Origin of the sequence: Nostocoides veronense (assembly GCF_039531185.1) — a bacterium.
GTDB classification, from domain to species: domain Bacteria; phylum Actinomycetota; class Actinomycetes; order Actinomycetales; family Dermatophilaceae; genus Nostocoides_A; species Nostocoides_A veronense.
Genome location: NZ_BAAAPO010000021.1, coordinates 57672 through 113453, shown reverse-complemented (window position 1 = coordinate 113453; position 55782 = coordinate 57672). Strand labels below are relative to the sequence as shown.

Annotated in this window: 55 protein-coding genes (2 of these 55 running past the window's edge); 26 read left to right on the top strand and 29 right to left on the bottom strand. The window is 68.1% G+C overall.

The annotated features are described in order from the left end of the window. The 8 genes from ABD225_RS06415 to ABD225_RS06380 all read left to right on the top strand — a co-directional run. Positions 1–1732, top strand: partial view of an acetyl/propionyl/methylcrotonyl-CoA carboxylase subunit alpha gene (locus tag ABD225_RS06415; RefSeq protein ID WP_344082647.1) — the 3' portion only. The gene continues 35 nt to the left of window position 1, outside the view; only the last 1732 of its 1767 coding nucleotides appear in the window; its start codon lies off the left edge, out of view; it ends in the stop codon at positions 1730–1732. 41 nt (positions 1733–1773) lie between these two features. Continuing rightward, a complete protein-coding gene (locus ABD225_RS06410) occupies positions 1774–3513 on the top strand; it encodes a Xaa-Pro dipeptidyl-peptidase (RefSeq protein WP_344082645.1) in 1740 nt (579 codons plus the stop codon). A gap of 105 nt (positions 3514–3618) precedes the next feature. Next, positions 3619–4149, top strand: a complete 531-nt coding sequence (locus ABD225_RS06405; RefSeq protein ID WP_344082643.1) for a MaoC family dehydratase — start codon at positions 3619–3621, stop codon at positions 4147–4149. 161 nt (positions 4150–4310) lie between these two features. Next, entirely contained in the window at positions 4311–5798 is a 1488-nt protein-coding gene (locus ABD225_RS06400; RefSeq protein ID WP_344082641.1) for an aminopeptidase P family protein, read from the top strand. A 236-nt stretch (positions 5799–6034) separates the two neighbouring features. Further along, complete coding sequence (locus ABD225_RS06395; RefSeq protein WP_344082639.1) at positions 6035–7357, top strand: ABC transporter substrate-binding protein; 1323 nt, start codon at positions 6035–6037, stop codon at positions 7355–7357. Positions 7358–7447: 90 nt separating this feature from the next. Beyond that, positions 7448–8431: a carbohydrate ABC transporter permease gene (locus ABD225_RS06390; protein WP_344082637.1), complete on the top strand. Its 984-nt coding sequence runs from the start codon at positions 7448–7450 to the stop codon at positions 8429–8431. Then, positions 8428–9360, top strand: a complete 933-nt coding sequence (locus tag ABD225_RS06385) for a carbohydrate ABC transporter permease (RefSeq protein WP_344082635.1) — start codon at positions 8428–8430, stop codon at positions 9358–9360. The genes ABD225_RS06390 and ABD225_RS06385 overlap by 4 nt, the downstream gene beginning before the upstream one ends. Before the next feature lie 91 nt (positions 9361–9451). Beyond that, the gene (locus tag ABD225_RS06380) at positions 9452–11077 is read left to right on the top strand and encodes a glycoside hydrolase family 66 protein (RefSeq protein ID WP_344082633.1); all 1626 of its coding nucleotides are present in this window, start codon (positions 9452–9454) and stop codon (positions 11075–11077) included. 3 nt (positions 11078–11080) lie between these two features. On the opposite strand, the gene ABD225_RS06375 is transcribed toward ABD225_RS06380, so the two are convergent. From ABD225_RS06375 to ABD225_RS06360, 4 genes are all read right to left on the bottom strand, one after another. Continuing rightward, positions 11081–11818: a PIG-L deacetylase family protein gene (locus ABD225_RS06375; protein WP_344082631.1), complete on the bottom strand. Its 738-nt coding sequence runs from the start codon at positions 11816–11818 to the stop codon at positions 11081–11083. Positions 11819–11827: 9 nt separating this feature from the next. Further along, on the bottom strand, positions 11828–12502 hold the full coding sequence (locus ABD225_RS06370; RefSeq protein ID WP_344082629.1) for a YflT domain-containing protein: 675 nt from the start codon (positions 12500–12502) through the stop codon (positions 11828–11830). Between the two features lie 44 nt (positions 12503–12546). Continuing rightward, complete coding sequence (locus ABD225_RS06365; RefSeq protein ID WP_344082627.1) at positions 12547–14487, bottom strand: potassium transporter Kup; 1941 nt, start codon at positions 14485–14487, stop codon at positions 12547–12549. Between the two features lie 69 nt (positions 14488–14556). Next, complete coding sequence (locus ABD225_RS06360; RefSeq protein WP_344082625.1) at positions 14557–15759, bottom strand: acyl-CoA dehydrogenase family protein; 1203 nt, start codon at positions 15757–15759, stop codon at positions 14557–14559. 297 nt (positions 15760–16056) lie between these two features. On the opposite strand from ABD225_RS06360, the gene ABD225_RS06355 reads away from it, so the two are divergent. The 3 genes from ABD225_RS06355 to ABD225_RS06345 all read left to right on the top strand — a co-directional run bounded on the left by ABD225_RS06355 (position 16057) and on the right by ABD225_RS06345 (position 18593). Further along, positions 16057–17286 (top strand): MFS transporter, encoded by a 1230-nt coding sequence (locus ABD225_RS06355; protein WP_344082623.1) that lies wholly within the window; start codon positions 16057–16059, stop codon positions 17284–17286. An 87-nt stretch (positions 17287–17373) separates the two neighbouring features. Continuing rightward, positions 17374–17592: an alpha/beta hydrolase gene (locus tag ABD225_RS06350; RefSeq protein ID WP_344082621.1), complete on the top strand. Its 219-nt coding sequence runs from the start codon at positions 17374–17376 to the stop codon at positions 17590–17592. Positions 17593–17759: 167 nt separating this feature from the next. Beyond that, a complete protein-coding gene (locus tag ABD225_RS06345; protein ID WP_344082619.1) occupies positions 17760–18593 on the top strand; it encodes a serine protein kinase RIO in 834 nt (277 codons plus the stop codon). A 109-nt stretch (positions 18594–18702) separates the two neighbouring features. On the opposite strand, the gene ABD225_RS06340 is transcribed toward ABD225_RS06345, so the two are convergent. The 3 genes from ABD225_RS06340 to ABD225_RS06330 are packed head-to-tail and all read right to left on the bottom strand — an operon-like array spanning position 18703 to position 21034. Further along, complete coding sequence (locus tag ABD225_RS06340) at positions 18703–19050, bottom strand: heavy-metal-associated domain-containing protein (RefSeq protein WP_344082617.1); 348 nt, start codon at positions 19048–19050, stop codon at positions 18703–18705. 32 nt (positions 19051–19082) lie between these two features. Beyond that, positions 19083–19943, bottom strand: coding sequence for an HpcH/HpaI aldolase/citrate lyase family protein (locus ABD225_RS06335; protein ID WP_344082615.1), 861 nt, complete (start codon positions 19941–19943; stop codon positions 19083–19085). Further along, positions 19940–21034 (bottom strand): HpcH/HpaI aldolase/citrate lyase family protein, encoded by a 1095-nt coding sequence (locus tag ABD225_RS06330; protein ID WP_344082613.1) that lies wholly within the window; start codon positions 21032–21034, stop codon positions 19940–19942. Before ABD225_RS06330 ends, ABD225_RS06335 begins: the two co-directional genes overlap by 4 nt. Before the next feature lie 53 nt (positions 21035–21087). Between ABD225_RS06330 and ABD225_RS06325 the strand changes: the two genes are divergently transcribed. The 4 genes from ABD225_RS06325 (at position 21088) to ABD225_RS06310 (ending at position 24947) form a co-directional block, all read left to right on the top strand. Then, a complete protein-coding gene (locus ABD225_RS06325) occupies positions 21088–21627 on the top strand; it encodes a hypothetical protein (RefSeq protein ID WP_344082611.1) in 540 nt (179 codons plus the stop codon). 274 nt (positions 21628–21901) lie between these two features. Continuing rightward, on the top strand, positions 21902–23185 hold the full coding sequence (locus ABD225_RS06320) for a magnesium transporter MgtE N-terminal domain-containing protein (RefSeq protein WP_344082609.1): 1284 nt from the start codon (positions 21902–21904) through the stop codon (positions 23183–23185). Next, positions 23178–23780, top strand: coding sequence for a DUF1003 domain-containing protein (locus tag ABD225_RS06315; RefSeq protein ID WP_344082607.1), 603 nt, complete (start codon positions 23178–23180; stop codon positions 23778–23780). Before ABD225_RS06320 ends, ABD225_RS06315 begins: the two co-directional genes overlap by 8 nt. Positions 23781–23813: 33 nt before the next feature. Then, positions 23814–24947 carry an Mrp/NBP35 family ATP-binding protein gene (locus ABD225_RS06310; protein ID WP_344082605.1) on the top strand — a complete coding sequence of 378 codons (1134 nt, stop codon included), beginning with the start codon at positions 23814–23816 and terminating at the stop codon, positions 24945–24947. Between the two features lie 21 nt (positions 24948–24968). On the opposite strand, the gene ABD225_RS06305 is transcribed toward ABD225_RS06310, so the two are convergent. From ABD225_RS06305 to sigE, 4 genes are read right to left on the bottom strand one after another with little or no spacing between them, the layout of a single operon-like run. Then, positions 24969–25355 carry a twin-arginine translocase TatA/TatE family subunit gene (locus ABD225_RS06305; protein ID WP_344082603.1) on the bottom strand — a complete coding sequence of 129 codons (387 nt, stop codon included), beginning with the start codon at positions 25353–25355 and terminating at the stop codon, positions 24969–24971. A gap of 30 nt (positions 25356–25385) precedes the next feature. After that, positions 25386–26960: a S1C family serine protease gene (locus ABD225_RS06300; RefSeq protein WP_344082601.1), complete on the bottom strand. Its 1575-nt coding sequence runs from the start codon at positions 26958–26960 to the stop codon at positions 25386–25388. Next, on the bottom strand, positions 26957–27583 hold the full coding sequence (locus ABD225_RS06295) for an anti-sigma factor family protein (protein WP_344082599.1): 627 nt from the start codon (positions 27581–27583) through the stop codon (positions 26957–26959). The genes ABD225_RS06300 and ABD225_RS06295 overlap by 4 nt, the downstream gene beginning before the upstream one ends. Beyond that, entirely contained in the window at positions 27580–28191 is a 612-nt protein-coding gene (sigE, locus tag ABD225_RS06290; protein ID WP_344082597.1) for an RNA polymerase sigma factor SigE, read from the bottom strand. The genes ABD225_RS06295 and sigE overlap by 4 nt, the downstream gene beginning before the upstream one ends. Before the next feature lie 159 nt (positions 28192–28350). Here sigE and ABD225_RS06285 point away from each other — a divergent pair, with 159 nt between their 5' ends. Then, the gene (locus ABD225_RS06285) at positions 28351–28983 is read left to right on the top strand and encodes an O-methyltransferase (protein ID WP_344082595.1); all 633 of its coding nucleotides are present in this window, start codon (positions 28351–28353) and stop codon (positions 28981–28983) included. 17 nt (positions 28984–29000) lie between these two features. Here ABD225_RS06285 and ABD225_RS06280 read toward each other — a convergent pair whose 3' ends face one another. From ABD225_RS06280 to dapE, 8 genes are all read right to left on the bottom strand, one after another. Next, positions 29001–29360: a hypothetical protein gene (locus tag ABD225_RS06280; RefSeq protein WP_344082593.1), complete on the bottom strand. Its 360-nt coding sequence runs from the start codon at positions 29358–29360 to the stop codon at positions 29001–29003. A gap of 2 nt (positions 29361–29362) precedes the next feature. Continuing rightward, a complete protein-coding gene (locus ABD225_RS06275) occupies positions 29363–30844 on the bottom strand; it encodes a leucyl aminopeptidase family protein (RefSeq protein ID WP_344082591.1) in 1482 nt (493 codons plus the stop codon). Positions 30845–30933: 89 nt separating this feature from the next. Then, on the bottom strand, positions 30934–31107 hold the full coding sequence (locus ABD225_RS06270; RefSeq protein WP_344082589.1) for a DUF3117 domain-containing protein: 174 nt from the start codon (positions 31105–31107) through the stop codon (positions 30934–30936). 138 nt (positions 31108–31245) lie between these two features. Beyond that, positions 31246–32439: a hypothetical protein gene (locus ABD225_RS06265; protein ID WP_344082587.1), complete on the bottom strand. Its 1194-nt coding sequence runs from the start codon at positions 32437–32439 to the stop codon at positions 31246–31248. A gap of 101 nt (positions 32440–32540) precedes the next feature. After that, complete coding sequence (locus tag ABD225_RS06260; protein WP_344082585.1) at positions 32541–33002, bottom strand: SRPBCC family protein; 462 nt, start codon at positions 33000–33002, stop codon at positions 32541–32543. Continuing rightward, positions 32999–33316: a DivIVA domain-containing protein gene (locus ABD225_RS06255; RefSeq protein WP_344082583.1), complete on the bottom strand. Its 318-nt coding sequence runs from the start codon at positions 33314–33316 to the stop codon at positions 32999–33001. The genes ABD225_RS06260 and ABD225_RS06255 overlap by 4 nt, the downstream gene beginning before the upstream one ends. After that, positions 33313–34113 carry an LOG family protein gene (locus ABD225_RS06250; RefSeq protein ID WP_344082581.1) on the bottom strand — a complete coding sequence of 267 codons (801 nt, stop codon included), beginning with the start codon at positions 34111–34113 and terminating at the stop codon, positions 33313–33315. The genes ABD225_RS06255 and ABD225_RS06250 overlap by 4 nt, the downstream gene beginning before the upstream one ends. Beyond that, positions 34101–35186, bottom strand: coding sequence for a succinyl-diaminopimelate desuccinylase (dapE, locus tag ABD225_RS06245; protein WP_344082579.1), 1086 nt, complete (start codon positions 35184–35186; stop codon positions 34101–34103). Before dapE ends, ABD225_RS06250 begins: the two co-directional genes overlap by 13 nt. An 86-nt stretch (positions 35187–35272) precedes the next feature. Between dapE and dapD the strand changes: the two genes are divergently transcribed. Beyond that, positions 35273–36208: a 2,3,4,5-tetrahydropyridine-2,6-dicarboxylate N-succinyltransferase gene (dapD, locus tag ABD225_RS06240; protein ID WP_344082577.1), complete on the top strand. Its 936-nt coding sequence runs from the start codon at positions 35273–35275 to the stop codon at positions 36206–36208. 50 nt (positions 36209–36258) lie between these two features. Beyond that, positions 36259–37176, top strand: coding sequence for a hypothetical protein (locus tag ABD225_RS06235; protein WP_344082575.1), 918 nt, complete (start codon positions 36259–36261; stop codon positions 37174–37176). Between the two features lie 22 nt (positions 37177–37198). Here ABD225_RS06235 and ABD225_RS06230 read toward each other — a convergent pair whose 3' ends face one another. Continuing rightward, on the bottom strand, positions 37199–38497 hold the full coding sequence (locus ABD225_RS06230) for a citrate synthase (RefSeq protein ID WP_344082573.1): 1299 nt from the start codon (positions 38495–38497) through the stop codon (positions 37199–37201). Positions 38498–38590: 93 nt separating this feature from the next. On the opposite strand from ABD225_RS06230, the gene ABD225_RS06225 reads away from it, so the two are divergent. After that, entirely contained in the window at positions 38591–38791 is a 201-nt protein-coding gene (locus tag ABD225_RS06225) for a hypothetical protein (RefSeq protein ID WP_344082571.1), read from the top strand. A 144-nt stretch (positions 38792–38935) separates the two neighbouring features. Next, positions 38936–40327: a serine hydrolase domain-containing protein gene (locus ABD225_RS06220; protein ID WP_344082569.1), complete on the top strand. Its 1392-nt coding sequence runs from the start codon at positions 38936–38938 to the stop codon at positions 40325–40327. A 93-nt stretch (positions 40328–40420) separates the two neighbouring features. On the opposite strand, the gene dapC is transcribed toward ABD225_RS06220, so the two are convergent. Together dapC and fdxA are read right to left on the bottom strand one after the other, a co-directional pair. Continuing rightward, positions 40421–41548: a succinyldiaminopimelate transaminase gene (gene dapC, locus ABD225_RS06215; RefSeq protein ID WP_344082567.1), complete on the bottom strand. Its 1128-nt coding sequence runs from the start codon at positions 41546–41548 to the stop codon at positions 40421–40423. Continuing rightward, positions 41545–41871, bottom strand: coding sequence for a ferredoxin (fdxA, locus tag ABD225_RS06210; protein WP_344082565.1), 327 nt, complete (start codon positions 41869–41871; stop codon positions 41545–41547). The genes dapC and fdxA overlap by 4 nt, the downstream gene beginning before the upstream one ends. Before the next feature lie 76 nt (positions 41872–41947). Here fdxA and ABD225_RS06205 point away from each other — a divergent pair, with 76 nt between their 5' ends. Then, positions 41948–42652 (top strand): dienelactone hydrolase family protein, encoded by a 705-nt coding sequence (locus tag ABD225_RS06205; protein WP_344082563.1) that lies wholly within the window; start codon positions 41948–41950, stop codon positions 42650–42652. After that, complete coding sequence (locus ABD225_RS06200) at positions 42649–43656, top strand: GNAT family N-acetyltransferase (protein WP_344082561.1); 1008 nt, start codon at positions 42649–42651, stop codon at positions 43654–43656. Before ABD225_RS06205 ends, ABD225_RS06200 begins: the two co-directional genes overlap by 4 nt. A 141-nt stretch (positions 43657–43797) precedes the next feature. Here ABD225_RS06200 and ABD225_RS06195 read toward each other — a convergent pair whose 3' ends face one another. The 7 genes from ABD225_RS06195 to ABD225_RS06165 are packed head-to-tail and all read right to left on the bottom strand — an operon-like array spanning position 43798 to position 51701. After that, entirely contained in the window at positions 43798–45474 is a 1677-nt protein-coding gene (locus ABD225_RS06195) for a VanW family protein (protein ID WP_344082559.1), read from the bottom strand. 14 nt (positions 45475–45488) lie between these two features. Next, complete coding sequence (locus tag ABD225_RS06190) at positions 45489–45989, bottom strand: flavin reductase family protein (protein ID WP_344082557.1); 501 nt, start codon at positions 45987–45989, stop codon at positions 45489–45491. Then, complete coding sequence (gene mshB / locus ABD225_RS06185) at positions 45986–46843, bottom strand: N-acetyl-1-D-myo-inositol-2-amino-2-deoxy-alpha-D-glucopyranoside deacetylase (RefSeq protein WP_344082555.1); 858 nt, start codon at positions 46841–46843, stop codon at positions 45986–45988. Before mshB ends, ABD225_RS06190 begins: the two co-directional genes overlap by 4 nt. A gap of 4 nt (positions 46844–46847) precedes the next feature. Further along, positions 46848–48743 carry a translational GTPase TypA gene (typA, locus tag ABD225_RS06180; RefSeq protein WP_344082553.1) on the bottom strand — a complete coding sequence of 632 codons (1896 nt, stop codon included), beginning with the start codon at positions 48741–48743 and terminating at the stop codon, positions 46848–46850. Positions 48744–48800: 57 nt separating this feature from the next. After that, the gene (gene metA / locus ABD225_RS06175) at positions 48801–49748 is read right to left on the bottom strand and encodes a homoserine O-acetyltransferase MetA (RefSeq protein WP_344082551.1); all 948 of its coding nucleotides are present in this window, start codon (positions 49746–49748) and stop codon (positions 48801–48803) included. A gap of 38 nt (positions 49749–49786) precedes the next feature. Beyond that, positions 49787–50275, bottom strand: coding sequence for a (deoxy)nucleoside triphosphate pyrophosphohydrolase (locus tag ABD225_RS06170; RefSeq protein ID WP_344082549.1), 489 nt, complete (start codon positions 50273–50275; stop codon positions 49787–49789). A gap of 7 nt (positions 50276–50282) precedes the next feature. Then, complete coding sequence (locus ABD225_RS06165; RefSeq protein WP_344082547.1) at positions 50283–51701, bottom strand: NAD(P)H-quinone dehydrogenase; 1419 nt, start codon at positions 51699–51701, stop codon at positions 50283–50285. Positions 51702–51802: 101 nt separating this feature from the next. Here ABD225_RS06165 and ABD225_RS06160 point away from each other — a divergent pair, with 101 nt between their 5' ends. The 4 genes from ABD225_RS06160 to ABD225_RS06145 all read left to right on the top strand — a co-directional run. After that, positions 51803–52642 carry a purine-nucleoside phosphorylase gene (locus tag ABD225_RS06160; RefSeq protein WP_425564351.1) on the top strand — a complete coding sequence of 280 codons (840 nt, stop codon included), beginning with the start codon at positions 51803–51805 and terminating at the stop codon, positions 52640–52642. 96 nt (positions 52643–52738) lie between these two features. Then, positions 52739–54400: a phospho-sugar mutase gene (locus ABD225_RS06155; protein ID WP_344082545.1), complete on the top strand. Its 1662-nt coding sequence runs from the start codon at positions 52739–52741 to the stop codon at positions 54398–54400. A gap of 176 nt (positions 54401–54576) precedes the next feature. Next, entirely contained in the window at positions 54577–55161 is a 585-nt protein-coding gene (locus tag ABD225_RS06150; RefSeq protein WP_344082543.1) for a DoxX family protein, read from the top strand. 164 nt (positions 55162–55325) lie between these two features. Next, positions 55326–55782, top strand: partial view of a sensor histidine kinase gene (locus tag ABD225_RS06145; RefSeq protein WP_344082541.1) — the start only. The gene runs 800 nt beyond the window's last position; the window shows 457 of its 1257 coding nt (coding positions 1–457); its start codon is at positions 55326–55328; the stop codon falls past the right edge of the window.

Sequence of the window (55782 nt, the reverse complement as noted above, 5' to 3'; positions counted from 1 at the left end):
CGAGATTGCCGTCCGGATCGCCCGCGCGTGCAAGGACCACGGGCTGGGATCCGTGGCCGTCTATGCCGAACCGGACCGGGATGCGCTGCACGTCAAGGTCGCGGACGAGGCATACGCCCTCGGCGGCTCGACCCCCGCGGATTCGTATCTGTTGCAGGACAAGCTGATTCAGATCGCCAAGGACTCCGGCGCGGACGCGATTCACCCCGGTTATGGCTTCCTTGCCGAGAACGGCCCGTTTGCCCAGAAGGTCCTCGACGCTGGCTTGGTGTGGATCGGTCCCGGACCCGAGGCGATCGACTCGCTCGGCGACAAGGTCAAGGCGAGGCATATCGCGCTGAAGGCCAATGCGCCCCTGGTGCCGGGCACCAAGGACCCCGTCAGCGGCCCCGACGAGGTCGTCGCATTCGCGGAGGAGCACGGCCTGCCCGTCGCCATCAAGGCGGCCTACGGCGGTGGCGGCCGCGGCCTCAAGGTCGCCCGCACAATCGATGAGATCCCCGAGCTGTATGACAGTGCGGTCCGCGAAGCCGTCACGGCCTTCGGCCGCGGCGAGTGCTTCGTCGAGCGCTTCCTCGACCACCCGCGCCATGTCGAGACCCAGTGCCTCGCCGACCAGCACGGCAATGTCGTCATCGTCTCGACGCGCGACTGCTCGCTGCAGCGCCGCAACCAAAAGCTCGTCGAGGAGGCGCCGGCGCCCTTCCTCACCGAAGAGCAGCACACCGAGTTGCTCCGTGCGAGCAAGGAAATCCTCAAGCAGGCCGGCTATGTCGGCGCCGGCACGTGTGAGTTCCTCGTCGGCCCAGCGGGCGATATCTCCTTCTTGGAAGTCAACACCCGGCTTCAGGTCGAGCACCCCGTCTCCGAGGAAGTCACGGGCATCGACCTGGTCCGCGAACAGTTCCGCATCGCGGACGGCGAGGTTTTGAGCTTCACCGATCCCGAGCCGCACGCGCACTCGATCGAGTTCCGCATCAATGGTGAGGACGCTGGTCGCGGCTTCCTGCCCGCACCCGGCACCGTCACCAAACTCGTTGTGCCCCAAGGCCCTGGCGTTCGTTGGGACGCCGGAATGGTCGAAGGCGACACGATCGCCGGCGCCTTCGACTCGATGATTGCCAAGCTCATCGTCACCGGCGCCACGCGCCAGCAGGCGATGGAGCGGGCTCGCCGGGCACTCGACGAACTCGTCATCGAGGGCATGGCGACGGTCACGCCTTTCCACCGCAAGATCGTGCGGGACACCGACTTCGCTCCCGCCAACCCGGACGAGAAGTTCACGGTTCACACCCGCTGGATCGAGACGGATTTCGTCAACGACATCGAGGCGTATGCCGGTCCCTCCGGTGACGCGCCAGAGGCCGAGGAGCGGCAGCAGATCGTCGTCGAAGTCGCCGGCAAGCGCGTGGAAGTCTCCCTGCCCGGCGGACTCTCGCTCGGCGGTGGCGGTGGCGCGGCCAAGAAGAAGGCGCCCCGGCGCGCGAGCGGCGGCAAGGCCGGCACCGCGGCCTCCGGTGACTCCCTCACCGCGCCCATGCAGGGCACGATCGTCAAGGTCGCCGTCGAGGAGGGCCAGAGCGTCGAAGCCGGCGAACTGATCCTCGTCCTCGAGGCGATGAAGATGGAGCAGCCGATCAACGCCCACAAGGCCGGCACCGTCACGGGTCTGTCCGCCGAAGTCGGCGCCACTGTCACCAACGGCCAGGTCCTCGCCGAGATCAAGGACTGAACTGCTCGCTAAGGTGGCCTGACCGTACCGGGAGGGCCACCATGTCCACTCGTCTTCGCACCCTTGCGCTCGTGGCCGCTGCCGCTGCGGCGAGCGTCACAGCGCCAGCGTCCGGGGCTGCCGGCCCGACCGGTCCCGTTGTCGTGGGTGGCTCGGCGCAGCCGGTCTTCTCTGCCAAGGCCGCCGACTGGACGGTCCGCGAGGCCTGGGTCGAGGTGCCCGTCGACTCCGACCGTGATGGCCGCCAAGACCGGGTGCACATCCGGTATGCCCGCGCCACGGCGGCGACCGACCGGCTGCCGGTGATCATGGAGGCCAGTCCGTATTTCACCGGCGTCAAAGACGTCCCGAACCACAATGTCGACCACGACCTGTTTGACCCCACCTCGCGCCGGACGTATGCCGATCGCTCCGCCCCGCGCGCTGGCTCGCCCACTCTCCTGGACCCCTGGTGGGCCAGGAACTGGATCACGCGCGGCTTCGCCTGGGTCGAGATGGAATCCCTCGGCACCGGCGGGTCGACCGGCTGTCCGACGACTGGCGGCATCAACGAGACACTCGGGCCCAAGGCGGTCATCGACTGGCTGAATGGGCGGGCGACGGCATACGACCGCAGCGGCCGGGCGGTGCGCGCCGACTTCACCAATGGTCGGGTTGGCATGCTCGGGGTGTCCTATGACGGCACGCTGCCCAATGCCGTGGCGACCACCGGTGTCGACGGGTTGAAGGCGATCATTCCGATGTCCGCCATCTCGGACTGGTATGGCTACTACCGCGCCGGCGGGGCCGTCGTCGCCCCGGACGGCTACCAAGGTGAGGACACCGATGTCCTCGCGAAATTCGTTCTCACCCGGGCTAATCCGAGTATCTGCGATCGGGTGATCGCCGGGCTGGCAGCCCGCCAGGATCGGGTCACCGGGGATATGTCGAGCTTCTGGGCGCAGCGCAGCTACCTGGCGGATGTCGCCAAGGTCAAGGCGGCCGTCTATGTCTCCCACGGCCTGAGCGACTGGAATGTCAAACCCAGCCAGGCCGGCCTGTGGTACCGCGCGCTGCGCGCGCAGGGCACGCCCGCGAAGATCTTCTGGCATCAGGGCGCGCATGGTGGGCAGCCGCCGCTGTATGAGCAGAACCGGTGGTTCACGCGCTATGTCATTGGCGCAGCAGATGGCGTGGAGCGCGAGCCGCGCGCCATCATCGAGAATCCTGCGGGCGAGCCCATTCGGTATGCCGATTGGCCGATCCCAAGCGCGAAGTCGACGTCGATTCCCCTCTCGCAGTTGACCCTTCACGCTGGCTCTGCCGGCCGCCTGTTGACCTTCAGCGACGATCCGCGCAACAGCCTCGTCCCGTTCACCACCAACCCGAAGCGGGCCAACGGCCTCGCCTTCGCTACGGCACCCTTGACCGCCAACACCCGGCTGTCCGGCTTCGCGCGCGCCGACCTGCGGGCCGCCTTCGGTCAGGTCAACGCGAACGTGAGCATCGGCATACTCGACCTCGATGCGCGCGGTCGCGCCACCCTCGTGACGCAAGGCTGGACCGACCCGCAGAACCGAAACTCGTTGTGGCACAGCGATGCTCTGATTCCGGGTCAGTTCGTGAACCTCCGGGTTGACCTCGAAGCAACAGACCACGTCTTCGCCGCGGGCCACCGGATCGCCATCACGCTGCTGCAAAGCGACCACGAGTTCACGATCCGCCCGCCGGCCGGCAAGACGATGACCCTCGACACGTCGCGCTCCATGATCACCCTGCCGCTCACCGCTTCCCTGCCCTGAGACCGAACGAAAGCCGTGTGAGCGACCCCACCTGACGTGGCCCTCGCATCCCCGCGACGGCCCGGCGAGGATGGAGCCGACCACCCAGAGGCGAAGGAGTTCGGTATGCAGTTCGGGCGCAGCTATGAGGAGTTCGAGGTCGGCGCGACCTACAAGCACTGGCCCGGCAAGACCGTCACCGAGTATGACGACCACCTCTTCTGCCTGCTGACGATGAACCATCACCCGCTGCACCTGGATGTCCATTACGCCGGGGAGACAACGCAATTCGGCAAGAATGTCGTCGTCGGCAATTACGTCTACTCGATCCTGCTGGGCATGTCGGTCCCCGACATCAGCGGCAAGGCGATCGCCAATCTCGAGATCGAGTCGCTGCGCCATGTCGCGCCGACCTTCCACGGCGACACGCTGTATGGCGAGACGACCGTGCTCGATAAGTGGGAGTCCACATCCAAGGACGACCGCGGCGTCGTCTACGTCGAAACCATCGGCTACAACCAGGACGGCAAGGTCGTGTGCATCTTCCGCCGCAAGGTCATGGTCCCCAAGCAGAACTACCTCGACGCCCGCGGCGGCGAGCAGCCGGGCCGCCCCGTCCCCCAGCCTGACAAGAACTGGAGCGGCTCGCCGGCGTAGCCCGAAGCCTGCCCTGGCCGCTCCCCTGTCCAGGCCTGCCCACCCACCACGCTCGCCTTAACGACTGGGCTACCGCCTGGTATTGGCCATGATCGCGGCCAGTACCAGGCGGTAGCCCAGTCGTTAGGGGCCGGCCGGCGCGGGCGTGACAGCATACGAGGATGAGCGAAGAGCAAAAGCAGGCCGACAATCGGGCCCGGGCCACCACCGAGGAGTTCCGGGCCTTCGTCCAGACCGGCTGGGCCCCGCGCTCTGCGACCTTGCCGGAGCGCTCCCCCGCCGCGGAGTATGCCGCCCGCCGCCGGGACGCCCTCTCCACTCGCTTCCCCGGCGACCGGCTGGTCGTCCCCGCCGGCGGATTAAAAGTCCGCAGTAACGACACGGACTATGTCTTCCGGCCGCATACCGCCTTCGCCTACCTCACCGGGCTCGGCGCGGACCGCGAACCCGACGCCGTGCTCGTCCTCGAACCCACCGACAGCGGCCACGACGCGATCCTCTACTTCCGCCCACTCGCTGGCCGAGATAGCGACGAATTCTTCGGCGACGCCCGCTATGGCGAGTTCTGGGTCGGCCCCCGTCCGACGCTCGCCGATATCGAAGCCGAACTCGGCATCGGCGCCGCGCACATCGACGACTTCCTCGACGCCGCAACCAAGGATGCCGGGACCGTCACGGTGCGGGTGGTCCGCGACGCCGACCGCGAACTCGTCACGCAACTCGACGCGCGCCGGGCATCCGAAGGCCGCGAGCACACCGCAACCGAGGAAGCCGACGACGAGCTGGCCCACGCGATCTCGCTCGCCCGGATCACCAAGGACGACTTCGAGGTCGAGCGGATGCGCCAGGCGGTCGCCGCGACCAAGGCCGGCTTTGAGGCCGTCATCGCCGACCTGCCCTCACTGAAGGAGCGCGGCCGCGGCGAGCGCTGGGTCGAAGGCACCTTCGGCCTCCATGCTCGGCACCTGGGCAATGGCGTCGGTTATGACTCCATCTGCGCCGCCGGCGATCACGCCAACACGCTGCACTGGATCAAGAACACTGGCGATATTGCCGCCGACGACCTCATCCTGCTCGATGCCGGCGTCGAGGTCGAGGAGCTCTACACCGCCGATATCACCCGGACGCTGCCGGTCGCCGGCACCTTCACCGACGCGCAACGCGAGATCTACGAGGCTGTGTATGCCGCCCAGGAGGCCGGCCTGGCCGCGGTCAAGCCCGGCAACAAGTTCAGCGATATCCACGCTGCCGCCATCCGCGTCATCGCCGAGCACCTCCACGGCTGGGGCCTGCTGCCCGACGGCATCGACGTGGACGCCACCCTCGACACCGAGCATGGGCAATACCACCGGCGCTGGATGGTCCACGGCACGAGCCATCATCTCGGCCTGGACGTGCACGACTGCGCGCTGGCTACGCGGGAGGAATATATGGACGCCGAACTTGTGCCGGGGATGGTCCTCACGGTCGAGCCCGGCCTGTACTTCAAGGCCGATGACGAGCTCGCGCCGGAGCGCTTCCGCGGCATCGGGGTGCGCATCGAGGATGACGTCCTCGTGACCGCCGACGGCCACGAAAACCTCTCCGCGGGCATGCCGCGTGCCGCCGCCGATGTCGAGGCCTGGATCGCCGAGGTGCAGTCCCGCTGACCTGCCCGGCGGCCCGGAATACACGTCCTCAATGACCAGAATGTAAGCGTTTCCATAACGGTTTGGACACGGCACGGCAGCAATCCCGAAAGGATGTGCCGTGGCCCCTTGACGACCGTCCCCATGAGGAGCAATGTTGAGCCGTCACCCGCCCGGACCGGGCGGAACCGCGGATCGCACAGTTGCTCCCTCTGACGGCTGCGCGTCCACGCACAGAAGTCAAGGAGACGAAATACATGGGCGCAAGACGCTTCATCACGGCCGGTGTGGCCTTCAGCGCGGTGGCAATGACCGCCGGCTGTCTCGGCGGCGGCGGCGGCACCTCGGGCGGGACCGCGACCACAGCCGCTGAGGGACCGGGCAAGGCCGAGGTCGAGGTGATGTACGGCTTCGGCAACGAGCAGGAAGTCGCGTTCAAGAAGGACCTCGATGCCTTCGCGAGCAAGAACGGCTTCAAGGTCAAGTACACCAAGGCCGGTTCCTGGGACACCGAGATCAAGACCCGCGTCGCTGGCGGCACGCCCCCGGACGTGGGCCTGTTCCCGCAGCCCGGCGTTATGTGCGACCTCGCCAAGCAGGGCAAGGTGCTCGCGTATGACGATGCGACCGTCACCACGACGAAGGAGACCCTGGTCCCCGGCTTCGTCGAGTCCGGCACCTGCGATGGCAAGGTCTACGGCCTGCCGTCCGCCGTCTCCGTCAAGTCGCTGCTGTGGTACGACCAGGCCGCCTGGAAGGAGACCGGCCAGACCTTCCCGACCACGATGGACGAGCTGCTGAAGGTCACCGACGCGATCAAGGCCTCCGGCAAGACCCCGTGGTGCATCGCGGCCGAATCCGGACAGGCGACCGGCTGGCCGATCACCGACTGGATCGAGGACCTCGTCCTGCGCACCGCCGGCCCCGAGGGCTACGACCAGTGGGTCAAGGGGACCATGAAGTTCTCCGACCCCAAGGTCAAGGAAGCCTTCGACTACTTCCACACCATCGCCTTCACGGAGGGCAATGTCCTCGGCGGCACCAAGGCCATCACCGCGACAAACTTCCAGACCGGTGGCAACGCCCTCTTCAAGTCGCCGCCCGGCTGCTACCTGTTCAAGCAGGCGACCTTCATCGCCGGCAAGGGTGGCTTCCCGGACGACGTCCTGGCGCAGCTCGACACCAAGGTCGGCGTCGCAGCGTTCCCGCCCAAGGAGGCCGGAAACAACCCGGTTCTCGTCGGTGGCGACCTCGCGGCCGCCTTCAACAACGACAAGAACACTCTCGCCCTGCGCAACTTCATCGCCAGCAAGGACAATGGCGTCGAGGTCGGCAAGGCGGGCTACTTCTCCCCGCACAAGACCTTCGATGTCACGCTCTACCCGAGCAAGACCTTGCAGACGATCGCCGCCGACGTTCTCTACAAGTCGTCCGCCGCGCGCTTCGACGGCTCCGACCTGATGCCCGCCAAGGTGGGCGCCGGCACCTTCTGGACCGAGCCGGTCAAGTGGCTCAACGGCCAGGAGGACGAGGCCACCATGCTCGCGAACATCGACAAGAGCTTCCCGGCCGCCAGCTGATCTCGCAGGGCGCCGGGGTCGGGCACGGATTCGGCCCGGCCTCGGCGCCCTCGTGGTTAGCCCCCTCAACGCACGGAAAGGAGCACGGGCGTGGCACTCAAGATTCTCAACGCACTCATCGCGATCATCGGCGGCATCGGTGGCGCCATGATCATCTTTTACATCCTCAACAAGCTCGTCGAATCGGTCGGCGGCAAGTGGGAGGACCGGCTTAAGCCGTGGGCCTTCGCCGGCCCGGCGATCCTCGCGATCGGCGTCTACCTGATCTACCCGGCCGTCGTGACGATCCAGTACTCCTTCGCCAACGAGACCTCGACGGCATATGTCGGGTTCAAGAACTACACAGACATCCTGACCGACTCGGGCTTCCTACAGGTCCTCTTCAACAACCTGCTGTGGATCATCATCGTCCCGGCGATGTGCGTGATCCTCGGTCTTGGGGTCGCGACGCTGGCCGACCGGCTCAAGCCGCGCGGCGAAAAGCTCTCGAAGACCATCATCTTCCTGCCGATGGCGATCTCCATGGTCGGCGCGGCGACCATCTGGCGGGCGATCTACGAGTATCAGCCGGTGGGCACCCCGCAGACCGGTCTGCTGAACGCGATGCGCGAATGGTTCGGCCGCGATCCGGTCTTCTGGTATGGCGTCGAGAAGCTGCACTTCAACTCGATCCTGCTGATGATCATCTTCATCTGGACCCAGGTCGGCTACTCCATGGTGCTGCTCTCCGCGGCCATCAAGGCCGTGCCCGAGGACACGGTGGAGGCGGGTCGCATCGACGGCGCGGGCGAGAAGCGGATCTTCTTCAGCATCATCCTGCCGCAGGTGTGGGGCACCGTCCTGACGGTCTTCATCACGGTCCTCATCGGTGTCATGAAGATCTTCGACATCGTTTATGTGACAACCAATGGCGGCTTCAACACCGATGTCATCGGCCGTCGCTTCTACAACGAGCTGTTCACAAACGGCAACGCCGGCTACGCGTCAGCCATCGTCGTGCTGCTGATGATCGCCATCATCCCGGTCCTGGTCTACCAGGTCCGCCACTTCCGGGCTGAGGAGGCCAACCGATGACCACCGCGATTCAGCCGGGCACCGGCACCCCTGCCGAAGACCCGCAGATCCTCAAGATCAGCAAGGAAGGCGAGAACGCCGGCAAGGCAAGCTGGGCCGTCAAGATCGGCCTGAGCGTCTTGTGCTTCCTGTGGCTGATGCCGGTCCTCGGCCTGCTCATCAACTCCTTCCGCACCCGCGACGCGCAATTCAGTTCGGGCTGGTGGAGCATCATCAAGAATCCGTTCGACTCCACCGTCTGGACGTTGAACAACTACACTCAGGTGCTCGGCGACAACGCCTCGGGCACCAATATGGGCAAGGCCTTCATCAACTCCTTCATCGTCACGGTGCCGGCGACGGTCATCCCGATCCTCATCGCCGCCTTCGCGGCCTATGCCTTCACCTTCATGGAGTGGCGCGGCCGGGACATCATGTTCATCATCATCGTCGCGCTCCTGGTTGTCCCGAACCAGGTGGCCCTGGTGCCACTGCTCAAGCTCTACGGCACGCTTGGGATGAACAACACCTTCGCGGCCGTCTGGCTGGCGCACATCGGCTTCGGTATGCCGCTGGCCGTCTACATCTTGCGCAACTACATGGCGGGCCTGCCCAAGGCCGTCATCGAGTCGGCGAAGATCGACGGCGCGAGCCACTTCACGACCTTCTGGAAGCTCATCATCCCGATGAGCACACCGGCGCTCGCGTCCTTCGCGATCTTCCAGTTCCTGTGGGTGTGGAACGACCTCCTGGTCGCCCTGATCTTCCTCGGCCGCGGTGACAACACCATCCTCACCGTCGCCCTTCAGGGTCTGCAGGGCCAGACCGGCCAGGGCCGGGAGCTCATCCCGGCGGCCGGTTTCGTGACGATCATCGTCCCGATCCTGGTCTTCCTCTCCTTGCAGCGCTTCTTCATCCGGGGCATGACCTCGGGTGCTGTCAAGGGCTGATCCAGCCCAGCGCTCCTCCAGCGGCCCGCCTCCACCCCTGAGGCGGGCCGCTGTGCGTATGCCGCCCCTCTCCGCGCAGTAGCGTTCGGCTGTGGTGACCCTCCTTCCGTGCCGCGCGTGGTATGCCGCCCACTCCCCCGTCGAGATCGAGGTCCGAGGGCTCGAGGAGACCCGCCCTGCCGGGCTGGTGCTGCGCAGCCACCGTCTCGGGCGGCTCTCCGGATCGGTGGGAGTCGAGGGCGAGGGCGTCGTCACACTCTCCCCTGCCGGAGCAGATGGCCTCGGTCTCGGTGGCCATGCGGTGGAGCTGTGCGCAGCCGACGGCCAGGTCTTGGCGCGCACGGCGGTGGAGGTTCGCGACGCTGGCCCGAGCGCGACCCGCTATGGCTTCGTGGCGGCATACGAGCGCGGGCGCGATCTGTCCGGGGTCCTCGACTGGGCGCGTGCGCAGCACCTGACGGCAATCCAGTTCTACGACTGGGCCTTTCGCCACGCCGACCTCATGGGCGGTGGGGAGTCGTATGCCGATCCGCTCGGCAATCCCGTCGACCTCGCCACCGTGCGCGCGCTGATCGAGGCCCTGCACGAGATCCAGGTCGACGCCATCGGCTACGCCGCGGTCTATGGCATCGGCGTCGAAGACTGGCCCGCCTGGGAGCACCGCGCGCTTCTAGACGCGCAGGGCACGGCATACGGCCTCGGCGACTTCCTCCAGGTGATCGACCCGGCGGCGCCCGATTGGCTGGTTCACCTGGGGTCCATGCTGCGAGCGGCGCGAGAGAGCGTCGGCTTCGACGGCTTCCATCTCGACCAGTACGGCTGGCCCAAGCTCGCCGCGACACCCGACGGCAGGCGCATCGATGTCGCGGAATCCTTCGTCACGATGCTGAACGGCGTTCGGGATGCGGTTCCCGACGCGACGCTGATCTTCAATAACGTCAACGACTTTCCCACGCGTGCGACGGCAACGCAGGCGCCGGTGGACACGACCTATATCGAGGTCTGGTCGCCGCACGACCGGCTGGGCGATCTGGCCCGGCTCGCAACGAGCGCCCGCGACCTCGCGCCAGACCGGCCGGTAGTGCTCGCGGCATACCCCAGCGCGGTGGCTGGAGCCGACGAGGCCGAGGCTGCGGAGGGGGTGCGGCTGGAGCTCGCTGCCGCCTACAGTCATGGCGCGACCGTGCTCCTCGCCGGGGAGGACGGCCGCGTCCTGGTCGATCCGTACTACCCGCGCAACCAGCCCGCCGGGCCGGCGCTGCGCGAAGTCCTCACGCGCTATGCCGACTTCCAGCTTGCGCACGCCGACCTGCTGACCGGCGCCGATGTGGCCGACGTGACCGGTGCCTATGCCGGCGCCTACAACGACGACGTCGAGGTGCGGGGCTCGCAAACGCCCATCGGTGGGCAGGCTGACGAGGGGACGATCTGGCGGCGCGTGGTCGAGACTCCGGCCGGCCTGGTCGTGCACCTGATCAATCTCTTGGCCGTCACCGATCCGCTGTGGGACAGCGCGCATCCGGCGCCGGTCAATCCGGGCCCGCTGACCCTACGGCTGCGTCGGGTCGGGCCGGAGCCGGTTCGGGTATGGAGTGCCGACCCCGACGCCGCCGGTCGCCTTGAGCGGCTGGAAGGGGTCGTCTCCGTCGGCTCCCATGCCGAAATCGCCCTGCCGCCGCTGCGCACCTGGCAGTTGGTGTGGATCGAAAGCCGTTGAACTTCAGCGCCGTTCGACGACGTCCAGTAGCAGCGCGTGCTCGACTCCGGCCTGTTGCCCACCGCCGCCAAGGATCCACCCGAGCAGCTCGGGCGGCTTGGGGAAGCTGTCGGGCAGCGCATCGTTGTAGGCCCGATGCTCCTCCAGCGAGGCGACCGCGGCACCGAAGTGGCCCGTGACGTCTACGAACTGCGTGGGCTCCGCGGCGCCGGCGAAAGCCAGGAGGCCAACATGGTGCGGGTCCAAGCCCTCGTCGAGGAGTTCAGGGAAGATCCACCGGTTGCCGGCGTCGGCCACGGCATCCTGGCAGGCCAATCCCACGGCCCGGTGATCGGCCTGGTTGATCATGCCGCCGACGAAGCGATGGCCATATGACCCGGTGATCACCAGCTTCGGCCGGCGGCGCCGGATCTCGCGCGCGATATCGCGGCGCAGGTCCAGGCCATATTCCACGACACCATCGCGGTGGTCCCCAAAGATCACCGTGTCGACGCCGACGACTGCCGCGGAGGCGATCTCCTCAGCCTCGCGCAGCGGACCGGCCTGCGCCGGTGCGAGCGTGTCGATGCCCGCCTCTCCGCGCGTGGCGAGCCAGTAGGTGACCGACTTGCCAGCGGCCGTCCATTTGGCCACCGCGGCACAGGTGCCGTACTCGATGTCGTCGGGGTGGGCGACGACGCACAAGACGGTGGCGAAGTCCTCGGCGAGTTCGGACAGTTGCGGGGTCGGCTGCTGCGGCATGGCGTGAATCTACGCCGACGGGCCAGCCGGCGGAGCGCTATGCGGAGTTTCCGACGGCTGACTCGGCGACGGCGGGAGGGGGGCGGGCGGAACCGGAGCGGCCGGGGCACCCACCGGGCCGGTTTGCGCGGCGTGAGCTTCGGCATACGCCCGGGCCTGGGCCTCAGCGACGGCCGCCTGAGCGGCCTTCATGGGGTCCATCTTCGCCAGCAACTCGCGGCCCTGCTGCACGAACTTGTGCTCGGTGAGCACCTCATAGCGGGTCGCGACGACTTGGCTGACGGAGGTGAAATCGCGCTGCCCCTTGGTCAGGGCATAGCCCACCAGTGACCAGACCAGGCCGAAGATCGCACCGAAGACGACGGTCGACAGGATCCGCAGCAGCGTCTCGCCCTCCTCGAAGAGCGAGAAAATCAAGCCAACGAAGGCACCCAACCACGCTCCGGACAGAGCGCCGCCCATCATCACCCGGCTGCGCGTCAATCGCCCCGTGACCCGCTCGACCTGCTTGAGGTCGGTGCCGACGATGAGGACGTTCTGGACGGGAAAACCGTTGTCGGAGAGGTAGTCCACGGCCTTCTGCGCCTCGGGATAGGTCTCGAAGACCCCGAGCGACATGGGGTAGTCCAGCTTGAAAGCACCTTGGCCCAAGGGGCTGCGGGCACCCAGCGGTTGCGTCGTCATACCGACAGTGTCTCAATCCCCGCTGGACGTTTGCTGGATGCGGCTCAGAAGCGAACCTGTGCTCCCATCACCACGGTGCGCCCGATCGGGAGGCGGAAGTACTCCACCGGGGTGGCCGCATTGTGCGCGAGGCCAACGAAGAGGCGCTTGCGCCACTGCGCCATACCCGGCCGATCGGAGCGGTGCACGGTGATCCGCGAGACGAAATAGACCGCATCATCCAAGCTCGCGTCGAGCCCCTGCTCAACGGCGAGCGCCAGGCCTGCGGGCACGTCCTGGTCGTCCTGGAAGCCGAAATGCAAGGTGACATGCGTGATGTGGTCGTAGGGATCGCCGAGGTCGTCCATCGTGACCCGACGCTCCGGCGCCACATGCGGGACATTGCTGACCTTGGTCGAGACGATGACGACGCTGGAGTGGATGACCCGGTTAAAGTCGGCGTTCTCGCGCAGGGCGAGCGGGGTGGTTTCAGCGTTGGGGTGCAAGAAGATCGCCGTGCCGGGGACATGCGCAAGTTCGGCCGAGTGCAGGACGTCGAGGTAGGGCAGCAGGGGGCCCTCGAGTTTCGTGCGCCGCTCGGTGACCAGCTGCTGCCCGCGGCGCCACGTGAGCATGACAGTGCACAGGGTTCCGGCGACGAGCAGGGGCAACCAGCCGCCGTGTAGCACCTTGGCGACGTTGCCGGCGAAGAAGTTGAACTCGATGAGCCCGAAGACCAGCGCGAACGCGAGGGTCTGCCAGCGTGCCCATTTCAGCTTCGCGCCGGCATACACGCAAAAGAGCGTCGTCGTGAGCATCAGGTCCATGGTCACGGCGACGCCATAGGCCGTGGCGAGTTTTTCGGAGGCCTGGAAAAAGACCATCAACCCGATGACCCCGGCGAAGAGCAACCAGTTCACGACAGGGATATAGATCTGTCCGCTCTCGTGCTCGGAGGTATGCCGCACCGTCAGGCGGGGCAGGTAGCCGAGCCGTTCCGCCTGGCGCGCAACGGAATACGCGCCAGAGATGACGGCCTGGCTGGCGATGATCGTCGCCAGGGTAGCCAGGATGACGAGCGGGATGCTCAGCCAATCCGGGGCGAGATGGAAGAACGGCGAGGTAGCCGTCTCGAGGTGGTGCAGGATCTGCTGAGCCTGCCCGAGGTAGTTGATGGTCAGGCACGGGAAGACGAGGAAGAACCAGGCGCGCACGATCGGGACCCGCCCGAAGTGGCCCATATCCGCATACAACGCCTCCGCGCCGGTGACAGCGAGCACGACGGCGCCCATCGCGATAAAGGCGATGAAAGGGTGGCGGAAGGCGAAGGCGACCGCGTGGTGCGGTGAGAGGGCGCCGAGGACGTGCGGGTCGGCGATGATGTGCGGGATGCCCAGGGCGGCCAAGGTGAGAAACCACACGACCATGACCGGGCCGAAGAAGCGACCGACCAGGTGGGTGCCGAAGCGCTGCACGGCGAACAGGCCGACGATGATCGCCAGACCGATGGGCAGGACATATTCGGCTAGCCCGGGTCCCGGCACCTTCAGACCTTCGACCGCCGAGAGGACCGAGATGGCCGGGGTGATCAGGGAGTCGCCGAAAAAGAGCGAGGCCCCGAAGACGCCGAGCAACATGACGAGGGAGAACCGGCGGCTGCCCGGCTTGACGGCGCCCCGCGTGAGGTAGGCGAGCGACAGGATGCCGCCTTCGCCGTCATTGTCCGCACGCAGGATGAACATCAGCTGTTTGAGCGAGACGATCAGCAGGATCGCCCAGAAGGTCACCGAGATGACGCCATAAATGTTGTCCGATGTCGGTTTCACCAGGCCGTCGTCGATCGTGAAGACGGTTTGCATGGCATAGAGGGGGCTGGTGCCGATATCCCCGAAAACCACGCCGAGCGCCGCGAGCACGAGCGTCCAGCCGGGACCATGTGGGTGTGTCGAATCGGGTTCGCCGGCAGGGACGGCGGGGGCAGGCTGCGCGCTCGCGACCTCAGTCACAAGCGCACATCGTATGCCTGTGCGGCCGGTGCCGCCGCACCATCCCGGGGCCCCTAACAGATGGCCCGGTCAGCCCTTGAGCTTGTAGTCCTCTAGCAGTCGTCGGCCAATGATCATCTTCTGGATTTCGGCCGTGCCTTCGCCGATGAGCAGCATCGGCGCCTCGCGGTAGAGGCGCTCGATCTCGTACTCCTTGGAGTAGCCATAGCCGCCGTGGATGCGGAAGGACTGCTCGACGACATCGGCGCAGTTCTCGGCGGCGAGATATTTCGCCATCCCGGCCTCAAGGTCGTTGCGCTGACCCGAGTCCTTCAGGCGGGCCGCCTTGACCATCATCTGGTGGCTCGCCTCGACCTTGGTCGCCATATCGGCGAGGCGGAACAGGATGCCCTGGTGCTCGGCGATCTTCTTGCCGAAGGTCGAGCGCTGCTGGGCATAGGCGATGCCCAGCTCGAACGCGCGGCGGGAGAGGCCGCACGCGCGGGCGGCGACATTGACCCGACCCACCTCGACGCCGTCCATCATCTGGTAAAAGCCCTTACCGGGCTCTCCCCCAAGGATTTTCGCGGTGCTCGTCCGGTGCCCGTCGAAGATCAACTCGGTCGTGTCGACGCCCTTGTAGCCCATCTTCTCGATCTTCCCGGGCACCGTGACGCCCTGGGCCGTCTCGCCGAAGCCGGACTCCTTGTCGATGAGGAAGGTCGTCATATTGCGATAGACCGAGTCGGCGCCGAGGTCGGTCTTGACGAGCACGGCGACGAGATTGGCCGACCCGCCATTGGTCAGCCACATCTTTTGGCCGGTGATGACCCATTCGTCGCTCTCACCCTGACGCACGGCCTTGGTCGTGATCGCGCTGACATCGGAACCGAGCGCCGGTTCGCTCATCGAAAAGGCGCCGCGGATCTCACCGGTCGCCATCCTCGGCAGGTAGTGGTCCTTCTGCTCCTGGGTGCCGTGCTGCAGGATCATGTAGGCGACGATGAAGTGGGTGTTGATGATGCCCGAGACCGACATCCAGCCGCGCGCGATCTCCTCGACGCACAGCGCATAGGTCAGCAGGGACTCGCCGAGCCCGCCATACTCCTCCGGGATCATCAGCCCGAAGATCCCCATCTCCTTCATACCCTCGACGATCTGCGTCGGGTATTCGTCCTTGTGCTCCAACTCGGTCGCGACCGGGATGATCTGCTCGTCGACGAACTGCCTCACCAGCTTCAGCAGCTCCTGCTGCTCCTCGGTCAGGTTTTCCGTGGTCTGGAGCCGGGACATGCGCGAATCGCCACCTTGCGGTCGGGGGATGAGGGCCTTCCGGCAGTATGCCGCCCGCCTCCGCGCCGCCCCACCCCCTGGCCATGTGAGTCCTCCCACGCGCTAGGCGGTCCGCTGGCGCCGCCGCGTCCGTCTGACTCCTCCGTTCGGTTCTAACCCGAGGCTTTGGTCGTGGATCCCCCGTCCGGCGGTGTGATCCACGACGAAACGCGTGGGTTATGCCCGAATGTGGGAGTCACGCGGCGCTCGCGAAACGGATTCGACGTAGGACCCTGCGGGGCTGGACAATTGACCATCGTGCGTCGCCTTTTCGCTCCCTACCGCGTCCTGCGGGTCATGCCCTCGGCGACCCACTTTTTCGCCACCGCCTATATCGCCCGCCTCGGCACCTCGATGATCGGCGTCTCGATCGTGGTGATGGTCGCGGCGCGCTATGACTCCTACGCTCTCGCCGGCCTAGTCTCCTTCGTCGGCCTGATGTCGATGGCCCTCGGCGGGCCGCTCGTCGCGCGTGCCGTGGACCGTTACGGCCAACGCCGCGTCGCTCTGCCCTGCGGGATCATTTCGATCGGCTGCCTCGCCGCCCTCGCCGTGGAGGCGTATGTCGGCGCCCCCGCCTGGGTGCTCGTCGTGACGAATCTCGGGCAGGCCTTCGCGCCCGCCGTCGGCACGCTGGTCCGCACCCGCTGGAGCCATCTGCTCCAGGATCGGCCGGCCGACTTGCACGTCGCGAACTCCTTCGAGCAGGTGGCCGAGGAATCTTGCTTCGTCATGGGCCCGGCGCTCGGGGCCGGCCTCGCGTCGTGGCTTTTTCCTGAAGCGGGGCTGCTGGTCTCGGTCGTGCTTTTCGCGGCCGGGCTGCTCGGCCTGCTCGCGCACACGGTCAGCGAACCGCCCGTCCATGTCTCGGATGAGGCGCATGACATCTTCGGCGCCTTCCGCACCCCAGGCCTGATCCAACTTGCTCTGACGCTGACCCTGACCGGCGCCGTCTTCGGCGGCATGGATGTCGTCGTGCTCGCGTATGCCGAGGACCAGGGCGTCGAGGCCCTCGGCGGCGTCATCGTCGGCTTCTTCGCCGCCGGCTCGCTGGTCGGAGGGCTGGTCTATGGCGTGCTGCCCGTCGACGGACCCATCGCCAGGCGCATGCTGGTGTGGACCTTCGCGATGTTTGCGCTGATGTTTCCGCTGCTGTGGGTGCCGAATATCCCGGTGTTGGCCCTCAATGGCTTCCTGGGCGGCCTGGCCGTGGCGCCGACGCTCATCACCGCCATGACCCTCTGCCCGCGCCTAGTGCCCGCGGGCCAGCTCAACGAGGGCATGACGATCGTCGTCACCGGCCTGCTGGTGGGCGTAGGCGTGGGCAGCGCGGTCGCCGGTCAGGTGATCGAGTCGTATGGCGCCCACCGCGCCTTCATCGTCCCCATCGCCGCCGCCGCCATCGCCTTCGTCATCGCGGCCCTCGGCCGCGGCTGGCTCACCGGCGCCGAGCGCCGCGCCCTGGACACGCCGGTCGCCGCCGCCTGACGGCATACCCCTGCCCTGTTCCGTCACACGGCCCGGGGCTGAGCGCCGGGTGCTTTCGATGATCGCGAGGACTTCCTCGCTCACGATGTGTTCGCGCGGGGAAAGGCGCTGCGCGACATACCGATCCGGATCGACTGCGGCATCGCCGATCCCTTTGCCGACGCCAACCGCGTCTTCGTCGACAAGGTCGTGCCCCATGCCAAGGCAACCTTCGACAGTGGTAGCCACACGGGCGACTACTGGCGCGAACATGCAGGAGTCCAGATGGACTGGCTCGCGGGCCTGCTGAAACGGGTCACCACATAGCCCGCGCGCCCGACCCTCGCCGAGCGCCGACGACATAAATCACTTGCGCGCCACCCGGCAGGTGCGCTTTCCTGGCCTCTCCAACGCGTGAAGGAGGAATGACATGGCTGTTTTGGGCCTGCTGCTGCCCCGCCCCCTTTCCTTCTGCACCCTGGAGTTCTTCACCCATGAATCCGGATCCGTCCGTCTTCGCCACTGACACATTCCCTGACGCCCCGCCCGAGGGCGAGCGCTGGTCCACCTGGGACGGCGCCACACACGGGCCAAAACCTCGACCCGACTGGGTCATCACCGAACTCGGCGCGGTCGATGCCGATCTCGGGGTTCTCAAGACCGGCAAGGAAGCCGATGTGCACCTCGTGCGTCGGTGGATTCCCGACGGCACCGAACACCCCGAGCGCGAGATCGTGATGGCCGCGAAGCGATTCCGCACCGCCGACCACCGGCTCTTCCACCGCGACGCGGGCTACCTCGAGGGCCGGCGCGTGCGCCGCTCCCGCGAGATGCGCGCCATGACCCGACGCACCGACTTCGGCAAGGAGGTGCTCGCCGGCCAGTGGTCTGGCGCGGAGTTCGAGGCGCTCAAGACGCTCTGGGCACTGGACTTGCCGGTGCCCTATCCGGTGCAACTAACCGGCGCCGAGATGCTCATGGAGTTCATCGGCACCGATGGCGTCGCAGCCCCGCGCCTCGCCGCCGCTCGACTCGAAAGCGACGCCCTGCCAGCGTTTTTCGAGCAGGCCCGGGATGTCCTCACCCGACTTGCCCTGCACGGCTGGGCGCACGGCGACCTGTCCGCATACAACATCCTCCTCGACGGTGACCGACTGGTCTTCATCGACTGGCCGCAGATCGTCGACATCATCGGCAACCCGCAAGGCTTCGACTTCTTGCACCGCGATGTGCACAACGTCTGCACGTGGTTCGCGAGCAAGGGGTATGCCGTGGACGAGGAGCAGCTCTTCGGCGACCTCGTCGCCGCGGCTACCTCGCGCTGGTGACCGTCCCGCGCCCCCGGCGCCAGCTGCGGGACCCGGCACATCGACACTCGATCCGCGCGTTGACACCCGGTGCACCGGGTGTCAATGCGCGGATCGAGTGTCGACGCCGTCACGCCAGGGTGTAGTCGCCCGCCTCGGCGAGCGCGTCGCTGATGGCGCTCTCGGCGATGGGCGCGTCACTCGTGACGGTCACGGTCGAGACGCCGCCGGCGACGAGGTCGACATCGACGGCGGTGACGCCGTCGAGGGCCGAGAGTTCTTGGCGCACCGCATTGGCGCAGTGACCACACGTCATACCGGCGACGGCATAGGTCCCGACGACCCCCGCCGCCGGGTCCACCGCGGACAGATCCGCCGTCCCGTCCGCGGAGGCGCTGCCGCACCCGCAGCCGCCGCATCCGCAGCCACCGGCCTGCTCGGACGGCGCATCGACAAGGGGCAAGTCACGGTTTGTCATGCCCCCCAGCATACCCCCTGGGGGTACGTCGGTCAGGCGGAAACGGCCCTGTGAATCGCGAGCACGCGCTCGGCGATGTCGACATGCAGGCGCTCGATCATCTTGCCGTTGAAGGTCACGACGCCGGATCCGGCGCCATCGCGCCAGGCGGCGACGATGCCATCGGCTTCCTCGACCTCGGCCTGGCTCGGCGAAAAGGCGGCATTGCACGGCTCGACCTGACCGGGATGAATCAACGTTTTGCCGTCGAAACCGAACTCGCGGCCCTGACGGCACTCGGCCGCGAAACCGTCGGCGTCCGAGACGTTGTTGTAGACGCCGTCGAGAATCGCGATCCCGGCCCGACGAGCAGCGAGCAGGGCCTGGGCCAAGGCTGGCAGCAATGGTCCCCGCCCGGGCACATGCTGGGCCTGCAACTCCTTGACCAGGTCATTGGTCCCGATCACGAAGCACGCCAGGCGCTCGTCGGCCCGCGCGATCTTGTCGGCCTTGAGGATCGCCTCGGGCGTCTCGATCATGGCCCACAGGCGGGTGCGGTCGGGCGCGCCATAGCGCTCCATTGCCGCCACGAGTCGGTGCACTTCCTTGGGCGTGTTGACCTTCGGCACGACGATCCCGTCGGGCCCAGCGGCGCAGGCGGCTTCGAGGTCGGCGTCATGCCATTGCGTCCCGATCCCGTTGACGCGGATCGTGAGCTCGCGACGCCCATACTCTCCCGAAAGCGCTGCGGCACAGACATTCTCGCGCGCGGCGGGTTTCGCGTCCGGCGCAACCGCATCCTCCAGGTCGAGGATCAGCCCGTCACACGGGATGGACTTGGCCTTCTCCAGCGCTCGCTCGTTGGAGCCGGGCATATAGAGGACCGAACGGCGGGGGCGGTATGCCGTGCTCACGCCGACACCCCTGCGCTCGCTTCGTCCGTGCCCTCCGGGGCTTCGGCATACAACGAGGCCAAGTCCGGATCGGAGGCGGAGAGCTGCTCGGCGAGCGCGAGGATGACCAGGCACTGCTTGAGGGAGGCGTCGTCCTCCATCTTGCCGTCGAGCATCACGGCCCCGGTGCCGTCACCCATGGCGGCCTTGACCCGGCGGGCGTGCGCGACATCGGCGGCGGATGGGCTGAAGACCTTCTTGGCGATCGCGATCTGCGCCGGATGCAGCGACCAGGCGCCGACGCAGCCGAGCAGGAAAGCATTGCGGAACTGGTCCTCGCACGCGACGACATCCTTGATATCGCCGAAGGGGCCATAGAACGGGAAGATCCCGTGCATCGCGCACGCGTCGACCATCCGCGCGATCGTGTAATGCCACAGGTCCTGCTGGAAAATCCCCCGCGGCCCGTTGATGCCCTCAATGCCCGGATCCTCGCGCACGAGATAACCGGGGTGGCCACCACCGACCCGGGTGGTCTTCATACGGCGGTCCGCGGCGAGGTCAGCGGGACCGAGCGACATGCCTTGCATCCGCGGCGAGGCGCCCGCGATGGCCTCGATATTGGCCACTCCGCGGGCAGTTTCCAAGATGGCGTGGACGAGGATCGGCCGGGTGAGACCGGCGCGCGCCTCCAACTGGGCGAGCAGCCGGTCGACATAGTGAATGTCTTCTGGCCCTTGGACTTTCGGGACCATGATGACATCGAGCTTGTCGCCGATCTCGGTGACGAGAGTCGTGAAGTCGTCGAGCACCCAGGGGCTGTCGAGGCTGTTGACCCGCGTCCACAGTTGGGTCGCGTCACCGAAGTCCGTGGCCTTCGCTATGGCAACCAAGCCGAGCCGGGCGGCCTCCTTGTTCTCGGCCTTGACGGCATCTTCGAGATTGCCGAGCAGGACATCGACCGTGCCGACCATCGCCGGGATCTTGGCCGCCATCTTCTCGTTGCTCGGGTCGAAGAAGTGGATCATCCGGCTCGGCCGGGCGGGCACCTCGCGCACCGGCGCGGGGGCCCCGACGGCGAGGGGGGCGAAGAAGTCCTTGGCGCTACGCATGCCTCGCAAGCTAGCAGCGCACACCGCCAACAGGTATGTGCCACAGTGTCGATGTGACCGACCCCGCATCGACCGTCGAGGCCGAGCCCGCCCCGATCAACATCAGTGCCCTGCTCGGGGAGGCCCTCTCGAAGTCCGATATGTGCTGGATCCGCACCCCCGAGTTCACCCGCTTGGTCTGGCATGCGTATGACCGGGACGCCATCCTCCTCGTCACCGGCCCGGGCGAGCAGCAGATTCCGCCCTTGCCCGAGAATGTGGAGGTCGTGCTGCGCAGCAAGGACGCGGGGACCCGCCTGCTGACGGTGGAAGCCAAGGCTGTTGTCCTGCCGCCCGAGCACGAGATGTGGCCGGTCGCCGCCGCCGCCCTCGCCGCCGAACGCCTCAACGCCACGGACGATCAGGTCGCCCGATGGCGCGAGACGGGCAACATTTATGTGCTCCACCCCTTCGGTATGCCGATCGAACGGCCCGGCGCGTATGCCGTCGAGCCCCCCACGACTCCTCTGGTCGCGAGCCGCGAAACCACCGGCGGCCGCCTCCCCGCCCATGTGGGCGGCCGCTTTGCCGGCCGGGCACGCCGCCGGGGCTGAACCGACGAAATGAGCGGGCGGCATACCCCTGAGCGGGGCCGGCGCCGCTCAAGCCGAGCGGGGTTCGTGAACGCGAGCGGGGGTCCTGCCGGGCCGAGCGGGGGTTCTGAACGCGAGCGGCCCTATAGCCCCGCTCCCACTCACAAAGGCCGCTCCGCTCGCCCGCCCACCGCCGCCCACCCGCCGCAAGCCCCCCGCCCGCCGGTGTATGCCGAGGCGGACGACGGGCGGACCTCCCACGCCGAGCGACCGGGGGTGGATAGCCTTGCTCATCGTGAGTGCACCCGTCCGCGTCTTCGTCGCCCGGCTCTCGGGACTGGACGTCTTCGACCCCCTAGGCGATCGGGTCGGGCGGGTGCGGGATGTCGTCGTTACCTTCGCGACCGGGCGCCGACCCCGCGTGCTCGGGATGGTCGTCGAGGTGGCCGGCAAGCGCCGGGTATTCGTGCCGATGACCCGCGTCACGTCCGTCGAGGGCGGTCAGGTCATCACCACCGGGCTGGTCAATATGCGCCGCTTCGAGCAGCGCTCCAATGAGACGCTCGTGCTCGCCGAACTCATCGAACGCTCCGTCACGGCACGCACCGACAAGGGAACCGTCGAGGCCACCGTCGAGGACATCGCGATCGAAAAGGACCGCACCCGCGATTGGAGCGTCACGAAGGTTTTCTGCCGCGAGGGCGGCCCACAAACCGCCCTGGCCCGCCTGAGCCGCCGCCGGGCGACAACTTTCGTCGTCCCCGTCGAAGATGTCACCGGACTGCATGTGCACACCGAACAACAGTCGGCCGCAAGGCTTTTGGAGGCTTACGAGGACTTCAAGCCCGCCGACCTCGCCGAGGCGATCACCGACCTGACCCCCAAACGGCGCCTCGAGGTCGCCGCCGCCCTCGACGACGAGCGCCTCGCCGATGTCATCGAGGAACTGCCCGAGGACGCCCAGATCGAGATCCTCGCCTCCCTCGAAACCGATCGGGCCGCCGACGTGCTCGAGGCGATGCAACCCGATGACGCCGCCGACCTGCTCTCCGAATTGCCCGAGGAGCAGCAGGAGCAATTGCTCATGCTGATGGAGCCGGACGAGGCGGCCGACCTGCGGCGGCTACTGGCATACGACGAGAACACCGCCGGCGGTCTGATGACCACCGAGCCGGTCATCCTGGGCCCGGAGGCCTCGATCGCCGAGGCCCTCGCCGTCGTGCGGCGTGAAGAACTCCCGACGGCACTGGCCACCACGGTCTTCGTCACCCGCGGCCCGCACGAGACGCCGACCGGCCGCTATCTCGGTATGGTGCACATCCAGCGGCTCTTGCGTGAGCCTCCGCACGCCAGCATCGGCGGCATCCTCGACCGCGACGTCGATCCCCTCGAGCCGACGGCGCAACTCGGCGAGGTTGCGCGCCGCCTCGCGAACTACAACATGATCGCCCTGCCCGTCGTCGACGAGGGCGGGCATCTGCTCGGCGCGGTCACCGTCGATGACGTGCTCGACCACATCCTCCCCGACCACTGGCGCACCGACCGGCACGAGATCCTTCCGGGGGCGAGCCATGGCTGAGCGCCGCTCCCGCCTCGACCAGCCGCGCGAGCAGAGCACACCGTGGGTGCGCCGCCCCCGCGGCATGAACCGCGAAGCCTTCGGCGTGCTGTCGGAGAAGTTCGCCCGCTTCATGGGCACCCCCCAGTTCATCCTCTGGATGACGGTTTTCGTCGCCGCCTGGCTGATCTGGAACACCTGGGGCCCGAAGGGTATGCAGTTCGACCCCCGGGATCTGAACTACACCTTGCTCACCCTCATCCTGAGCCTGCAGGCGTCGTATGCCGCCCCCCTCATCCTGCTCGCCCAGAACCGCCAGGCTGACCGCGATCGCGTTGCGCTGGAACAGGATCGGGGCCGCGACGAGCGCAATCTCGCGGACACCGAGTTCCTAACGCGCGAGGTCGCCTCGCTGCGTCTGGCCATGCGCGAGACCGCCACCCGTGACTTCGTCCGCTCCGAATTGCGTGACCTGCTGGAGGATCTCGCGACCGAGGTGGATGCCCGGGAGGCGAAGGCGCGGCGCAAGGCCAAGCAGAAGGCGAAGGCCAAAGCCAAGGCCAAGCGCGCCTCGCGGGCGACCGCGCCGCCCAAACCCGCATCACCGGCAGGTTAGGTGCCCTGGCCGCGACCGACATACAGTGGCAAGGTGTCTCGCCCCACCCTCGAAGAACTGACCGCCGCGCTCGCAAAGGTCAACGATCCGGAGATCCGCAAACCCATCACCGACCTCGGAATGGTCACCGATCTGGCGATCGATGAGGCCGGCGTGGCGAGCGTCACGATCCTGCTGACGATCGCCGCCTGCCCCCTCAAGGACACCCTGACCCGCGACGCGACGGCGGCCCTGCGCGCCGTGCCCGGCGTCACCGATGTTCGCGTGACCCTCGGTGTCATGAGCGATGAGCAGCGCGCCGAGCTCAAGACGATGCTGCGCGGCGGCGCCCCGGAGAAGGAAGTGCCCTTCGCCAAGCCCGGCAGCCTGACCAGGGTGTATGCCGTGGCCTCCGGCAAGGGCGGCGTCGGCAAGTCCTCGGTCACCGCGAACCTCGCCGCGGCCCTCGCCCAGCAGGGCCTGAAGGTCGGCGTCGTCGATGCCGACATCTACGGCTTCTCGATCCCGCGCATGCTGGGCGTCACCGGGCAGCCGACGCAGGTCGACGACATGATCCTGCCGCCCATCGCCCAAGAGGTGAAGGTCATCTCCATCGGCATGTTCGTGCCCGGCAACCAGCCGGTCGTCTGGCGCGGGCCGATGCTGCACCGGGCGCTGAACCAGTTCCTCGCCGATGTGTTCTGGGGCGATCTCGATGTTCTGCTGCTGGACCTGCCGCCGGGCACCGGCGATGTCGCGATCTCCACGGCGCAATTGCTGCCGAATGCCGAGATCCTCGTCGTGACCACCCCGCAAGCGGCGGCCGCCGAGGTCGCCGAACGCGCCGGCGCCATTGCCACGCAGACCCGCCAGCGGGTCGCGGGCGTCATCGAAAATATGTCGTGGCTGGAGTTGCCCGATGGCACGCGGCAGGAGATTTTCGGCTCCGGTGGCGGCGCCCAGGTGGCGGAATCGCTGACCCGCCTGCTCGGTGCTCAGGTGCCGCTGCTCGGCCAGATCCCGCTGGATGTGTCGCTACGCGAGGGGGCCGACCAGGGCACGCCCGTCGTACTCGGCAAGCCCACGTCCCCGGCGGCAACTGCCTTGCGCGCCATCGCTTCTGGTCTCGCGACCCGCTCCCGCGGCCTGGCCGGTCGCTCGCTCGGCCTGACCCCGGCTGGCCGCTGACGCGACCGATCGGCATACCCCTTAGGTGGCGTCGTCGTCGTAGGGCGTGGCGGCGACCACAGGGGCCGGCTCGGCCACCGCACCCGCCGGCGTCCGCCCGATCTCCCCGGCGGAGTGGCGCACACCGTCGATCTCATCCTTGACCGGATTCCAGGCCGCCTCGATTGGCTCTCGCAAGGCATCGCGGACGATGCGCCGCGGGTCATACTGACGCGGGTCGTATTGCCGCCAGTTGATGTCCTCGAACTCGGGCCCCATCTGCTCCTTGAGCGAGCTCTTGGCCCCATCGGCCATCACCCGCATCTGGCGGATCCCGCGGGCCAGCTTGGCGGCATACTCCGGCAGTCGGGCCGGACCGATGATGACGATCGCGAGCACGATGATGATCGCGAGTTCGTCCCATCCCATGGGCATGACCTTCGATGTCCTTCTGCGTAGCTATTTCGTGGGGGCGGCCTGGAGAGTCATTGTCACATCGACCGGGCGACCGTCACGCGTCACGGTCATTCGCACGGTGTCCCCGACCGCCTTGGCGCGGATGGCGACGATCAAATCGTCGGGGCCGTCCACGGTGCGCCCATCGAAGCGGACGATCACATCACCCGGCTTGACCCCCGCCTTGTCGGCCGGACCCCCCGCCGTCACGGGCTCGTCGCTGCCGCTGCCATCCGAGCGCACCTTTGCCCCCGGTCCGGAATATGACGAGTCCAAGACCACCCCGATGATCGGGTGTTCGGCGGTGCCGGTCCGGATGAGTTGGTCGGCCGTCTTGACGACCTGGGCGGCGGGAATGGCGAAGCCCAGGCCGATATTGCCCGCCGATCCACGCGTCGAGCCAGGTGGCGTCGCGATCGCGGAGTTGACGCCAATCACCTTGCCGGACATATCAATCAGCGGACCACCGCTATTGCCTGGATTGATCGCGGCATCGGTCTGGATGGCGTTGATATAGGACCGGGAGCCACTGTCCCCCGCGACGACCGGCCGCCCGACGGCCGAGACGATCCCGGACGTCACCGTCGATTCCAACCCAAGCGGCGCACCCATGGCGAGCACCTCGTCACCCACGACGGCCGCCGATCGGCTCATCGGCAGCGGCGTGAGGTTCGTGCGCTTGGTGGCGAGGACGGCGATGTCGTACGCCGGGTCGGTCCCGACGATGCTTGCCTCGATCTTGGTGCCATCGGTCAGCACCACCGTGATCTGGTCGCCGACCCCTTCGACCACGTGATTGTTGGTGATGACATGCCCGGCGGTGTCATAGACGAAGCCGGATCCGGTTGCGCCATCGCCATTGGACCCCGTGGCCTGGATCGTCACGACGCTCGGCAGCGCCTTAGCGGCGATGGCGGCGAAGCTCCCCGCAGGCCGGGAGACGGAGGTGTCCGAGGGCGCGAAAAGACCGCGCTCGGCGAGTCCGGCCCCGAGTCCGGCGCCCGCGAGCGCCGCGATCAGCCCGGTGACCCCGGCAATTCCGACGACCGCCGCCCATCCTGGCCCCTTGCCCGGACCGGGGGCGTAGGTCGTGGCGGTCCCGGGTCCCGCCGGCGGGGGTGCGGCCCAGCGCGGGTCGTATGCCGGGCCGCTCGTTGTCGACTCCGGCCCCTCCAAAGACGCGGCCGCGCCCCATGGGCCGGGCAGCGTCGGGATGGGCCGGGTGGGATCGGTCGACACAGGCGTCGACGCTGGTGCCGAGGCGGCCGCGGTGGGCGCCGAACTGGGAGCAGCATTCTGGCCGCTCGCCGGGGTCCCGAGCCAGCGGATGGGCGTTGTCTCGCCAGCCGCCGGCGGCGTCATGACAACCGGGGAAGGGTCGTGCGACGAAGGCCGATCCAACACCGGGCCGGCCGACACAGTCTCGTCCGGACCGGGCGAGGCCGGCGAGGGGGCGGGGGCATCGGCATACGACGGACCCGGCGCGGGCGTCTCCACCCAATTCCACTCATCCCACGGGGCAGCCGCGGTCTGGTCGGGCGCGGCGCCCGGCGGCGGGCTCCCGACCGAATCGTTCATGGTGTCGATTGTGCCCCGCGAGAGGCGAATTGCGCACGTGTACCCACGAGCACGGTCTGCTGGTCAGTCATTGGCGCGGCCGGCGCGGAGGACGGCGGGGCCGGTCGGGTGGGAATCACCGCAGCCGGCGCCCCCGGACGGGCGGCCGCTCCCGGTGACATCGAAAAGGCCCATACCGCGGCCAGCGACACACTCGCCGCCGCGCTCGCGAAGGCCGCAGCCCGCAGCGCCGATCGATGCTGCGCCGGAGCCTGCGGGGCCAGCACACGCACTTGGGTCATCTCGACGGCCCAGGCAGCCGGCACCGGCGTCGGAGCCGGGGGCACGGCGGGAACCCCAAGCCGCTCGACCGTCCGTCGGGCGGGTTGCCGGATCGGGATCTCCTGCGAGACCGACATCAGCATAGTCAGCAGCGCCTCCGGCATGGCCGGCTCAGAGCGCAGCGTCGCGCGCAGTCGGCGCTCCAGGTCGACCTCGGCCCGGCAGCCCTGACAGGCGACCAGGTGACGCTCGGCGCACAACTGCTCGACCGGGGAGAGCGAGCCATCGACATACTCGCTGATCCACTCCCCCAGACAGGTGTTGGGCTTGATCCCCCCGGAGCCCGTGAACGGCCCGATCACCGCGCGCCCGCCGGCGCGAGCCGGGGCGTGCTCAGGCCGCGACCGGAGGAGACCGTGGTGGCCGGCGTCGGGGCCCGGTGGATCAGGGCCTCGCGCAGCAGCGAACGGCCGCGATGGATGCGGGAGCGCACGGTGCCGAGCTTGATGCCGAGGGTCGCGGCGATCTCTTCATAGCTCAGGCCCTCGATATCGCAGAGCACGACGGCCGCCCGGAAGTCCGGCGGCAGCGCGTCAAGCGCTCGCTGGACGTCATCGTCGAAGTGCGTGTCGGCATACGCCTGCTCGGGGGTGCGCTCCCGGCTGGGCAGGCGCGCGGACGCCTCATCGGAGAGGGCATCGAAGCGGATGCGCTGCTTGCGGCGCATCTTGTCGAGGAAGACATTGGTGGTGATCCGGTGCAGCCAGCCCTCGAAATTGCCCGGCGAATACGAGCCGAGCGAACGGAAGACCCGGATGAAGACGTCGTGCGTGAGGTCCTCGGCGTCGTGGACATTGCCGGTCAGGCGGTAGGCAAGGCGATAGACCCGCGCCGAATGCTCGGACACGATCTCTTCCCAGGTCGGCGGCACCCAGGCAGCCTCGGCCACCTGTTCCTTGCTCGCGGTCATGACACTCCTTCGTGGGCTCTGGCGCCCGCGCACCCCCATCAGCTTCTTCAGACTGATACGCGCGAACCCTTCCGATGGTTCCCGACCAAGCTGAGTGAACGCTGTATGACGCCCCGAACCCAGCCGTGGGTCCTCCCCACCGGACGTAGGCTTGGCCCCATGAGTGCACCGCGACTGGCCAGTTGGGCGTATGCCGAGGAGTTCGTCCCCGAGCCCGGGGTCGCCGATGCCGCCCGCCGCCATGGGAGCGAGTTGGGTGCGGTGCCGGTGGGCACGGGCACCGGGGCTGCCTTGCGGATGCTGGCGGCAACCGGGGCGTCGCGCTCGGTCGTCGAGGTGGGAACGGGTGGCGGAACCTCGGGGCTGTGGCTGCTCAGCGGTATGCCGGCCGACGGCGTGCTCACGACGATCGACGTCGAGGCGGAGCACTCGCGGGCGGCCAAGGCGGCCTATGCCGCTGCGGGTGTGGCCCACCAGCGCACCCGCGTCATCACCGGCGCCGCGCTGGACGTTCTGCCCCGGATGACGGACGGCGCCTACGACCTGGTCTTCATCGACGCGGACAAATCCAACTACCCGGGCTATGTCGCCCACGCCGTGCGCCTGCTGCGCTCCGGCGGGGTGTTGGCGCTCGACAACATGCTGTGGCACGACAAGGTCGCCGATCCGGCGAACCGGGACGAGCAAACGAGCATCCTGCGCGAACTCGGCAAGCAGATCCGTGACGACGAGCGGCTGCTGCCCGCGATGCTGCCGGTCGGCGACGGCCTGCTCGTGGCCGTCAAGCGCTGAACCGGCAGCGGTTCCGATCAGCGGGCGTTGCCCGGCCCGGCGCCGCGACGAAATTTCGCCGGGCCTTCGGCGATCGCGACGACTTCATAGTCCTCAATGGCGATCGGCGCGCTGCCGATGATCTTCGAGCCGGGCGAGGTGGCGGCCACGCCGACGAAGTCGTCACGGAATTCGTCGCGCTCGCGGGCGCTGTCAAAGACATAGGTGCCCTCGAACCACTCGCCCTCGCGCATCCGCCACGTCTTAAAGGCCAGCCCGTCGAGGAACATGAAGCGGGCCATCGAGGTGCCGATGACATAGTCACGCAGCTGCTGCGCCACGGCGGGCGGCGCGGCGGCCAACGACCAGCGCACCGTCAGTCCGTACCCCGCGTCCATGCCTACTCCTTAGTCAGCCAATGCAATAGTCCGCGGGCACCGTAACCCGTTGGCCCCTTGGGCAGGACTCCGGTTTCGGACTCTGAGCGGCCGGGGCCGGCGATATCCAAGTGCACCCACGGCAGCCCACCGGTGAACTCGCGCAGGAAGAGCGCGGCGAGGATCGACCCCGCCCCGCTGCCGCCGATCGGCCCGATATGGCACAGGTCCGCGACGCCGGAATCGAGCAGCGGCCGGTAGTCCTCGACCAACGGCATCGCCCACAAGGGCTCCCCAGCCGACGCGAAGCCGGCGTGCACCCGCTCGCGGAGAGCCTCGTCGCTGGCATATGACGGCGCCATGCCGCGACCCAGCGCGATCGTGGCCGCTCCGGTGAGGGTCGCGATGTCGACGAGAGCAGCCGGGTTGAGCCGGGCGACGGCATACGCCAGCGCATCGGCGAGGACGATCCGGCCCTCGGCATCGGTATTGCCGATCTCGACCGTCGTGCCGCCATAGTGCGTCACAACATCGCTGGGCCGATAGGAGTTGCCGCCCATGGCGTTTTCGGCCAGCGGCAGCAGCGCCACGACCCGACGCCGCACCGCCAGATCGCGCAGCGCGGTGATGACCGACAAGACGATCGCGGCACCCGACATATCCGTCTTCATGAGCAGCATCCCGGCGGCCGGCTTGGCGTTGAGCCCGCCGGTGTCGAAGGTGATTCCTTTGCCCACCAAGACAATTGGTGCTTCATCGGGATCGCCGGGCGCGTAGTCGATCTCGACGAGCCGAGGCGGCGTCGCCGACCCGGAGCCGACCGCGATTATGCCGCCGAAGCCCTCCGCGGCCAGGTCGCCTTCGTCCCAGACCCGGCACCCCAGCCCGGCTTCTCGAGCGAGGTCGGCGGCCAGCGCGGCGAGCCAGGGCGGATTCTTGATATTGCTCGGGGTGCTCGCGAGTGACCGGGCGAGCAGGGTGGCGCGCGCCCCCACCCGGCCGAGGGTGACCGCGTCCGGATCGGGTTCACCGACGAGAAGCAGCCGCGGTCGAGCCGGCGCGGTGGCGGGCTGTGGACCGAGGTGCGTGCCCGGCATCGCCAATAGGGCACCCTCGATGGCCTCGCTGACAGCCTCTGGCGCGCGGACGTCGAGCGCGACGACCTGGCTGCGGCCGGCAGCCCGGATCGCGGCGGCAGCCGCGCGGCGCGCCGGCCCACCGGGCGCTCCCACGGCGACGATTAGCCGGGAGATGGGGCCGGCGGCGATCGGCATACACAGGGCCTTGTCGGGTGCCGCGGGCACCTCGTGCCCCGCCAGCAGGAGTGACCAATCGCCCTCAGCACCAGTGGTTTTCGCCGCCTGAGTGACGGCCTCCGCCGCGTCGTCGGCAGCGGCGACCAGGACGACATACGCCACCTTGGTCGTGGCGGCGAGCTGCTCCGCGAGGGCGTCGCGACCAACGACCTCCAGTGCAGGGTCAATGATCATCGGGTGAACGGACACGTGATCGACCCTACCCACGCACGGGCGAGCGAAGCGCCGTGGAGCAATCAGCTCCACGGCGCTTCGCAGAAGTCGTCAGGTGTGCCGCGTCAGGCCAAACCCTCGCAGTTGGCGATGGCGTCGCCCAGGGCTCGCACCTCATCCGGCGTCATTTCGACGACCAACCGGCCACCACCCTCAAGTGGCATACGCAGGACGATGCCGCGACCCTCCTTGGTCACTTCCAATGGCCCGTCGCCGGTCCTAGGCTTCATTGCCGCCATGGGGAATCCCTTCTAGTGCATGATGCCGAGAGCTTGCGTCGACATCATGTTCGGTGCTTCTGATCGAACGACGATCCGACCAGCCCACCTATTATCCCTCACGCTGCACGGCACGACGAAATCGGCATGTTGCTTCGATCACGGCGGGCTGGCGTCCCACGGCAGGTAGGTCAAGAAGGTGACCGTCCACCAGAGCATCCCGAGGACGAGCGGGACGGCCAGCGGCAGCACGCGACGGCGCCAGTGCGGGACGATCCGCCCGCCGGTGGAGGTCCGCATGGCCACCGACGCGATGAGCGCGGCGATGGGGAAGTCGAGGAGCAGGAAGCGCCACATACTCGTGATGGGCCGGACCACTGCCAGGAGATATAGAGGGTACGCCAGCGCCCAGGCCCGGACCTCGAGGGGGAGCCACCGCCCGTGTCGGCCGGCGACGAGAGAGAGATAGGCCGCGACGACCCCGATGATGAGCGCCACCCCGAAGACGCCGCGTTCGTCCCAGGCCCAGACAATCCACAGGACGAAGGGGCCCTCCTGAGGGCGTTGTCCCCATGCGGCCTGCACATCGAAGAAGGCCGTGGCACGCCCGGTGAGCCGGCCGACGGTCGCCGGCCAGGCAATGGCGGACATCGCGACCGCGAGGCACAGGGTCGCGACCGAGGCGCGCTCGCCGCGGAAGGGTATGCCGCGACCACCCTCCTCGCGCCAGCGGGCGATGAGATGGGTGAGCACCACGACGCCGAGCGCCGGGGCGACGGCGCGGGTGTAACCGAGTGCCAGCAGCACGAGGGCGGCGAGCCAGTAGGACCGTCGCAGGAGCAGCAAGATCGCCGTCGCGATCAGCAGGACCGCTAGGGCCTCGCTGTAGGGCACGAGCAGGATGCCGGTTGCCGGATAGCAGCACCACAACGCGGCGGCGACCAGAGCCAGCCGGTCGCGTTGAAACTGCGGGGCAGCGTGCACCGCCATCCCGAAGATTCGCCAGATCACGATGAGCGCAATCCAGCCGAGCACGAGGTTGAGCAGCAGCGCGGCGACCGGAAAGGGAAGCCCGATCGCGAGAAGTGGGCGGAGCAGCAGAGGAAATGCGGGAAAGAAGGCCCAGGCACTGTAGGTGATCCGGCCGGAGTCTGGGTCGACGGGAAGTGGGTGTGGGTATCCCGTTTCGGCGACACGCCGATACCACTGCGCGTCCCAGAGCCCGAACAGATCCGAGAGGTTCGGGTCGAGGTGACCGACGCCGGCCGGCGATTGGAACCAGTGGGCGGCGATGGCGATGGCGGCCAAGGCGAGCGTGCGCGTGAGCAGGTAGATGATCGTCAGGGCAAGCACGGGGCGAGCCAACGCCCGCGCGAAGAGCGCATCGCGACCGGCCGTGCTCAGGGCACTGAGTCCAACTCCCCCGTTCGGGTGGGGGCGGTGATTGGCGAGGGCTAGGCCGGAACGAGCGCCTCGGCGCGGCCCAGCAAGCGATCGAGTGTGGTCCCGAAGAGCTTCGCGCCCAGCCAGCGCGCCGCCGGGCCCGTCAGGCGAGGAGCCGGGTCGAGTCCCGGATAGATCTCTTCCGTCCATTCGACGCGTGCCCCCTCTCCCGCCGGTTCGATGTGGATGTGCGCCCAACCGCCTAGCCATTGTCCGGTCTTGACGATGTGCATCGCGCCGCGGGGTTCATCACGAGTTGGCGGCTCCCACCGGGTCACGATCATGTGATCCCATAACATCGCCCGACCTGCGCCGGTGCCGGCGGAGAAACCCCAGCCGACCCGCGGCATACCCTCATCCAGCACCATGCGGGTCAGTGGGACGACATCACCGTGGGCGCGCAGATCGGTGACGGCGGCCCACGCCTCGGCCACCGATAAGGGCGTCTCCCGCACCACGGTGAAGGCCGTCATTCGCCCCGCTCCACGGGCCGGCGGGCTGCCACACGCGGCAGCTTCATCGTCGGGAGGTCGCCGCTTTCGTAGGCCGCGAGCCGGGTCCGCAGGGCGTCCAGGACCTCATCGACCTGGTCCATGCGGTAGCCGCGGAAGGCGGTGTCGAAGTGCAGGTCGTCGATATCAGCGGCTTTGGCGATCCGTGCTGCGTTGATGTCGTGCTCGGTATGGGTCGGCGGCGGCATTGAGTCGTAGGTCGCGCGCCGCGTGATCAAGGCGGCGAAACCGGCCGCGACGAGCACGGTGACGACGAGAAAGAAAATCCAGATCACGATTGCGACCTCTCGGTGCCATGGCTGGGATCGCGCTGTTCGGCGACATGTCGGGCGCCCTCGATAACGCGCCGCACGGCCTCTTCGGGATCGTCGACGACCTGGATGAGGTCGAGATCGGCCGCCGAGATCGTGCCCGCGGGCACCGCGCTACCACGCAGCCAACCGAGCAGCCCGGCCCAGTAATCACTACCGATCAGCACGATCGGGAAGCTGCGAATCTTCTGGGTCTGCACCAAGGTGATCGCCTCGAAGAGTTCATCGAGCGTGCCCATGCCGCCGGGCAGGACGATGAAGCCCTCCGCATACTTGATGAACATCGTCTTGCGGACGAAGAAGTACCGGAAGTTGATCCCGAGGTTCACATAGGGATTGAGCCCGGCCTCAAAGGGCAATTCGATGCCCAGCCCGATGGAGACGCCGCCGGCTTCGATTGCGCCCTTATTCGCCGCCTCCATGGCCCCCGGGCCACCGCCGGTGATGCAGCCCAGGCCAGCGCGTGCAACGGCGGCGCCGACCCGGACCCCGAGGTCATAGACCGGGCTGTCGCGCGGGGTGCGGGCCGAGCCGAAAACGGAGATGGCCGGACCCGTTTCGGCCAGCGCGCCGAAACCTTCGACGAATTCGCTTTGGATGCGCAAGACCCGCCAGGGGTCGGTGTGCACCCAGCCGCTGCCATCGCGGCCTTCGAGGAGCCGCTCGTCCGTGGTGCGCGAGGGCACTTGGGTGCCGCGCAATTGCGCGGGACCGCGTTGGTAAACATTTTCCGGCGAACTGCCGCGGCTCAGCGCAGCCATCGGACCATCGCTTCCTCGCAGGTGGTGTATTGGGCGACGGGGCACTCTTCGTCGTCCATATGAGCCAGGTTCGGGTCGCCGGGACCGAAGTTGACCGCGGGCACCCCCATGGCGGAGAACCGGGCGACATCGGTCCAGCCCTGCTTGGCCGCGACCGGCAGGTCGAGGGCGGCGACAAAGGCCTTCGCGGAGGGCAGGTGCATGCCCGGGCGGGCGCCAGCGGCATTGTCGACAATCGCGATCTCGAAGCCGTCGAAGACCTCGCGCACATGGGCATCCGCCTCGGCCGCACTGACCGAGGGGGCGTAGCGGTAGTTGACGGTGACCACGCACCGGTCGGGGATGACATTGGTCGCCGTGCCGCCGCTGATCAGGACGGCGTTCAGGGCTTCGCGATATTCGAGTTCGTCGACGATCCGGGTTTGGGGTTGGTATGCCGTCAGGCGCCGCAGGATCTCGCCCGCGTCGTGAATCGCGTTGTGCCCCTTCCACGGCCGGGCCGAATGGGCCGCAATCCCCTTGGTCGTGATCTCGGCGCGCAGCGTGCCCTTGCAGCCGCCTTCGATGGCGGCATCGGTGGGCTCCATGAGCACCGCGAAGGCCGCGTCGGTGACGAGCTCGGGGTGGGCCGCCTCGATGAGGCCGAGGCCGTTGAACTGCGAGTCGATCTCTTCGGCTTCATAGAAGACGAGGGTCAGGTCGCGGTTGGGTTCGGGCACGAGCGCAGCGATGCGCAGCATGACCGCGACGCCACCCTTCATATCCACGGTTCCCCGGCCGCGCAGGATGGCCCCGCCGGGCCCGTCGACGAGGGTGGTCGGCAGATTGGCCGGCTCGCTCGTGAGCGGGACGGTGTCGATGTGCCCGGCGATGAGGACCCGCTCCGCGCGGCCGAGTTCGGTGCGGGCGACGAGGCTATTGCCGATCCGCGTCAGGTGCAGGTGGCTCAGGGGCGCCAGGGCGGCCTCGATGGCGTCGGCCAAGACTGCCTCACCGAGGCTCACCGACTCGATATCGCAGACGGCGGCCGTCAACGCGACGGCGTCCAGGCTCAGATCGAGGGTGGCAACCATGGGGGAACGATAACCGGGCGAACCGGGCGCGCCCGTGAACGCTCGCCGAACACGGGCTGTCATAGGCCGCACCTACGATTGCGGCTATGACTGACGCGAAGCGATCCGCCTGGGGCTTCGGTCTCGCCACCGTGACCGACGCCGGCACTACTTTGGACGCCTGGTTCCCCGCTCCAGCATTGGGTGACCACGACGACATGGTGGGAATCCCGGCCGAGCTCGAGGCCATGCGGGCCGAGGATGCCGAGCGGGGTGTGCGCATCCACCCCGTCGCCATCTCGATCGACCTCGACGCCGCGCCGAGTTCGACGGTCGATGCCTATCTGCGTCTGCATCTGCTCAGCCACCGACTGGTCGAGCCGAACACCATGAACCTCGACGGGATCTTCGGGCAACTGCCCAATGTCGTGTGGACCAACCACGGTCCGTGCCCGGTCGAGGGTTTCGAGGCCACGCGCCTGCGACTGAGAGCGCGCGGACCGGTCACCGTCTACGGCATCGACAAGTTCCCGAGGATGGTCGACTATGTCGTGCCTTCGGGCGTCCGGATCGCCGACGCGGATCGGGTCCGCCTCGGAGCCCACCTGGCCGCGGGCACGACGGTCATGCATGAGGGCTTCGTCAACTTCAATGCGGGCACGTTGGGGACCTCGATGGTCGAGGGGCGGATCTCGCAGGGCGTGGTGGTCGGCGACGGCTCGGATATCGGTGGCGGCGCCTCGACCATGGGCACGCTGTCCGGCGGCGGCACCGAGCGCGTGCGGATCGGGCAGCGCTGCCTGCTCGGCGCGGAGTCCGGGCTGGGCATCGCGCTCGGGGATGACTGCGTCGTCGAAGCGGGTCTCTACCTCACCGCTGGGACGAAGGTCAGTCTGCCCGACGGAACCATCGCCAAGGCCCGTGAGTTGAGCGGGCAGAGCAACCTGCTCTTTATCCGCAACTCGGTCACCGGCGCCGTCGAGGCCCGGACCCGCGACGGTCACGGCATCGTGCTGAACTCGGCACTGCACGCCAACGACTGAGGCGCCCACTTCCGAAGGTATTGCACCAGAAGGACATTCAGCTTTCTCTCATGGCCAGCCCTCCACCCCCGCCGCCCCGCGGCACGACCAGCAGCCCTGCGGTGTGGGTTTCGACCGGTGGTGCGGGGCGGCGGGCGGCATCCCCGCGCCGGGGGTATGCCGTGCGTCGCCTCGTCGTGAGTTGCTTGGTGCTCGGCCTGCTCGCCGCCCTCGGCGGACTTGCGCTCTTCACGGCGCGCTGGATGGGCGGGCCGACCTGCCAGGCCACCGCGAGCGGCAAGACCTTCGCCTTCACGCCAGAGCAGATGGGCAATGCCTCGATCATCACCTCGGTGGCTTTGAAGCGGGGACTGCCGGCTCGGGCGGCAACGATCGCCTTGGCCACCGCGATCCAAGAATCTGGCCTGCGCAATCTCGACCACGGGGACCGCGACTCGGTTGGGCTCTTTCAGCAGCGGCCGTCGCAGGGATGGGGCAGCGTCGCGGAAATCATGGACCCGATCTATTCGGCCGGGGCGTTCTATGACGCGCTGGTCAAGGTCAAGGGCTACGAGGACATGCCGATCACCGAGGTCGCGCAGGAGGTGCAGCGCAGCGCCTACCCCACGGCATACGCCGACCACGAAGACGAGGGTCGCGCGCTCGCGTCCACCTTGGCGGGACACTCCCCCGCTGGGCTCGCCTGTCGGCTCCCGGACCCGTCCGGCGCCGCGTCAGCCGACGCTGTCCAAAAAAGCTTGGAGGCTCAGCTCGGCGTGAGCACCTCGGCCGACGGGTCGGTCGTGACCGTGCACAGCACGTCGGCGCAGCGGGCCTGGATCGTGGCGAGTTGGGCTGTGGCGCAAGCCGATCGCTATGGCGTGACCAAGGTCGACCTCGCCGAGCGCACGTGGAAGCGTTCGTTGAACTGGTCCGGCCCTGCGGGCGCGACCGGGAGCACGGTGACGATCACACTCGCCAAGGGCTGAACTCGGCCCGAGCCGAGCTCGGTCAGCGCTCAGCCATCGGGACGAAGTCGCGGGCGGCCTCGCCGACATACACCTGACGCGGGCGACCGATCTTGGTGGCGGGGTCCTCGATCATTTCGCGCCACTGCGCAATCCAGCCGGGCAGGCGGCCGAGGGCGAAGAGGACGGTGAACATCCGGGTCGGGAAGCCCATCGCCTTGTAAATCAGGCCCGTGTAGAAGTCGACATTCGGGTACAGCCTGCGCTCGACGAAGTAGTCGTCCGCCAGCGCGACCTCTTCGAGCTTCATCGCGATATCGAGCAGCGGGTCGTCGGCGCCGAGCTTGCTGAGGATCTCGTCGGCGGTCTTCTTGATGATCGCCGCGCGCGGGTCGTAGTTCTTGTAGACGCGGTGACCGAAGCCCATCAGGCGCTGGTTGGTCTCCTTGTTCTTGATCTTGCGCATGAACTCGGCCGGGTCCTGGCCGGTCTCGTGCAAGGTGGCCAGCATCTCCAGGACCGCCTGGTTGGCCCCGCCGTGGAGCGGCCCGAAAAGGGCGTTGATCCCGGCGGAGACCGAGGCGAAGAGGTTGGCGTGCGAGGAGCCGACGAGCCGGACGGTGGAGGTGGAGCAGTTCTGCTCGTGGTCGGCGTGCAGCAGCAGCAGGAGGTCGAGGGCCTTGACCATCTCCGGGTCCACTTCATACGGCTCGGCGGGGAAGCCGAAGGTCATCCGCAGGAAGTTCTCGGGCAGCGACAGCGAATTGTCGGGGTACAGGAAGGGCTGGCCGACCGACTTCTTGTAGGCATAGGCCGCGATCGTCGGCAGCTTGGCGAGGAGGCGGATCGTGGAGATCTCGACCTCTTCGGGGTCGAAGGGATCGAGGCTGTCCTGATAGAAGGTCGAGAGCGCGGAGACGGCCGAGGAGAGCACCGGCATCGGGTGCGCGTCCCGCGGGAAGCCGTTGAAGAAGAGTTTGAGGTCCTCGTGCAGGAGGGTATGCCGCCGCAGCTTGGCGTCGAAGGCGTCCGCTTGCGCCTGGGTCGGCAGCTCGCCATAGATGAGCAGGTAGCTCACCTCGAGGAAGTTCGAGCCCTTGGCCAGTTGCTCGATGGGGTAGCCGCGGTAGCGCAGGATCCCCTCGTCGCCATTGATGAAGGTGATCTTGCTGGAACAGGAGGCGGTGTTGACGAAGCCGGTGTCGAGCGTGACATCGCCGGTTTCTTTCAGCAGGGACGAGATGTCGAAGCCGTCCTCGCCCTCGGTCGCGGGAATCCGCTTGAGGAAGAGTTCCTTGCCCTCAGCGTGAAGTGTCGCGCCTGCCACAACGTCGTCAGCCATATCGCGAAACTACCGCACCGGCTTGGCCTGCGACGAGGCGCGTCTCATGGTGCAACGCACACCGTGGCCCTATGAATCGACAAGACTGTCCTCATGCGCGTGCTGCACGACGGCCCCCTCTATCTCTCGTACGGCCAGTTCTCGATCCTCGAACCGATGGCCGAGCACCCGGACCTCGAGGATGCCTTCGCCGGCCAGCGCAATGGCCTGTGTGGCGGCGCCGTGCCCGGGGCACTGCACTTCATGACCGGCACCCCACACCGGGCAGATCGCCCTGCGGGTGGAGGAGTATGACGAGGTTCCCCCGCTCCCCGAGCCCGAATGGGGGGATGTGGTCGAGGCCGCGTTCAGCACGACGTCCAGCGAACTCGTGCTGATGGGGCTGATGGGCGATGAGGTGGTGAATGTGGTGCTGAACCGGGGCCGGAATACCTCGCCATGCAGCCCGAGGACACGATGATGAGCGGCTGGCACCGAGAGCAGACGTCGGCCGTGCGCGAGCGCACGAGTCACGCGCTGGATCGGCTCGCGGTGGACAAGCAAGTCGCGGACCGTGTCCCCGGACTGGCCGCTGGCGTGCATCGCGGCGGTCGACTGGTGTGGTTCGCCGGCGTGGGTAGCGCCGATCTGGACTACCCGGAGAAGGCGCCCTGCGCCGACACGCAATTCGATATTGCCAGCATCACCAAGACCTTTGTCGCGGTGACGGTGATGGCGCTGCGCGACGCCGGCAAACTCTCCCTCGACGATCCCTTGGAACGGCACATCCCGCAGTCCCGCCATGGCGGCGTCACCGTGCGCCAAGCGCTCGCCCATGTCTCCGGAATGCAGCGCGAGCCGGTCGGCGATGTCTGGGACACCTTGCGCTTCCCCGACCGAGAAGAACTGTTGCGCGGGTGGAATGCCGCCGAGCGTGTCGGTCGCCCGCACCAGCTGCATCACTACTCCAATCTCTGCTTCGGCCTGCTCGGCGAGCTCATCGCGCGGGTGGAGAAGCAGGACTGGGATGCCGTGGTGCGGCGCCGCGTCCTCGACCCCCTCGGTCTGCACGCCACCTCGCTGGGTCGGATTGGCGGCTTGCCGCAGGCGGGCCGCTACTACCTGCCGCCGTGGACGGACGTGCCGGTGACCGAGCCAGCCGTTGACCTGCTGGCGTTCGCGCCGGCGGGTGGATTCGCCTCCACGGCAAGGGATCTCGGACTTTGGGGAGGCTTCCTGGCCAGCCCGACTGACGAGGTGCTCGCCGCGGACACCCTTGAGGAGATGTGCCAACCCATCGTCACGGCGGCGCCCGACTGGTCGCTCGCCTGGGGCCTCGGGCTGATGCTGCTGCGGCACGACGGGCGGGTGTGGGTCGGGCATACCGGCGCCTTCCCGGGCACCATCAGCGGCTGCTTCACCCACCGCGAATCAGGCACCACGGGCGTAGTGCTGATGAACCAGTCGACAGCGACCGCGCCCGGCACCTTCGCCGCTGGGCTGGGTAGTTATGTGCTGGAACACGATCCCGAGCTGCCGCCGGTATGGCGTCCGGGGACCACCACTCCTGCTGAGCTGGAACCGCTTCTTGGACAATGGTTTTCGGAGGGCTCGGAGTTCACTTTCAGCGTGCGCGCGGGTCGCCTCGAGGCGAGGCTGCGCAGTGCGCCCGCGACCACCGCGCCGTCGCTCTTCGAGGCCATCGGACCCGATCTGTACGTCACGACCGCCGGCCGGGAGCGCGGCGAGCTACTCCGCATACGTCGTGATGAGTCGGGAGCCGTCACCGCAATGAACTGGGCGACCTACCTATTCACCCGCCGCCCGTTCGCCTTCGGCGAGTGGCTCTGATCTGCCGTCCTGCCTTGCACCGGGAAGCTTGCGCTTACCCCCTGCTCTAAAGCAGGTGGAAGCGCACACTTTCGGCATCCGGAGAGAAACAAGTTAACTCCGCAGGCGCGACGCGGCGTCGGCGATCTGGGCGTCGGTGGCGGTGAGGGCGATGCGGATGTGGCGGGTGGACGCGGCGCCATAGAAGGACCCGGCGGCGGCGAGAATGCCGCGGTCGGCGAGGCGATCAAGCGTGGTCCAGCAGTCTTCGTCGGCGGTGGCCCACAGATATAGGCCCGCCTCGGAACCCTCGATCCGCAGCCCGAAGGCCTGGGCGGCGGGCAGCAAGGTCTCGCGTCGGGCCCGATAGGTCGCCACTTGTGCGGCGACATGCGCCTCATCGCCGAGTGCCGCGATGAGCGCGTGCTGGACCGGCGTGGGCATCATCATTCCGGCGTGCTTGCGCACCTCCGCGATCTGCGCGACCAGCGCCGGATCACCGGCGAGGAAGGCCGCGCGATAGCCGGCGAGATTGCTCTGCTTGCTCATGCTGTATGCCGCGAGCAGGCCCGTCACATCGCCGTCGGTGACGCGGGGGTCGAGCAAGGAGGGCGTGGTCGGCGGATCGTCCGCAGGCCGGTCGGTGCGCCAGTCGAGCTCCGCATAGCACTCGTCGCTGGCCACGATGACGCCATGCTGGCGCGCCCAGGCAACCACTTTGCGCAGATGCCCGACGCCGAGCACCTTGCCATCGGGATTCCCAGGACTGTTGAGCCACAACAACTTTGGCCGCGTCGCCGACGTCAAGGGCCCGAGCGCCGTCAGCGAGGTGACGGGCACCGGTGTGGCCCCGGCGAGGCGAGCGCCCACGTCATATGTCGGATAGGCGACGGCAGGGTGGCCAACCAGATCGCCCGGGCCGAGCCCGAGGAAGGTCGGGAGCCAGGCAACCAACTCCTTGGACCCGATGGTCGGGATGACGCCTGCGGGGTCCAGCCCCGGCACCCAACGACGCCGGGCGAACCAGTCGACGACCGCCTCACGGACGCTCGGCATACCGATCGTGAGCGGATAGCCCGGGGCATTGGCGTGCTCCCGCAACGCCTCCTGGACCACCGCGGGAGTCGGGTCGACGGGCGTGCCGACCGATAGGTCGATCAGGCCGCCCTCATGGGAACTCGCCCGTGCCTTGAGCGGCACGAGCGAGTCCCAGGGGAAGTCGGGGAGTGAGCGCAGGCTCACTCGTCGTGCTCCTGCGGGGGTAGAGCCGCGATGAGCGGGTGGTCTTTGGGGATCATGCCCATCTTGGCGGCGCCGCCGGGGCTGCCGAGGTCGTCGAAGAATTCGACATTGGCCTTGTAGTAATCCGCCCACTGCTCAGGCACATCGTCTTCGTAGTAGATCGCCTCGACCGGGCACACCGGCTCGCAGGCGCCGCAGTCGACGCACTCGTCGGGGTGGATGTAGAGGCTGCGCTCGCCTTCGTAGATGCAGTCGACCGGACACTCCTCGATGCAGGCCTTGTCCTTGAGGTCTACACAGGGCTGGGCGATCACATACGTCATAGGCCCCATATTAGGCCGCTTTCGCCCTTCGGCCGGGCACCGGTCTGCGGCTCGGGCCGCGGCGTAGTCTGCGGGAATGCCCGCAACCCCCCTTGCCGTCTCGATCCCCACCGCCCTCGGCGAGATGCCGGGCCGCCAGTGGCTGCCCGCCGCCGGCCGGGGCCCGGGGATTGTGCTCTTCCAGGAGATCTTCGGGATCAGCCCGTATGTCGAGCGCCGCGCCGCCGAGCTCGCTGCCGCTGGGTATGTCGTTCTGGCGCCCGAGCTCTATTGGCGCCAAGGGATTTCCGGGATTGCGAATGGGCCGGACATGCTGGGCGAGGGCCTCGCGGCGCTGCAGCAATTGGATTGGGATGCCGCGGTGCGCGACGGATTGGCGGCGCATGCGTGGCTGCGCAGTCGCCCGGAGGTGACGGACACGACCGGCTATGTCGGATTCTGCTTCGGCGGCGGACTCGCTTTTGCCGTTGCGGCACAAGCGGATCCGAAACCGGACGCGCTCGTGAGCTATTACGGCTCGGCGCTGCCGAACCTCCTTGACCTCGCGCCGCAGGTGCCCATGCCGTCCCTGCACCACTTCGGCGACGAGGATGCCTATATCGACCGCGAGACGGTCGAGCGGATTCGTTCCGCGGTGGCTGGGCCGGACGTCGAGTTCTATACCTATCCGGGCGCCGACCATGCCTTCGACAATGCCGACTTCGTGACCTACCACCCCGAGGCGTCGACGATCGCGTGGGGCCTGACGCTGAAGTTCCTCGCCACCCACCTGCCCACGTGAGCTCGCCGGTGCGCGCCACCGTGCGTTATCGCCTCGAGCCGCCGCCGCCACCGGGACAACCGCCGCTGACCGATGCGGTTGGCACAGTGGTGCGCAATGACCCTGAGGCCGTCGTGCTGGAGACGCGTCGCGGGACCGTGACGATCCCCCGTGATCGGATCGTCGCCACCCGGATCATCCCGCCTGCGGGCCCTCGGCGAGGGATTGCTGGGGGTGATCTGGAGCCATTGGCGCTGCACGACCTGGTCGCCGATGGTTGGCCCGCCATCGACACCGCCCGCCTCGGCGGTTGGCTGTTGCGTGCTGGTCGTGGGTTCACCGCTCGGGCCAATTCTGTTCTGCCCGTGGGTGATCCGGGCGTGCCACTTGCGGAGGCTGTCGACGCCGTGGAGGAGTGGTATGCGGAGCGTCACCTCCCCGCGAATGTCACCCTCGCCGGTCCCGAGGGGTTCGACCCGGCGCGCGACCCGCTCGGTCGGCTGCTGCTCGATCGTGGGTATGTCGCGTCACAACCCTCCCTCTTTCTCACCACACGACCGGCAACGATTCTGCGCCGGTCGGCGGAGCGCGGCCGGCCGGCACCGGGACGGCATACGGTCGAGATCGGAATCGGGGGCGAGCTGACGGACGAGTGGCTGACGGCATACGACGGCTATCGCCTCGGCGACCGCGACGCCGCTCGGGCGATCATGACCGGCTCCCCCGCGCAGCGCTTCGCGACGGCGCGCGCTGGTGGCGAGGTGGTCGGCGTCGGGCGCCTGGGCATGAGCGGCACGTGGGGCGGGATCGCCGCGATGTGGGTGGACCCGGCATACCGCCGGCACGGCATCGCGCGGCGCATGCTGGGCGAATTGGTCACGGCCGCAACCGAACTCGGCGCAACGAATCTCCACCTGCAGGTGTGGGCGGACAATGCGCCGGCCCTCAGACTCTACGAATCCCTCGGCTTCCGCCGCCACCACGCCTACCGCAATCTGTCCAGCACCCCCGCCCGGGCCTTGTAACTTCTGCTAGCAGAAGGTAGTCAAATCCGCACAACGTGCAAGGTCTGCAGAGTTGATTAACGTCTGCTAGCAGAGGTTAGAAAACCCCCCAAGCCGCCGCAAGACCCTCGGACCGGTGAGCCGGCCAGCCCAGGCATCCGGTTAGGGGTTGGTGCAGATGACCAGGTCTTCGGGGATGTAGTGGGTCGTGAGGTACTGCGTTTTGACGACCTTGCCGCCCTGCTTGAAGATCCGCCCGACCGTCACATCGAAGCCATCGGCCGGCGACTGAGGGACGCAGCCCTTCTCGTCATCGGTGATCTTGCCCGGCTTGGTGACGTTGACGCGTGGCCCCTTGGTCGCCTCGATGTCCCAGGTCTTCTTGCCCTGGAAGGTGACCGTGATGGCGTTGGCGGTCACCTGGGTGGTGATGAAGATGCCGCCGTCGGTGGTGTTGGTGAAGCGGTTGTCGACATCGGGCCAGCTGATCGTCGCCTCGCGGCCTTCGGGGTAGCGCGAGATGTAGAAGCTGTGGGGGTGGTACTCATCGATCTGCGCGCCCGAGAAGAAGATGGCGTTGAAGAGGGTCGTCGAAACCTGCGATATGCCGCCGCCATAGTCCTTGGTCAACCGGCCGTCGTAGATCACCGGGGCGCCGCGATAACCCTTCTCCGGGGTCCGCTGTCCGAGGTGGGCGTTGAGCGAAAAGGTCTCTCCCGGAGCGACATAGGTGCCATTGAGCGCCCGCGCCGCGATCGTGATGTTGTGCGTGCGATCGGGGGCGTAGGGGAAGTTCGTCGTGAAGGTGGAGATGACGCCGGTGGGCAGCGAGGCCTTCGCCTTGGCCGTCGTGAACTTCGCCGGGCTCGCCTTGCCGGGCACCACGGCGGTCCGGTCGGCGGCCAGCACGGCGGCCGGCATGGCGCTCATGACCGCTGCCGAGTCGACATCCAGGCCATCGACGGACGGCACGACCTTGAAGTTGCCATCCGCGGAGGTAACCGTCGCGTCCTTGCCCTTGCGCAGCACCTTGGCCTCCTGGCCCGCCTTGCGCACGGCCGCGACGAGCTTCTTCTCGTCATACTCCGTGGCGAGCGCGCCATCCTTGGGCACGAAGGTCACCGACGGCGCGATGGCATCACCCGCGACCTCGAAGCTCTCGTCACCCACCTTGACGATGACCGGCCCGGCAACCACCTTCGCGGCGACATCCGACTTGGCCGCCTCGGCCTCCTCGGTCGTGACCTCGGGCGCCGTGGTGGCGAGCACCCCGTTGATGGTGTCGGTGAGCAGCCAGCCCTTCTCGATCGCCGCGCCAGTCGCCGGGACATCCGCGGCCTGGCCATCGACCCCTGGGGTGACCGTCGCGGCGCCGTCGACGAAGGTCAGCTTGGCGTCGACGGGCTTGTCGGTCAGTCCACGAGCAGCGGCCGTGATCGCCCCCGCGAGCCGCGCCTGATCAACCAGACGGGCGGGCTCGCGATCCACCGAACCGGTTAGGCGGTCATACAACGCGACGGGATTGAAGGTGGCGCCGGTGAGGCCCTCGAGACTCTTGTCGTAGTCGACGGCGAGGCCCGCCGCGGCGGGGTCCAGCTGGATGCTTTCCTCGCCGAAGCGCACAGGAATCGTGGCAGCGGCCTTGTCCTGCAAGCCATTTCGCAAAGCATCGAGCGCCTGCGCGTGCGTCTTGCCCCCGACCTGCACCCCTCCGATGACGGTATCGCCCGGGGTTTTGGAGCCCGCGCTCAATGCCAAGGCGCCATAGCCGGCGAGCCCAACCACCCCCGCCGTCGCGACGACCCAGGGCCATCGACGGCGACGCGTCGAAGTCGGCATAGGCGTGCTCTGGCTCATGAAAGGCTCCCGTAGCGGCTGCGGTAGTGGACGAGCGCGTCGCCCGGGCGTTCGGCGAGGGCGGTCTGCACCACTTCGCCGACGACAATCGAGTGATCTCCGGCCCCGTGGACGGCATGCACCCGACACTCCAGAGTAGCCAAGGACCCGGTCAGCAGAACAATTCCCGCCTCGCTCCGGGTATGCGGAATCTGGTTGAACTGGCCGATCAGCGGCTTGCCGGGCGTCGCGAGCCATTCCGCAGCCCGCCGTTGCTTGCGGCTGAGCAGCGAGACGGCGAAGGCCCCGGAATCGACGACGGCCTCGTGGAAACGCGCGGATGACTCCACGCACACGAGCAGCAGGGGCGGCTCCAGCGACACCGAAGCGATGGCCGTCGCGGTCATGGCGTAGTCGTGGTTGCCGCTGCGCGTGGTCAGCGCGACGACTCCGCTCGCGAGCCGAGACATCGCGGCCCGGAACTGCGGGCTGGGCCGTTCCCCGTCGTATGCCGTCACACCGGCCATCCCCGCGCGCCCGCCTCCGCGACGGGCTCGCCGCTGCGCAGCAGCCCGGTGATCGGGTCGAGCGGCGCATAGCCTTCGCGCCCGCTCAACCGGGCGGCGATGTCATTGGACAAGGTGAACCACGCGCCGTGAACAGTGATCTGCGTCGCGTGCGCGCGCATCGCCGCGGCCTGTCGCCGCGCGCCCTCCGCGTCCGAGACGGCATACGGCACGAGCGCATCGTCGACAACCGACGGGATCACCGGATCGTCGGCCGCCGGGATCGTCACCCCCGGCGCGGACACCTCCGCCGCCAGCCACGCGCGATCCTGCGCGACCCACGATCGCGGGGTCAGGACGGCATACATCCGGGGCGGGTCGGCAAGCGTCGCGACGGCGGCGCAGGCGATGCGGTGCGCCTGAATGTGATCGGGGTGGGCGTAGCCACCCTGGTTTTCGTAGGTGATGACGATATCGGGCCGGATGCGCTCGATCACCTTGCGCGCCAACGCAATTGCCGCGCCCGCGTCGGCGTTGACGAAGGCATCCGGTCGCGCCGCGCTCGGGCTGCCGGCCATGCCGGAGTCGCGGTATGCCGCGGCCCCCGACTCATCGAAGCCCAGCAGGTGCCCGGTCGCGCCGAGCGCCGCCAGCGCGGCCTGCCACTCCCCCAGTCGGAACTCCCCGAGCGCGTCCTCGTGGTCGGCGTCGAGGTGCTGCAGATCCGGCGGGATCACCTCTCCCTGCTCGCCCAGCGTGCACGTCAGGACGTGCACCTCGTGCCCGGCCGCCGCATACGCCCCGATCGCGACACCGGTCGCGATCGACTCGTCGTCGGGGTGGGCGTGGATGAACAGCAGACGCATGGGCTCAGGAGTTCTTGGCCCTCGAAGCCGACCGAGCGCGCAGGTTCTGATCCAGCTCGACCTTGCGGATGCGCACGGCCTCCGGGGTGACCTCGACGCACTCATCCTCGCGGCAGAACTCCAGGCTCTGCTCCAAGGACAGCTTGCGCGGCGGGAAGATCTTCTCGAAGTTGTCCGCGCTGCTCGCCCGGACGTTCGTGAGCTTCTTTTCCTTGGTGATATTGACGTCCATGTCGTCGGCGCGCGAGTTCTCGCCGACGATCATGCCCTCATAGACCTCGGTCGTCGGCTCGACGAAGAGGGTGCCACGCTCCTGAAGGTTGACCATGGCGTATGCCGTGACGACCCCCATCCGGTCGGCCACCAGCGAGCCGCTGGTGCGGGTGGTGATGGTGCCGGCCCACGGCTCGTAGCCGTGGAAGACGTGGTTGGCGATGCCGGTGCCGCGGGTTTCGGTGAGGAACTCGGTGCGGAAACCGATCAGCCCGCGCGACGGGACGACGAACTCCATCCGCACCCAGCCGGTGCCGTGATTGGTCATCTGGGTCATCCGGCCCTTGCGCTGCGCGAGGACCTGGGTGATGGTGCCCAGGAATTCCTCCGGCGCATCGATGGTCAGGTGCTCCATCGGCTCGTGGACCTTGCCGTCGATGTCCTTGGTGACGACCTGCGGCTTGCCGACGGTCAGCTCATAGCCTTCGCGCCGCATCTGCTCAACAAGGATCGCGAGCGCGAGCTCACCTCGGCCTTGGACCTCCCACGCGTCGGGGCGGTCGGTGCCGAGGATGCGCAGGGACACATTGCCGATCAGTTCGCGGTCGAGGCGGTCCTTGACCAGGCGGGCGGTCAGCTTGGCGCCGCGCACGCGGCCCGCGAGCGGGCTGGTGTTGATCCCGATCGTCATCGAGATGGCCGGCTCGTCGACCGTGATGAGCGGCAGCGGACGCGGGTCGTCCAGGTCCGCCAGGGTCTCGCCGATCATGATGTCCGGGATGCCGGCGATGGCGATGATGTCTCCTGGGCCGGCCGACTCGACCGGCTTGCGCTCCAGGGCCTCGGTCATCAGCAGTTCGGTGATCTTGACCTGCTTGACCGTGCCGTCGCCGCGGCACCACGCCACCTGCTGGCCCTTGCGGATCTGCCCGTTGTGCACGCGCAGCAGGGCGAGCCGGCCCAGGAAGTTCGAGGCGTCAAGGTTGGTGACATGGGCCTGCAGCGGCGCCTCGTCGTCATAGGTCGGCGCGGGGATCGTTTCGAAGATCACCTTGAAGAGCGCCTCGAGGTCCTCGGAGTCCGGCAGATCGCCGTCTGCGGGACGGGTCATCGAGGCTCGCCCGGCCTTGGCCGAGGCATACACGATCGGGAAGTCGAGAACCTCCTCGGTGTTGCCGCCGTCCTCCATCAGGTCCATGAAGAGTTCGTAGACCTCGTCGACGACCTCACCGATGCGGGCGTCCGGCCGGTCGACCTTGTTGATGCACAGCACGACCGGCATGTGCGCGGCCAGCGCCTTGCGCAGCACGAAGCGCGTCTGGGGCAGCGGCCCCTCGGAGGCGTCGACGAGCAGCACGACACCATCGACCATCGACAGACCGCGCTCGACCTCGCCACCGAAGTCGGCGTGCCCGGGGGTGTCGATGATGTTGATCGTCACGCCATCGGGGTGGCCCAGATCCGCCGCCGCCTTGCCGGCATAACGCACCGCGGTGTTCTTCGCGAGGATCGTGATGCCTTTCTCGCGCTCGAGGTCGCCGGAGTCCATCGCGCGTTCGTCGACATGCTGGTGGGCGCCAAAAGCACCTGCCTGCCACAGCATCTTGTCCACCAAAGTGGTCTTGCCGTGGTCGACGTGGGCAACGATGGCGACATTACGGATGTCGCTGCGGGACTGCTGAGGCATTGAACAATTGTCTCAGGCCCAGGGGTATGCCCGTGAACCGCCGCCTTGTCGCCGGCGTCAGTCCTCGTCGGCCGTGGGCGTGATCTGCGGGCCGATGGCGCCGAGGTCGTATGGCGTGCCTTGATACACGCAGTAATTCAGCCAGTTGGCATAGAGCAGGTAGGCGTGGCTGCGCCAGGTCACCATGGGCGGCTGGCTCGGGTCGTCGCCGGGGTAATAGTGGCGCGGGACGGTGGCGTCCAGGCCCCGCGAGATGTCGCGGTCATACTCCAGCTTGAGGGTGTCGCGCTCGTATTCGGGGTGACCGGTGACATAGAGCTGCCGACCGTCGGTGCTCGCCGCGAGGTAGACCCCGGCCTCCTCGCTCACCGCCAGCAACTCCAGGCCCTCGGTGGCCTCGATATCCGCTGCGCGGGTTTCGGTATGCCGCGAATGCGGGGCCGGGAAAATCTCGTCGAATCCGCTGAGCACCCGGTTGCGCGGGTCGAGAACCCGGTGCGGGAAGACGCCGAACATCTTCTCCGCCAACGGAAACTTCTCGATGCCGTAGTGGTGATAGAGACCGGCCTGCGCTCCCCAGCAGACGTGCATCGTGGAGAAGACGTGATCGCGGCTCCAGTCCAGGACCGTGCACAACTCCGGCCAGTAGTCGACCGCCTCGAAGGGCAGCGTCTCGATGGGCGCGCCGGTGACGATCAAGCCGTCGAACTTGCGCTCGCGCGCCTCGTCGAAGGTGATGTAGAAGGCATCCATGTGCGCCTGGGCGGTGTTGCGCGGGTCGTGGCTCGCCATCCGGATCAGGGTGATCTCCAATTGCAGCGGGGTGTTGCCGAGGAGTCGGAGCAATTGCGTTTCGGTCGCCATCTTGGTCGGCATGAGATTGACGATGGCGATGTGCAGCGGCCGGATGTCCTGATGCCCGGCGCGGCCCTGCGTCATCACGAAGACGTTCTCGCCTTCGAGGATGCGCCGGGCCGGGAGGGCACTCGGGATCGTGACGGGCACGCTTCAACGCTCCTTCGACGACGAGGACACCGACCGCGTCATTGTGTCGGGGCTGGCCCTGGCGACGCGGGCCGATTCCACACTGTGGCCGCGACGGCCTCGACGATCGGACTATTGGAGGCCAGCCACGGCACCGACCACAGGTCGGCCCGCGTGAGCCACCGCAGCTGCGCGTGATCCTCCAGCGGCTGGGGTATGCCGTCCCTCACCCCCGCGGTCCACACCGCCAACGCATAGCTCGCCCCGAGTGGCCACCAGCCCTCTAGCGGTCCCGGAATATGCTGTCCCACAGTGATTTCCACGCCGAGTTCCTCACGGATCTCCCGTGCCAGCGCCGTCATCAGGTCCTCACCCGGGTCGACCTTGCCCCCCGGCAACTCCCAACCGCCGGCCAGCCGCGGCGGCTCGGTGCGCTGCGCCGTGAGCAGCGTCCGAGGGCGCGAGAGATCATCCAGGAGCGCGGCCGCGACCACGGCGATCCGCCCGCCTGGGCCGGTGATTGTCCCGCCGGACGGCTGCTGTGACACCTCGAGGTCAGCTGGTCGCGTGCAGCCGGCGCGCCGCCTCGGCGATCGAACCGGTCAGGCTCGGATAGACCGTGAAGGTGCTCGCGAGTTGGTCGACATTGAGCCGGTTGGCGACGGCGAGGGTCACCGGGAAGATCAGCTCGCTCGCCCGCGGTGCCACGACGACTCCCCCGAGCACCGTCCCGGACCCGGGGGCGGCGAAGAGCTTGACGAAGCCGTCGGTGATGCCTTGCATCTTGGCCCGCGGATTGCGCGATAGGGGCAGCATGACGGTCTCAACCTCGAGCCCCTTGGCGGCAATGTCCTTCTCCGACAGGCCAACTGTGGCGATCTCAGGATCGGTGAAGATATTGGCCGAGACGACGTCCAGGTTCAGTGGGGCGACCGAATCACCCAGAGCGTGGGCCATCGCGATGCGCCCCTGCATGGCCGCCACCGAGGCCAGCGGCAGCACGCCGGTGCAGTCGCCCGCGGCATACACCCCCCGCACGGACGTGCGGGAGACCCGGTCCACGGCGATATGGCCGCTCTCGCGCAGCGCGACGCCCGCCTCCTCCAGACCCATGTCCCGCGTCTGGGCCACGGACCCGACGGCCAAGAGGGCGTGCGAGCCCTCGACCACGCGGCCGTCCTCCAAAGTCACCGCGACTCCGGTCGCGGCCCCGGCCGCGTCCCGCACCACCTCGACGGCCTGCATGCGCGAGCGCGACAAGACCGTCATACCCCGCTTCGTGAAGACCTCTTCGATGACGGTGGCGGCATCGGCGTCCTCGCCGGGCAGGACCCGGTCACGGCTGCTCACCAGCGTCACCTGGGCACCGAGCCCGAGATAGGCCTGAGCGAGCTCGGCGCCCGTGACACCGGACCCCACGACGATCAGGTGCTCGGGGAGAGTGTTCAGGGCGTAGATCTGCTGCCAGGTCAGGATGCGCTCGCCGTCCGGCTGCGCACCGGCCATCACTCTGGGCGTCGCCCCCGTCGCAATGAGTATGACGTCCGCCGCGTGATCCGTTGTGCCCGAGTCACTTTCGGACCGGACCGTGCTGGCGTCAAGGAGCCGAGCCGGGCCCTCGACGATGTCGACACCGACCTCACGCAGCCGACCGGCGATGTCGGTGCTCTGGGCGGACGCGAGATCGAGGACGCGGGCGTTGACCTCCGGGAGCCGCGCCTGCGCATCGCTCACTTCGTCGCCTTCGTGGTCGGTCAGGTGCACCCCGAGCGAGACGGCCGTGTCGACCATCGACATATAGTCGGCGGTCGCGATGAGCGTCTTGCTCGGCACGCAGTCGGTCAACACGGCCGCGCCGCCGACACCATCCTTCTCGATCAGCGTCACGGAAGCCCCGAGATGAGCGGCGACGAGCGCCGCTTCATACCCGCCGGGCCCGCCCCCGACGATCACGACGTGACTGCGCCCGTTCATGTGGTCTTCACCCTTCACCTATGGCCTGCTGCGCATCGTCGGCTCCATCGTCCACCAAGCCGGAGGTGGGCGCACGCGCCGCGCCCGGCTACCCTACGTCGGTGACCGACATCGTTGCCGTGAACCCGCTGGACGCCGCGGGCGCCGACCCCTTCGAGGTGGCCGCGCAGGCTGCCGCCGTGATCGCCGAGAAGTCCGGGGCGCCGACCCACGACATCGCGCTCGTCCTCGGCTCCGGTTGGGGCGAGACGGCCGACCGGATCGGCACCACCCTCGCGACGATCGACAACACCGACGTTCCGGGTTTCGCCAAGGCCGCTGTGGTGGGCCACTCGGGCACGATGCGGTCGGTCGCGATCGGTGAAACTGGCGGCCGCGCACTGGTTTTCGGCACCCGGACGCACTTCTATGAGGGTCGCGGTGTGCGCGCCGTTGTCCACGCGGTCCGCACTGCCGCGGCCGCGGGATGCCGGGCGATCGTCCTGACCAATGGCTGTGGTGGCCTGCGCCCGGAGTGGGCCCCCGGCACCGCAGTGCTCATCAGTGACCACATCAACCTCACCGCCGCCTCCCCCATCGAGGGCGCGAACTTCGTCGACCTCACCGACCTCTACTCCCCCCGGCTGCGCGCCATCGCCCGCGAGGTCGACGCTGACCTGCCCGAGGGCGTTTATGTCCAGTTCCGCGGGCCGCACTACGAAACGCCGGCCGAGGTGAAGATGGCCGGTGTCCTCGGGGGCGACCTCGTCGGCATGTCAACCACCTTGGAGGCCATCGCCGCGCGCCAGGCGGGCCTGGAGGTCCTCGGAATCTCGCTCGTGACCAACCCGGCCGCCGGCATCTCACCCGTGCCGCTCTCGCACGCCGAGGTCGTCGAGGCTGGCCAGGCCGCCGCCGCCCGCTGCGGCACCCTGCTCGCCGAAATCGTCACCAAGATCTGATCTCCGGGGCCTCAACCCGGGTCCTCTCCCTTCCCGCGCTCCTCGGTCGGGCTACAGTGCAGCGCACCTGCATCGTCGCCGGACCGAGGAGTTCGTATGCCGTCCGCCCCCGAGGATCTGCTGGCCGCCGCTCGTGCGTGGGCGGCGGATGATCCCGATGCCGCGACCCGGGCTGAGCTGCAGACGGTGATCGCCGCCGCGGAGGGCGGGGAAGAGTCCGCCCTGTCCGATCTGGCGGACCGCTTCGCCGGGCTGCTGGAGTTCGGCACTGCGGGCCTGCGCGGCGCGCTCGGCGCCGGGCCTAACCGGATGAACCGCGCCGTCGTGATCCGGGCGGCGGCCGGGCTGACGGCATACCTCAAAACCCTGACCGACCAGCCCTTCGTCGTCATCGGCTATGACGCCCGCTTCAACTCCGATGTCTTCGCGCGAGACACCGCCGCGGTCGTGCTCGGGGCCGGTGGCCGGGCCGCGATCTTGCCCCGCCCGCTGCCGACGCCGGTGCTGGCATACGCCATCCGCCACCTCGGGGCGGACGCGGGCGTCATGGTGACGGCGAGCCACAACCCGCCGCAGGACAATGGCTACAAGGTCTATGTCGGCGACGGCTCCCAGATCGTCCCGCCGGTGGATGCGCACATCGCCGCGCAGATCGACGCGGTGAACAGCGTCGACGGCGTGCCCCGTGCGGCCTCCGGGTGGGAGATTCTGGGCGACGACGTGCTCGACGCATACGTCCGGGACGCGGCGACCGTCGTGGCCGACGACACACCTCGTGACCTGGTCGTCGTGCACACGGCGATGCACGGCGTGGGCACCGAGACGATCCGTCGAGCCTTCGCTGCAGCAGGCTTCGACGAACCGATTTCCGTTGCCGCACAGGCCGATCCGGACCCGAACTTCCCGACCGTCACCTTTCCCAATCCCGAGGAGCCGGGTGCGATGGACCTCGCGCTGGACCTGGCCGAGCAGACCGGCCCGGATTTGGTCATCGCCAACGACCCCGACGCCGACCGGTGCGCCGCGGCCATCGCTGGGCCGGGTGGCTGGCGGATGCTGCGCGGCGACGAGGTCGGCGCCCTGCTTGGCGCGCACATTCTCGCGCGCGGCGTCCCGGCCGGGCGGCCGTTCGCCAACTCCATCGTCAGCTCCCGCTTGCTCGGTGCCATGGCCACGGCTGCTGGCGTTGCGCACGAGGAGACACTGACCGGCTTCAAATGGATCGGCCGCGTCCCCGACCTCGCGTTCGGCTATGAGGAGGCGCTTGGCTATTGCGTGGACTCCGCGCACGTGCGCGACAAGGACGGCGTGTCCGCCGCCCTGCTGCTGAGCGAACTCGCCGCCACCCGCAAGGCCCGGGGCAGCGACCTCCAGTCGGTGCTGGACGAACTCGCGGTCACGCACGGCGTGTATGCGACCGATGCTTTCTCCATCCGCGTCACCGACCTGGCCCGGATCGATGAGTTGATGGCTCGCCTGCGGGCCGAGCCGCCGAGCGAGGTCGCGGGGGTGGCGGTCGCGCGGATCGACGATCTGGCGCAGGGTGTGGCCGGCCTGCTGCCGACCGAGGGGCTGCGCTACTACCTCGCCGACGACTCCCGCATCATCGTGCGCCCGTCCGGCACCGAGCCCAAGCTGAAGATCTATCTCGAGGTGATCGAGCCGGTCGCCGATGCCGTCGACCTGCCCCCCGCCCGCGGGCGCGCAGCCAGCCGCCTCGCCGCCGTCCGCGAGGCCATGGCGGCCGCGACCGCCTGATCCGTCCGTACACCCTGGTGGATCGGATCACCGCGGTCCGGCGTGGTCACCCTCTGGGGAGCAGATAAGGCTATTTGTCTACTCGATCACAGATTCACCTAACACAATGTTTACACCGGTAACCTAGGTATGCCGGATCGAGACAATCCACCGGTCCGGTCTCGAAAGGAATCGTCATGGCGACCGTACCCACCCGCCCGGTCCGTCGCGACGCCGATCCGGTCACCCCCGATCCCGGCGCCGTGCGCTACCAGGAAGACATCGTCCGCTCCCCCATCCTGCGCGGCCTGCTCACCTTCGCCCGGCTGCTCATCGGCTGGACCTTCATGTGGCCCTTCCTCGACAAGCTCTTCGGACTCGGCTTCGCCACGCCGTCCGAACGGGCGTGGGTCAACGGCGGAATGCCCAGCCAGGGCTTCATGAAGAACACCACCGGCCCCTTCGCCGACCTCTTCAAGAACATGGCCGGCACGTGGACCGACTGGCTGTTCATGGCCGGTCTCTTCGGCATCGGCCTGGCCATGTTGCTCGGCGCCGGCCTGAAGATCGCGGCCTGGTCCGGCACCCTCCTGCTCTTCCTCATGTACCTCGCCGAATTCCCCCTCGGACAGCCGGCCGACTTCCACGCCGTCAACCCGATCACCGACTCGCACTGGCACGAGGCCACCTTGCTGCTGCTCTGTGCCTATGGCCTCGCCGGCGACACCTTCGGCCTCGGCCGGTGGTGGGGCCGCAAGGTCGGCAACGGCATCCTGCGCTGAGCGACGGAAGCCAGCTCAGGCATACCGGTTCCGGCGCCGCACCCCCAGGGGTGCGGCGCCGCCGTCTGCCGGTGCGGCAGCGACCGGTTTCGCCGGCCGCCAGGTCCCGGTATCGGAGCAGGGTCTGACGACGATGCCCGCGCTCGCCGCCTAGTCTCGGCTGCATGAGCCCGCTGCCCGCCCGCGACCGGCATCTTCGCGCGGTGGCCGCCACGGCAGCGGGCTGGGTTCGCGCCCATCCTCGTCTGGTCGATGCCGTGCTCGCCACCGGGTACTTCGCCCTCTTCGGGCTGTATCAGGTGATCGGCGTGCTCGACCCGCCACGGGTGCCGGATTGGCGAGCCCGAGGCAGCGTCGTACTCGCCATCACGGTGGCGCACGCGACAGGCGTGCTGTGGCGTCGTCACCAACCGGTGCTCGCGTTCTGGATCGTCGTCGCCGGCTGCCTGCTGCAGCTGGCGACGACCGACGAGATGATCCCCACGGATCTCGCGGTCCCGGTCGCCGCCTACGGACTCGCCCGCTGGAGTCGTTCGGAACTGTCGCGCCGCATCGGATTGATCCCGATCGCACTGGCGGGGCCGCTTGCTGCCCTCGACTGGGGGGTCAACCCGAAGACCG

What these genes read in the sequence shown, in the direction of transcription:
- ABD225_RS06410 (WP_344082645.1), top strand. Translation starts at nt 1,774, where the DNA reads ATGTCCACTCGTCTTCGCACCCTTGCGCTCGTGGCCGCTGCCGCTGCG.
- ABD225_RS06405 (WP_344082643.1), top strand. Translation starts at nt 3,619, where the DNA reads ATGCAGTTCGGGCGCAGCTATGAGGAGTTCGAGGTCGGCGCGACCTAC.
- ABD225_RS06400 (WP_344082641.1), top strand. Translation starts at nt 4,311, where the DNA reads ATGAGCGAAGAGCAAAAGCAGGCCGACAATCGGGCCCGGGCCACCACC.
- ABD225_RS06395 (WP_344082639.1), top strand. Translation starts at nt 6,035, where the DNA reads ATGGGCGCAAGACGCTTCATCACGGCCGGTGTGGCCTTCAGCGCGGTG.
- ABD225_RS06385 (WP_344082635.1), top strand. Translation starts at nt 8,428, where the DNA reads ATGACCACCGCGATTCAGCCGGGCACCGGCACCCCTGCCGAAGACCCG.
- ABD225_RS06375 (WP_344082631.1), bottom strand. Translation starts at nt 11,818, where the DNA reads ATGCCGCAGCAGCCGACCCCGCAACTGTCCGAACTCGCCGAGGACTTC.
- ABD225_RS06370 (WP_344082629.1), bottom strand. Translation starts at nt 12,502, where the DNA reads ATGACGACGCAACCGCTGGGTGCCCGCAGCCCCTTGGGCCAAGGTGCT.
- ABD225_RS06360 (WP_344082625.1), bottom strand. Translation starts at nt 15,759, where the DNA reads ATGTCCCGGCTCCAGACCACGGAAAACCTGACCGAGGAGCAGCAGGAG.
- ABD225_RS06345 (WP_344082619.1), top strand. Translation starts at nt 17,760, where the DNA reads ATGAATCCGGATCCGTCCGTCTTCGCCACTGACACATTCCCTGACGCC.
- ABD225_RS06340 (WP_344082617.1), bottom strand. Translation starts at nt 19,050, where the DNA reads ATGACAAACCGTGACTTGCCCCTTGTCGATGCGCCGTCCGAGCAGGCC.
- ABD225_RS06330 (WP_344082613.1), bottom strand. Translation starts at nt 21,034, where the DNA reads ATGCGTAGCGCCAAGGACTTCTTCGCCCCCCTCGCCGTCGGGGCCCCC.
- ABD225_RS06315 (WP_344082607.1), top strand. Translation starts at nt 23,178, where the DNA reads ATGGCTGAGCGCCGCTCCCGCCTCGACCAGCCGCGCGAGCAGAGCACA.
- ABD225_RS06305 (WP_344082603.1), bottom strand. Translation starts at nt 25,355, where the DNA reads ATGGGATGGGACGAACTCGCGATCATCATCGTGCTCGCGATCGTCATC.
- ABD225_RS06300 (WP_344082601.1), bottom strand. Translation starts at nt 26,960, where the DNA reads ATGAACGATTCGGTCGGGAGCCCGCCGCCGGGCGCCGCGCCCGACCAG.
- sigE (WP_344082597.1), bottom strand. Translation starts at nt 28,191, where the DNA reads ATGACCGCGAGCAAGGAACAGGTGGCCGAGGCTGCCTGGGTGCCGCCG.
- ABD225_RS06285 (WP_344082595.1), top strand. Translation starts at nt 28,351, where the DNA reads ATGAGTGCACCGCGACTGGCCAGTTGGGCGTATGCCGAGGAGTTCGTC.
- ABD225_RS06280 (WP_344082593.1), bottom strand. Translation starts at nt 29,360, where the DNA reads ATGGACGCGGGGTACGGACTGACGGTGCGCTGGTCGTTGGCCGCCGCG.
- ABD225_RS06270 (WP_344082589.1), bottom strand. Translation starts at nt 31,107, where the DNA reads ATGGCGGCAATGAAGCCTAGGACCGGCGACGGGCCATTGGAAGTGACC.
- ABD225_RS06260 (WP_344082585.1), bottom strand. Translation starts at nt 33,002, where the DNA reads ATGACGGCCTTCACCGTGGTGCGGGAGACGCCCTTATCGGTGGCCGAG.
- ABD225_RS06250 (WP_344082581.1), bottom strand. Translation starts at nt 34,113, where the DNA reads ATGGCTGCGCTGAGCCGCGGCAGTTCGCCGGAAAATGTTTACCAACGC.
- dapE (WP_344082579.1), bottom strand. Translation starts at nt 35,186, where the DNA reads ATGGTTGCCACCCTCGATCTGAGCCTGGACGCCGTCGCGTTGACGGCC.
- dapD (WP_344082577.1), top strand. Translation starts at nt 35,273, where the DNA reads ATGACTGACGCGAAGCGATCCGCCTGGGGCTTCGGTCTCGCCACCGTG.
- ABD225_RS06235 (WP_344082575.1), top strand. Translation starts at nt 36,259, where the DNA reads ATGGCCAGCCCTCCACCCCCGCCGCCCCGCGGCACGACCAGCAGCCCT.
- ABD225_RS06230 (WP_344082573.1), bottom strand. Translation starts at nt 38,497, where the DNA reads ATGGCTGACGACGTTGTGGCAGGCGCGACACTTCACGCTGAGGGCAAG.
- ABD225_RS06225 (WP_344082571.1), top strand. Translation starts at nt 38,591, where the DNA reads ATGCGCGTGCTGCACGACGGCCCCCTCTATCTCTCGTACGGCCAGTTC.
- ABD225_RS06220 (WP_344082569.1), top strand. Translation starts at nt 38,936, where the DNA reads ATGCAGCCCGAGGACACGATGATGAGCGGCTGGCACCGAGAGCAGACG.
- fdxA (WP_344082565.1), bottom strand. Translation starts at nt 41,871, where the DNA reads ATGACGTATGTGATCGCCCAGCCCTGTGTAGACCTCAAGGACAAGGCC.
- ABD225_RS06205 (WP_344082563.1), top strand. Translation starts at nt 41,948, where the DNA reads ATGCCCGCAACCCCCCTTGCCGTCTCGATCCCCACCGCCCTCGGCGAG.
- ABD225_RS06195 (WP_344082559.1), bottom strand. Translation starts at nt 45,474, where the DNA reads ATGCCGACTTCGACGCGTCGCCGTCGATGGCCCTGGGTCGTCGCGACG.
- mshB (WP_344082555.1), bottom strand. Translation starts at nt 46,843, where the DNA reads ATGCGTCTGCTGTTCATCCACGCCCACCCCGACGACGAGTCGATCGCG.
- typA (WP_344082553.1), bottom strand. Translation starts at nt 48,743, where the DNA reads ATGCCTCAGCAGTCCCGCAGCGACATCCGTAATGTCGCCATCGTTGCC.
- ABD225_RS06165 (WP_344082547.1), bottom strand. Translation starts at nt 51,701, where the DNA reads ATGAACGGGCGCAGTCACGTCGTGATCGTCGGGGGCGGGCCCGGCGGG.
- ABD225_RS06155 (WP_344082545.1), top strand. Translation starts at nt 52,739, where the DNA reads ATGCCGTCCGCCCCCGAGGATCTGCTGGCCGCCGCTCGTGCGTGGGCG.
- ABD225_RS06150 (WP_344082543.1), top strand. Translation starts at nt 54,577, where the DNA reads ATGGCGACCGTACCCACCCGCCCGGTCCGTCGCGACGCCGATCCGGTC.